Annotated in this window: 53 protein-coding genes (2 of these 53 only partly in view); 35 read left to right on the top strand and 18 right to left on the bottom strand. The window is 59.5% G+C overall.

Annotated elements, in window-relative coordinates; all coding sequences use genetic code 11:
* Positions 1–691, bottom strand: partial view of a DNA polymerase III subunit beta gene (dnaN, locus tag PMI34_RS25965; RefSeq protein ID WP_007969885.1) — the 5' portion only. The gene continues 413 nt to the left of window position 1, outside the view; only the first 691 of its 1,104 coding nucleotides appear in the window; it begins with the start codon at positions 689–691; the stop codon falls past the left edge of the window.
* 39 nt (positions 692–730) lie between these two features.
* Positions 731–2,251, bottom strand: a complete 1,521-nt coding sequence (gene dnaA, locus PMI34_RS25970; protein WP_008045697.1) for a chromosomal replication initiator protein DnaA — start codon at positions 2,249–2,251, stop codon at positions 731–733.
* Between the two features lie 566 nt (positions 2,252–2,817).
* Here dnaA and rpmH point away from each other — a divergent pair.
* The 21 genes from rpmH (at position 2,818) to glmS (ending at position 23,079) form a co-directional block, all read left to right on the top strand.
* On the top strand, positions 2,818–2,952 hold the full coding sequence (gene rpmH / locus PMI34_RS27780) for a 50S ribosomal protein L34 (protein WP_003213577.1): 135 nt from the start codon (positions 2,818–2,820) through the stop codon (positions 2,950–2,952).
* A 16-nt stretch (positions 2,953–2,968) separates the two neighbouring features.
* On the top strand, positions 2,969–3,370 hold the full coding sequence (gene rnpA, locus PMI34_RS27775) for a ribonuclease P protein component (RefSeq protein WP_033063215.1): 402 nt from the start codon (positions 2,969–2,971) through the stop codon (positions 3,368–3,370).
* Entirely contained in the window at positions 3,363–3,608 is a 246-nt protein-coding gene (gene yidD, locus PMI34_RS27770; RefSeq protein ID WP_010565858.1) for a membrane protein insertion efficiency factor YidD, read from the top strand. The genes rnpA and yidD overlap by 8 nt, the downstream gene beginning before the upstream one ends.
* Before the next feature lie 2 nt (positions 3,609–3,610).
* Complete coding sequence (yidC, locus tag PMI34_RS25980) at positions 3,611–5,290, top strand: membrane protein insertase YidC (protein WP_008045694.1); 1,680 nt, start codon at positions 3,611–3,613, stop codon at positions 5,288–5,290.
* Between the two features lie 79 nt (positions 5,291–5,369).
* Complete coding sequence (mnmE, locus tag PMI34_RS25985; protein WP_008045692.1) at positions 5,370–6,740, top strand: tRNA uridine-5-carboxymethylaminomethyl(34) synthesis GTPase MnmE; 1,371 nt, start codon at positions 5,370–5,372, stop codon at positions 6,738–6,740.
* Positions 6,741–7,290: 550 nt separating this feature from the next.
* Positions 7,291–9,189, top strand: a complete 1,899-nt coding sequence (gene mnmG, locus PMI34_RS25990; protein WP_008045689.1) for a tRNA uridine-5-carboxymethylaminomethyl(34) synthesis enzyme MnmG — start codon at positions 7,291–7,293, stop codon at positions 9,187–9,189.
* Entirely contained in the window at positions 9,186–9,830 is a 645-nt protein-coding gene (gene rsmG / locus PMI34_RS25995) for a 16S rRNA (guanine(527)-N(7))-methyltransferase RsmG (protein ID WP_007969895.1), read from the top strand. Before mnmG ends, rsmG begins: the two co-directional genes overlap by 4 nt.
* Before the next feature lie 18 nt (positions 9,831–9,848).
* Positions 9,849–10,646, top strand: coding sequence for a ParA family protein (locus tag PMI34_RS26000; RefSeq protein WP_007969897.1), 798 nt, complete (start codon positions 9,849–9,851; stop codon positions 10,644–10,646).
* Positions 10,647–10,655: 9 nt separating this feature from the next.
* On the top strand, positions 10,656–11,528 hold the full coding sequence (locus PMI34_RS26005) for a ParB/RepB/Spo0J family partition protein (RefSeq protein ID WP_008045687.1): 873 nt from the start codon (positions 10,656–10,658) through the stop codon (positions 11,526–11,528).
* Between the two features lie 148 nt (positions 11,529–11,676).
* The gene (locus PMI34_RS26010; protein ID WP_008045685.1) at positions 11,677–12,084 is read left to right on the top strand and encodes a F0F1 ATP synthase subunit I; all 408 of its coding nucleotides are present in this window, start codon (positions 11,677–11,679) and stop codon (positions 12,082–12,084) included.
* Positions 12,085–12,100: 16 nt separating this feature from the next.
* Positions 12,101–12,970: a F0F1 ATP synthase subunit A gene (gene atpB / locus PMI34_RS26015; protein WP_008045684.1), complete on the top strand. Its 870-nt coding sequence runs from the start codon at positions 12,101–12,103 to the stop codon at positions 12,968–12,970.
* Positions 12,971–13,103: 133 nt separating this feature from the next.
* Positions 13,104–13,361, top strand: coding sequence for a F0F1 ATP synthase subunit C (gene atpE / locus PMI34_RS26020; RefSeq protein ID WP_003097235.1), 258 nt, complete (start codon positions 13,104–13,106; stop codon positions 13,359–13,361).
* Positions 13,362–13,419: 58 nt separating this feature from the next.
* Positions 13,420–13,890, top strand: coding sequence for a F0F1 ATP synthase subunit B (locus tag PMI34_RS26025; protein WP_008045681.1), 471 nt, complete (start codon positions 13,420–13,422; stop codon positions 13,888–13,890).
* 12 nt (positions 13,891–13,902) lie between these two features.
* The gene (locus PMI34_RS26030; RefSeq protein WP_008045680.1) at positions 13,903–14,439 is read left to right on the top strand and encodes a F0F1 ATP synthase subunit delta; all 537 of its coding nucleotides are present in this window, start codon (positions 13,903–13,905) and stop codon (positions 14,437–14,439) included.
* A 21-nt stretch (positions 14,440–14,460) separates the two neighbouring features.
* Entirely contained in the window at positions 14,461–16,005 is a 1,545-nt protein-coding gene (gene atpA, locus PMI34_RS26035) for a F0F1 ATP synthase subunit alpha (RefSeq protein ID WP_008045678.1), read from the top strand.
* Positions 16,006–16,055: 50 nt separating this feature from the next.
* On the top strand, positions 16,056–16,916 hold the full coding sequence (atpG, locus tag PMI34_RS26040; RefSeq protein WP_008045673.1) for a F0F1 ATP synthase subunit gamma: 861 nt from the start codon (positions 16,056–16,058) through the stop codon (positions 16,914–16,916).
* Positions 16,917–16,943: 27 nt separating this feature from the next.
* Entirely contained in the window at positions 16,944–18,323 is a 1,380-nt protein-coding gene (gene atpD, locus PMI34_RS26045; protein ID WP_008045671.1) for a F0F1 ATP synthase subunit beta, read from the top strand.
* Positions 18,324–18,368: 45 nt separating this feature from the next.
* Positions 18,369–18,794: a F0F1 ATP synthase subunit epsilon gene (locus PMI34_RS26050; protein ID WP_007969909.1), complete on the top strand. Its 426-nt coding sequence runs from the start codon at positions 18,369–18,371 to the stop codon at positions 18,792–18,794.
* A 113-nt stretch (positions 18,795–18,907) separates the two neighbouring features.
* Entirely contained in the window at positions 18,908–20,275 is a 1,368-nt protein-coding gene (glmU, locus tag PMI34_RS26055; protein ID WP_081498020.1) for a bifunctional UDP-N-acetylglucosamine diphosphorylase/glucosamine-1-phosphate N-acetyltransferase GlmU, read from the top strand.
* Between the two features lie 193 nt (positions 20,276–20,468).
* On the top strand, positions 20,469–21,245 hold the full coding sequence (locus PMI34_RS26060; protein WP_008045667.1) for a DeoR/GlpR family DNA-binding transcription regulator: 777 nt from the start codon (positions 20,469–20,471) through the stop codon (positions 21,243–21,245).
* Between the two features lies 1 nt (position 21,246).
* Complete coding sequence (gene glmS, locus PMI34_RS26065) at positions 21,247–23,079, top strand: glutamine--fructose-6-phosphate transaminase (isomerizing) (RefSeq protein WP_008045665.1); 1,833 nt, start codon at positions 21,247–21,249, stop codon at positions 23,077–23,079.
* Between the two features lie 46 nt (positions 23,080–23,125).
* On the opposite strand, the gene PMI34_RS26070 is transcribed toward glmS, so the two are convergent.
* From PMI34_RS26070 to PMI34_RS26085, 4 genes are read right to left on the bottom strand one after another with little or no spacing between them, the layout of a single operon-like run.
* Positions 23,126–24,151 carry a DUF2955 domain-containing protein gene (locus PMI34_RS26070; RefSeq protein WP_008045663.1) on the bottom strand — a complete coding sequence of 342 codons (1,026 nt, stop codon included), beginning with the start codon at positions 24,149–24,151 and terminating at the stop codon, positions 23,126–23,128.
* Positions 24,141–25,259 (bottom strand): HlyD family secretion protein, encoded by a 1,119-nt coding sequence (locus PMI34_RS26075; protein ID WP_008045661.1) that lies wholly within the window; start codon positions 25,257–25,259, stop codon positions 24,141–24,143. The genes PMI34_RS26070 and PMI34_RS26075 overlap by 11 nt, the downstream gene beginning before the upstream one ends.
* Positions 25,252–26,763, bottom strand: a complete 1,512-nt coding sequence (locus PMI34_RS26080; RefSeq protein ID WP_008045658.1) for an efflux transporter outer membrane subunit — start codon at positions 26,761–26,763, stop codon at positions 25,252–25,254. Before PMI34_RS26080 ends, PMI34_RS26075 begins: the two co-directional genes overlap by 8 nt.
* Before the next feature lie 14 nt (positions 26,764–26,777).
* Entirely contained in the window at positions 26,778–27,935 is a 1,158-nt protein-coding gene (locus PMI34_RS26085; protein ID WP_008045656.1) for an AI-2E family transporter, read from the bottom strand.
* Positions 27,936–28,510: 575 nt separating this feature from the next.
* Here PMI34_RS26085 and PMI34_RS26090 point away from each other — a divergent pair.
* The 5 genes from PMI34_RS26090 (at position 28,511) to PMI34_RS28925 (ending at position 35,852) form a co-directional block, all read left to right on the top strand.
* Positions 28,511–29,413 (top strand): LysR family transcriptional regulator, encoded by a 903-nt coding sequence (locus tag PMI34_RS26090; RefSeq protein ID WP_008045655.1) that lies wholly within the window; start codon positions 28,511–28,513, stop codon positions 29,411–29,413.
* 127 nt (positions 29,414–29,540) lie between these two features.
* Positions 29,541–30,167 (top strand): glutathione S-transferase family protein, encoded by a 627-nt coding sequence (locus PMI34_RS26095; RefSeq protein ID WP_008045654.1) that lies wholly within the window; start codon positions 29,541–29,543, stop codon positions 30,165–30,167.
* Positions 30,168–30,230: 63 nt separating this feature from the next.
* On the top strand, positions 30,231–32,261 hold the full coding sequence (locus tag PMI34_RS26100) for a 2Fe-2S iron-sulfur cluster-binding protein (protein WP_008045653.1): 2,031 nt from the start codon (positions 30,231–30,233) through the stop codon (positions 32,259–32,261).
* A gap of 290 nt (positions 32,262–32,551) precedes the next feature.
* The gene (locus PMI34_RS26105; protein ID WP_008045651.1) at positions 32,552–33,748 is read left to right on the top strand and encodes a DUF3142 domain-containing protein; all 1,197 of its coding nucleotides are present in this window, start codon (positions 32,552–32,554) and stop codon (positions 33,746–33,748) included.
* Complete coding sequence (locus PMI34_RS28925) at positions 33,735–35,852, top strand: hypothetical protein (RefSeq protein ID WP_008045649.1); 2,118 nt, start codon at positions 33,735–33,737, stop codon at positions 35,850–35,852. The genes PMI34_RS26105 and PMI34_RS28925 overlap by 14 nt, the downstream gene beginning before the upstream one ends.
* A gap of 3 nt (positions 35,853–35,855) precedes the next feature.
* On the opposite strand, the gene PMI34_RS26115 is transcribed toward PMI34_RS28925, so the two are convergent.
* On the bottom strand, positions 35,856–36,485 hold the full coding sequence (locus PMI34_RS26115) for a LysE family translocator (protein WP_008045647.1): 630 nt from the start codon (positions 36,483–36,485) through the stop codon (positions 35,856–35,858).
* Positions 36,486–36,630: 145 nt separating this feature from the next.
* Here PMI34_RS26115 and PMI34_RS26120 point away from each other — a divergent pair, with 145 nt between their 5' ends.
* Positions 36,631–37,104, top strand: coding sequence for an Lrp/AsnC family transcriptional regulator (locus tag PMI34_RS26120; protein WP_008045644.1), 474 nt, complete (start codon positions 36,631–36,633; stop codon positions 37,102–37,104).
* A gap of 111 nt (positions 37,105–37,215) precedes the next feature.
* Here PMI34_RS26120 and lpdA read toward each other — a convergent pair whose 3' ends face one another.
* Positions 37,216–38,616: a dihydrolipoyl dehydrogenase gene (lpdA, locus tag PMI34_RS26125; protein WP_008045642.1), complete on the bottom strand. Its 1,401-nt coding sequence runs from the start codon at positions 38,614–38,616 to the stop codon at positions 37,216–37,218.
* Positions 38,617–38,830: 214 nt separating this feature from the next.
* Between lpdA and hflK (PMI34_RS26130) the strand changes: the two genes are divergently transcribed.
* The 5 genes from hflK (PMI34_RS26130) (at position 38,831) to cfaB (ending at position 46,192) form a co-directional block, all read left to right on the top strand.
* Positions 38,831–40,789 (top strand): protease modulator HflK, encoded by a 1,959-nt coding sequence (hflK, locus tag PMI34_RS26130; protein WP_008045639.1) that lies wholly within the window; start codon positions 38,831–38,833, stop codon positions 40,787–40,789.
* The gene (hflC, locus tag PMI34_RS26135) at positions 40,786–41,826 is read left to right on the top strand and encodes a protease modulator HflC (RefSeq protein ID WP_008045637.1); all 1,041 of its coding nucleotides are present in this window, start codon (positions 40,786–40,788) and stop codon (positions 41,824–41,826) included. Before hflK (PMI34_RS26130) ends, hflC begins: the two co-directional genes overlap by 4 nt.
* Positions 41,823–42,881 carry a protease modulator HflK gene (hflK, locus tag PMI34_RS26140; protein ID WP_008045636.1) on the top strand — a complete coding sequence of 353 codons (1,059 nt, stop codon included), beginning with the start codon at positions 41,823–41,825 and terminating at the stop codon, positions 42,879–42,881. Before hflC ends, hflK (PMI34_RS26140) begins: the two co-directional genes overlap by 4 nt.
* Positions 42,878–44,788, top strand: coding sequence for a cation-translocating P-type ATPase (locus PMI34_RS26145; protein ID WP_008045634.1), 1,911 nt, complete (start codon positions 42,878–42,880; stop codon positions 44,786–44,788). Before hflK (PMI34_RS26140) ends, PMI34_RS26145 begins: the two co-directional genes overlap by 4 nt.
* Before the next feature lie 219 nt (positions 44,789–45,007).
* The gene (cfaB, locus tag PMI34_RS26150) at positions 45,008–46,192 is read left to right on the top strand and encodes a C17 cyclopropane fatty acid synthase CfaB (RefSeq protein ID WP_008045632.1); all 1,185 of its coding nucleotides are present in this window, start codon (positions 45,008–45,010) and stop codon (positions 46,190–46,192) included.
* Here cfaB and cls read toward each other — a convergent pair.
* Positions 46,189–47,628, bottom strand: coding sequence for a cardiolipin synthase (gene cls, locus PMI34_RS26155; protein WP_008045630.1), 1,440 nt, complete (start codon positions 47,626–47,628; stop codon positions 46,189–46,191). The two genes, cfaB and cls, sit on opposite strands and share 4 nt — an antisense overlap.
* A 132-nt stretch (positions 47,629–47,760) precedes the next feature.
* Between cls and PMI34_RS26160 the strand changes: the two genes are divergently transcribed.
* On the top strand, positions 47,761–48,282 hold the full coding sequence (locus PMI34_RS26160) for a DUF3617 domain-containing protein (protein ID WP_008045629.1): 522 nt from the start codon (positions 47,761–47,763) through the stop codon (positions 48,280–48,282).
* Between the two features lie 111 nt (positions 48,283–48,393).
* On the opposite strand, the gene PMI34_RS26165 is transcribed toward PMI34_RS26160, so the two are convergent.
* From PMI34_RS26165 to PMI34_RS26195, 7 genes are all read right to left on the bottom strand, one after another.
* Positions 48,394–49,272 (bottom strand): His/Gly/Thr/Pro-type tRNA ligase C-terminal domain-containing protein, encoded by an 879-nt coding sequence (locus tag PMI34_RS26165; RefSeq protein ID WP_008045628.1) that lies wholly within the window; start codon positions 49,270–49,272, stop codon positions 48,394–48,396.
* Positions 49,273–49,392: 120 nt separating this feature from the next.
* On the bottom strand, positions 49,393–49,803 hold the full coding sequence (locus PMI34_RS26170; protein ID WP_008045626.1) for an acyltransferase: 411 nt from the start codon (positions 49,801–49,803) through the stop codon (positions 49,393–49,395).
* The gene (locus PMI34_RS26175; protein ID WP_008045613.1) at positions 49,800–50,675 is read right to left on the bottom strand and encodes a metal ABC transporter substrate-binding protein; all 876 of its coding nucleotides are present in this window, start codon (positions 50,673–50,675) and stop codon (positions 49,800–49,802) included. Before PMI34_RS26175 ends, PMI34_RS26170 begins: the two co-directional genes overlap by 4 nt.
* A gap of 11 nt (positions 50,676–50,686) precedes the next feature.
* Positions 50,687–51,553, bottom strand: a complete 867-nt coding sequence (locus tag PMI34_RS26180; RefSeq protein WP_008045611.1) for a metal ABC transporter permease — start codon at positions 51,551–51,553, stop codon at positions 50,687–50,689.
* A complete protein-coding gene (locus PMI34_RS26185; protein WP_008045609.1) occupies positions 51,553–52,221 on the bottom strand; it encodes a metal ABC transporter ATP-binding protein in 669 nt (222 codons plus the stop codon). Before PMI34_RS26185 ends, PMI34_RS26180 begins: the two co-directional genes overlap by 1 nt.
* The gene (folE2, locus tag PMI34_RS26190; protein ID WP_008045607.1) at positions 52,218–53,114 is read right to left on the bottom strand and encodes a GTP cyclohydrolase FolE2; all 897 of its coding nucleotides are present in this window, start codon (positions 53,112–53,114) and stop codon (positions 52,218–52,220) included. Before folE2 ends, PMI34_RS26185 begins: the two co-directional genes overlap by 4 nt.
* Before the next feature lie 145 nt (positions 53,115–53,259).
* Positions 53,260–53,637 (bottom strand): hypothetical protein, encoded by a 378-nt coding sequence (locus PMI34_RS26195; protein ID WP_008045605.1) that lies wholly within the window; start codon positions 53,635–53,637, stop codon positions 53,260–53,262.
* A 140-nt stretch (positions 53,638–53,777) separates the two neighbouring features.
* Between PMI34_RS26195 and zigA the strand changes: the two genes are divergently transcribed.
* Positions 53,778–54,983, top strand: a complete 1,206-nt coding sequence (zigA, locus tag PMI34_RS26200) for a zinc metallochaperone GTPase ZigA (RefSeq protein WP_008045604.1) — start codon at positions 53,778–53,780, stop codon at positions 54,981–54,983.
* A gap of 15 nt (positions 54,984–54,998) precedes the next feature.
* On the opposite strand, the gene PMI34_RS26205 is transcribed toward zigA, so the two are convergent.
* Positions 54,999–55,355: a hypothetical protein gene (locus PMI34_RS26205; protein WP_008045603.1), complete on the bottom strand. Its 357-nt coding sequence runs from the start codon at positions 55,353–55,355 to the stop codon at positions 54,999–55,001.
* A gap of 27 nt (positions 55,356–55,382) precedes the next feature.
* Between PMI34_RS26205 and PMI34_RS26210 the strand changes: the two genes are divergently transcribed.
* Entirely contained in the window at positions 55,383–56,354 is a 972-nt protein-coding gene (locus PMI34_RS26210) for a CobW family GTP-binding protein (protein WP_008045602.1), read from the top strand.
* 4 nt (positions 56,355–56,358) lie between these two features.
* On the opposite strand, the gene PMI34_RS26215 is transcribed toward PMI34_RS26210, so the two are convergent.
* On the bottom strand, positions 56,359–56,400 hold the 3' end of the coding sequence (locus tag PMI34_RS26215; protein ID WP_008045600.1) for a DUF3301 domain-containing protein. It continues 372 nt past the right edge of the window; only the last 42 of its 414 coding nucleotides appear in the window; the start codon falls outside the window, past its right edge; the stop codon is at positions 56,359–56,361.

Below are 56,400 nucleotides of genomic sequence, written 5' to 3'. Positions count from 1 at the left end.
ACTCACCGGTGGTGGCGCGGATGTGGTGCTGACCCAGCACGATACTGACATTGCCGTCCGGCTCGGTGAGCAGGCGTGCCAGTTCGAGGATACCTTTGCGCGGCACGATGACCTGGTGACGATCCGGCTGACCGATATCGGCCTGCATCGAGCACATGGCCAGACGGTGACCGTCGGTGGCCACGGCGCGGATCACGCCAGCGGAAACTTCCAGCAGCATGCCGTTGAGGTAGTAACGCACGTCCTGTTGAGCCATGGCGAAGCTGGTGCGTTCGATCAGACGACGCAGCTTGCTTTGCTCAAGGCTGCAGGTCAGCGAACCCGGGCCTTCTTCCACGGTGGGGAAATCGTTGGCCGGCAGTGTCGACAGGGTGAAGCGGCTACGGCCAGCCTTGACCACAAGCTTCTGCTCGTCGACCTTGATGTCGATCAGCGCATCGTTCGGCAGGCTTTTGCAGATGTCCATCAGCTTGCGCGCCGGCACGGTGATGGAACCCGGATCCGCCGGCTCTTCGAGTTGAACACGACCAACCAGCTCGACTTCCAGGTCGGTACCGGTCAGCGACAATTGCTGGCCTTCGACAACCAGCAGCACGTTGGAAAGTACCGGCAAGGTCTGTCGGCGTTCGACGACGCCTGCGACCAGTTGCAGGGGTTTCAACAGGGCTTCGCGTTGAATGGTGAAATGCATGGTCTAGTCCCTTGCCTTAATAAGCTGCGCTGGTGTTCATCAAGTGGTCAGCGTACGCAGCAGGTTCTTGTAGTCCTCGCGGATGTCCGCGTCGGATTCCTTAAGTTCGTTGATCTTGCGACACGCGTGCAAGACCGTTGTATGGTCGCGACCGCCAAACACATCGCCGATTTCCGGCAAGCTGTGGTTGGTCAGTTCCTTGGACAACGCCATGGCGACCTGACGCGGACGAGCCACCGAACGCGAACGGCGTTTGGACAGCAAGTCTGAGATCTTGATCTTGTAGTACTCGGCGACCGTGCGCTGAATGTTATCCACAGAGACCAGTTTATCTTGCAACGCCAACAAGTCCTTCAAGGATTCGCGAATCAGCTCGATGGTGATATCGCGGCCCATGAAGTGCGAGTGGGCGATCACGCGCTTGAGCGCGCCTTCCAGCTCACGGACGTTGGAGCGAATGCGCTGGGCAATGAAGAACGCGGCGTCGTGAGGCAACTCGACTTTGGCCTGATCGGCCTTCTTCATCAGGATCGCCACGCGGGTTTCCAGCTCCGGTGGCTCGACCGCTACGGTCAGGCCCCAGCCAAAGCGGGATTTGAGGCGTTCTTCAAGGCCTTCGATTTCCTTCGGGTAGCGGTCACTGGTGAGAATGACCTGCTGGCCACCTTCGAGCAGCGCGTTGAAGGTGTGGAAAAACTCTTCCTGGGAGCGCTCCTTGCGGGCGAAGAACTGAATGTCATCGATCAGCAACGCATCCACCGAACGGTAGAAACGTTTGAACTCGTTGATCGCGTTCAGTTGCAGAGCCTTGACCATGTCCGCCACGAAACGCTCGGAATGCAGGTACACCACCTTGGCGTTCGGGTTCTTCTTTAATAGATGGTTACCCACAGCATGCATCAAGTGGGTTTTACCCAGGCCGACGCCACCATAAAGGAAGAGCGGGTTGTAACCGTGCTTGGGGTTGTCAGCCACCTGCCAGGCAGCGGCGCGCGCCAGCTGGTTGGATTTACCTTCAACGAAATTCTCAAAGGTAAAGGTGCGGTTCAGGTAACTGGTGTGCTTGAGCGCACCTTCGACCTGCACGGTACGTTGCTCGGCGCGCACAGGTGCCTGTTGCGAACTGGCGCCGGCCATTGGGTCGAAGCTGTCACGGGAAGGTTCTTCCTCTGTGACCTCAGCCACTTTTTGCGTCGCACGCTTGGTCGACGCGGCGGCAGGTGCCGACGCCGGACTGGCGGGCGCTTGAGCAGCCTGGGCCTGAGAGGCCGCGGCAGCCAGGGGAGCATTGGGCGCGGCACGGGGTGCCGAACTGCGTTTGCTGCCTATTAATAGAGAAAGCGCGGGTGCCATGCCATTGCCGTGTTCATCGAGCAATTCGAGAACACGCCCCAGGTATTTTTCGTTGACCCAGTCCAGAACAAAACGATTGGGCGCATAGACACGCAACTCGTCGCCTTCGGCTTCGACCTGTAGTGGACGGATCCAAGTGTTGAATTGTTGGGCAGGCAGCTCATCGCGCAGAAGCTCCACGCACTGCTGCCAAAGTTCCACTGACACGGATATCCCCTAAGTTGAAAGCCGGTGAGGCAAAAACAAGCGGCCATTGTAGCGACCAGACGCCGACTTATCCACACGAAGGTGGTTCATCGACCAAGAAGAATCACCGTTTCATACGCAAAAAAGGTGACCAGTGGTCTGTGCATAAGCTCTGTGGATAACCGGGGTTAAGGTCATTGTACAAGTGGGGGCGAAACTCGGTGGATAACCGGCCTGTGGATAAGGCGACCTTTCACACACAGGTTATCCGACAGCGCAGCACAGGCTGAACACTGTTTTCCACCGTAGTTGTCATTCTCTGTACAGCAGGTAAAACAAGGTCTTGATCGACTTATCCACAGCAGGGTGCATACCTAGCTTTTATAAGCTTTACAGAAAAGCTTTAAATACTTTCCTTTCTTATTTTTATATCTACGCAAGGTGCGAACACCGAAAAACCTCTGGAGATCTATTTATAAGGAAACGCTGGTTGGAAATTGACCTGAAGGCTTGCTTTCTCTAGAATCCCCGGTCTCTTAAAACGGGGGCCATTCCGGCCCGTTGTGGACGAACCAGGTAACACGACAATGAAACGTACTTTCCAACCAAGCACTATCAAACGCGCTCGTACCCACGGTTTCCGTGCTCGCATGGCTACCAAGAACGGTCGTGCCGTCCTGTCGCGTCGTCGCGCCAAAGGTCGTGCGCGTCTGGCAGTTTGATAATCCGGCACTGGAGGTGAGTCAGGACTTCAGTCGGGAAAAGCGTCTGCTTACCCCCCGGCATTTCAAGGCAGTCTTTGACTCCCCTACCGGCAAGGTTCCGGGGAAAAATCTCCTGCTCCTTGCGCGCAACAACGATCTTGATCACCCCCGTCTCGGGTTGGTTATCGGGAAAAAGAGCGTAAAGCTCTCCGTCGAGCGCAATCGCCTCAAACGTCTGATGCGCGAATCGTTTCGCCTGAACCAGGATTCTCTGGTCGGCTGGGACATTGTTATCGTCGCGCGCAAAGGTTTGGGTGACGTAGAAAACCCCGAATTGATTCAGCATTTCGGCAAACTCTGGAAACGACTGGCTCGCAGTTCGCCGGTACCAGCAGTCAAAACCGAACCTGTAGGGGTAGACAGTCCGGATGCGTAAACTGGCACTCGTTCCGATCCAGTTTTATCGCTATGCCATTAGTCCCCTGATGGCCGATCACTGTCGTTTCTACCCCAGTTGTTCCTGCTACGCGTTAGAAGCCATCGAAAATCATGGCCTTCTTCGCGGTGGCTGGCTGACCTTTCGTCGTTTAGGTCGCTGTCATCCGTGGAATCCCGGTGGTTATGACCCGGTTCCACCTATCCCTACCTCCCGTTCTTCTTCGATGGCCGAGTAATCATGGATATCAAACGCACGATCCTGATCGTCGCCCTGGCAATCGTGTCCTACGTTATGGTTCTTAAATGGAACCAGGACTATGGCCAGGCTGCCCTGCCGACTCAGAATGTTGCCACCAATACGACTGCATCGGGCCTGCCGGATACGGCATCTGGCTCCAACGCTTCCGCCAGTGACGACATTCCACGTGCTGCAAGCGACACCAGCGCACCTGCCGAAACTCCGGTGGCTGCGAGCAAGGACCTCATCCAGATCAAAACGGATGTACTGGACCTGGCTGTCGACCCACAAGGTGGCGATGTTGCCCAGCTGACCCTGCCGCTGTATCCGCGTCGTCAGGATCACCCGGAAATTCCGTTCCAGTTGTTCGATAACGGCGGTGAACGTACTTATCTGGCGCAAAGCGGTCTGATCGGCACCAACGGTCCGGATGCAAATCCGGCCGGTCGTCCGGTTTATTCCTCGGAGAAGAAGGTTTATCAGCTGGCTGACGGTCAAGACCAATTGGTCGTGGACCTGAAGTTCAGCAAGGACGGCGTCAACTACATCAAGCGTTTCACCCTGAAACGCGGCTTGTACGACGTAACCGTTTCCTACCTGATCGACAACCAGAGCGCCCAGCCCTGGACCGGTGCGATGTTCGCCCAGTTGAAGCGCGACGCCAGCGCCGATCCTTCGTCGACCACGGCTACCGGCACCGCGACTTACCTGGGCGCCGCCCTGTGGACAAGTTCCGAGCCGTACAAGAAAGTGTCCATGAAGGACATGGACAAGGCGCCGGTTAAAGAAACCGTCACTGGCGGTTGGGTTGCCTGGTTGCAGCACTACTTCGTGACCGCATGGATTCCGGCCAAGGGCGAAAACAACGTCGTCCAGACCCGTAAAGACAGCAAAGGCAACTACATCATCGGCTACACCGGTCCATCGATGAGTGTTGCGCCAGGTGCCAAGGCTGAGACCAGCGCCGTTCTGTACGCCGGTCCTAAAAGCCAGGCCGTGCTCAAAGAGTTGTCCCCAGGTCTGGAACTGACCGTCGACTACGGCATTCTGTGGTTCATCGCCCAACCGATCTTCTGGTTGCTGCAACACATCCACGCCATTGTGGGTAACTGGGGCTGGTCGATCATCTTCCTGACCATGCTGATCAAAGGGATCTTCTTCCCGCTGTCGGCTGCCAGCTACAAATCCATGGCGCGCATGCGTGCAGTGGCACCAAAACTGGCCGCGCTGAAAGAGCAACATGGCGATGACCGGCAGAAAATGTCGCAAGCCATGATGGAGCTGTACAAGAAAGAGAAGATCAATCCGCTGGGTGGTTGCTTGCCAATCCTCGTGCAGATGCCGGTTTTCCTCTCGCTGTACTGGGTTCTGCTGGAAAGCGTCGAGATGCGTCAGGCGCCGTTCATGCTGTGGATTACTGACCTGTCGATCAAGGATCCGTTCTTCATTCTGCCGATCATCATGGGTGCAACCATGTTCATCCAGCAGCAGTTGAACCCGACTCCTCCGGATCCGATGCAGGCCAAGGTGATGAAGCTGATGCCGATCATCTTCACCTTCTTCTTCCTGTGGTTCCCGGCGGGTCTGGTGCTGTACTGGGTAGTGAACAACTGCCTGTCGATCGCCCAACAGTGGTACATCACACGTAAAATCGAAGCGGCCGCTAAAGCAGCTGCCTGATTTACACTGTGGATAACCACTCAAAACGCCCCCTAGTGGGGCGTTTTGCTATCTGTCACTTTTGTCTGGATACCGGTTTATGAGCGTTCCTCGTGAAACCATCGCAGCCGTCGCCACCGCTCAAGGTCGCGGCGGTGTAGGCATCGTGCGTATTTCCGGGCCGTTGGCCAGCGTTGCGGCCAAGGCCTTCAGCGGTCGCGAGCTCAAGCCGCGATTTGCTCACTACGGTCCGTTTTTCAGTGAAAACGACGAGGTGCTGGATCAGGGCATTGCCTTGTATTTCCCCGGCCCGAACTCGTTCACAGGCGAAGATGTGCTGGAACTGCAAGGCCATGGCGGTCCAATCGTTCTGGATATGCTGCTCAAGCGCTGCCTGGAACTGGGTTGCCGTCTCGCCAGGCCGGGGGAATTCAGTGAGCGTGCCTTCCTCAATGACAAACTCGACCTCGCCCAAGCCGAAGCCATCGCCGACCTGATTGAAGCCAGTTCTGCCCAGGCTGCGCGAAACGCGTTGCGCTCCCTGCAGGGCGCTTTCTCGACACGTGTGCATAACCTCACCGAACAATTGATCGGCCTGCGGATCTATGTCGAAGCGGCCATCGATTTTCCGGAAGAGGAAATCGACTTCCTCGCCGATGGCCACGTCCTGAGCATGCTCGACAAGGTGCGCGACGAGTTATCCACCGTCATCCGCGAAGCCGGGCAGGGCGCCTTGCTGCGTGACGGCATGACCGTGGTCATTGCCGGTCGTCCGAATGCCGGTAAATCCAGCCTGCTCAATGCCCTGGCCGGGCGTGAAGCGGCGATCGTGACCGAAATTGCCGGCACCACCCGTGACGTGCTTCGTGAACATATCCACATCGATGGCATGCCTCTGCACGCGGTGGATACCGCCGGCCTGCGCGATACCGATGATCATGTTGAAAAAATCGGCGTCGAGCGTGCCTTGAAAGCCATCGGCGAAGCGGATCGGGTATTGCTGGTGGTCGATGCCACGGCACCGGAAGCCCTCGATCCTTTCGCACTCTGGCCGGAGTTTCTGGAGATCCGTCCCGATCCCGCGAAAGTCACCCTGATCCGCAACAAGGCCGACCTTACGGGCGAAGCCATTGCCCTGGAAGTCAGCGAGGACGGCCATGTCACCTTGAGTTTGAGCGCCAAGTCCGGCGGTGCCGGGCTGGACCTGCTGCGTGAACACCTCAAGGCTTGCATGGGCTATGAACAAACCTCCGAAAGCAGCTTCAGCGCTCGCCGGCGACACCTTGAGGCGCTACGTCATGCCAGTGCCGCCCTCGAGCATGGCCGTGCCCAATTGACCCTGGCCGGTGCTGGAGAGTTGTTGGCCGAAGATTTGCGCCAGGCTCAGCAGTCACTGGGGGAAATCACTGGTGCTTTCAGCTCTGACGATCTGCTGGGGCGAATTTTCTCCAGCTTCTGTATCGGTAAATAGCCCTCCTGTTATTAACAGACAGGCCATTCGTGCCTGTCTGCTCCCTCCTTTTATGAAAAAAACCTCCAGTGCCGAGCGGACTTCGTCTGCTTGAGCGCAAATCCTGTGCCCGAATTTCGAGCAAACGGCGCTTTTCTGTGGATTAAGCCCTGTGAATAACCGCAGCTAAGGTCAGTTGATAACAGGGCTCGAAAACTGAACATAACCGCCTCTGTGGATAACCACCCCTTTCATCCACAGGCTTACACCGGTTATCCAAGGGCCTCATAGGCACATGACCACAGGGTTTTGAATCTCTGTACACATTGAATACAAAGGGCTGTATCAATCTATCCACAGAAAGGAAGGTGCATAGAAATAAACATAAAAACAAAGATTTAATAAATTTCTTTCTTTTTAATTTCTATAACTCCGACTTTTCCACAGCTGGTTAAATTTTGTGCAAAGGGTTCTTTAGGAAGGGCGAAGTCCCTATACTTGTCGACCAGGTCCAAAAACCTGAGCTCAAACTATTCCTGAATTACCTACTTAAGCAGGCACGAGGTGCGTGGTGGATTTCCCTTCCCGTTTTGAAGTGATCGTCATCGGCGGCGGTCATGCCGGTACCGAGGCAGCACTGGCCTCAGCACGTATGGGGGTTAAAACCCTGTTGCTGACGCATAACGTGGAAACCCTCGGTGCCATGAGTTGCAACCCGGCCATTGGCGGGATCGGCAAAAGCCACCTGGTCAAGGAAATCGACGCCCTCGGCGGCGCTATGGCCATGGCCACCGATAAAGGCGGAATCCAGTTTCGCGTGTTGAACAGCCGCAAAGGCCCGGCCGTGCGAGCAACCCGCGCGCAGGCAGACAGGGTTCTGTACAAGGCCGCTGTCCGCGAAATCCTGGAGAACCAGCCGAACCTGTGGATATTTCAACAGGCCGCTGACGACCTGATCGTCGAGCAGGAACAAGTCCGTGGTGTTGTCACGCAAATGGGTCTGCGTTTCCTCGCCGATTCCGTGGTGTTGACCACCGGTACGTTCCTCGGTGGACTTATCCACATCGGGTTGCAGAATTTTTCCGGCGGTCGCGCCGGTGATCCGCCATCGATCGCGCTGGCTCACCGTCTGCGTGAACTGCCATTGCGTGTGGGTCGTTTGAAAACCGGTACTCCGCCGCGTATCGACGGCCGGTCTGTGGATTTCTCGGTGATGTCCGAACAACCGGGCGATACGCCGATCCCGGTGATGTCGTTCATGGGCAACAAGGAACAGCATCCACAGCAGGTCAGTTGCTGGATTACCCATACGAATGCGCGGACCCACGAAATCATTGCCGCGAACCTCGACCGTTCGCCGATGTATTCCGCTGCCGGTGAGATCGAAGGCATCGGCCCGCGCTATTGCCCGTCGATCGAAGACAAGATCCATCGCTTTGCCGACAAGGAAAGCCATCAGGTGTTCATCGAACCGGAAGGTTTGACCACCCATGAGCTGTATCCGAACGGGATATCCACAAGCTTGCCGTTCGACGTGCAATTGCAGATCGTGCAATCGATCCGCGGCATGGAAAACGCGCACATCGTGCGTCCGGGCTATGCCATCGAATACGACTACTTCGATCCACGAGATCTGAAATACAGCCTGGAAACCAAAGTCATCGGCGGCCTGTTCTTCGCCGGGCAAATCAACGGCACAACCGGTTACGAAGAAGCCGGTGCCCAGGGTTTGCTCGCCGGGACCAACGCCGCACTGCGTGCACAAGGCAAAGAGGCCTGGTGCCCGCGTCGCGACGAGGCCTATATCGGTGTGTTGGTCGATGACCTGATTACCCTTGGTACCCAGGAGCCTTACCGGATGTTCACATCCCGCGCCGAATACCGTCTGATCCTGCGCGAAGACAACGCCGACCTGCGCCTGACCGAAAAAGGTCGCGAACTGGGCCTGGTGGATGATGTGCGCTGGGCGGCTTTCTGCAAAAAACGTGAAAGCATCGAACTGGAAGAGCAGCGCCTGAAAAGCACCTGGGTTCGCCCGGGCACCGAACAGGGCGATGCCATTGCCGAAAAATTCGGCACGCCACTGACTCACGAATACAACCTGCTGAATCTCTTGAGCCGTCCGGAAATCGACTACGCTGGTCTGATCGCCGTGACCGGTGGGGGCGCGGAAGATCCACAAGTCGCCGAACAGGTCGAAATCAAGACCAAGTACGCCGGCTACATCGATCGTCAACAGGATGAAATCGCCCGCTTGCGCGCCAGCGAAGACACCAAATTGCCTGTGGATATCGATTACACGAATATTTCCGGTCTCTCCAAAGAGATCCAGAGCAAGCTCGGTACGACCCGCCCTGAAACCTTGGGCCAGGCTTCGCGTATCCCGGGCGTTACGCCGGCAGCCATTTCGCTGTTGATGATTCATTTGAAAAAACGCGGCGCGGGCCGTCAGTTGGAGCAAAGCGCTTGAGTTCGTTGGTCACTTCGCAACACGCAGAAGAGTTATCCACAGGTGCTCGCCAACTCGGTGTCACGCTGACAGAAACCCAGCACGCACAGTTGCTGGGTTACCTGGCCCTGTTGATCAAATGGAACAAGGCTTACAACCTCACCGCCGTGCGTGATCCGGACGAAATGGTTTCCCGTCACTTGCTCGATAGCCTGAGCGTGATGTCGTTCATCGAAAACGGTCGCTGGCTCGACGTCGGCAGTGGCGGCGGCATGCCTGGCATTCCGCTGGCGATCCTGTTTCCCGAGTCCCAGGTGACCTGCCTGGACAGCAACGGCAAGAAAACCCGCTTCCTGACCCAGGTCAAACTCGAACTCAAACTGGATAACCTGCAAGTTATCCACAGTCGCGTCGAAGCATTCCAGCCTGCCCAGCCGTTCAACGGGATCATTTCCCGGGCGTTCAGCAGCATGGAAAACTTCAGCAACTGGACTCGCCACCTCGGCGATAGCGAAACACGCTGGCTGGCAATGAAGGGCGTTCATCCGGCCGATGAGCTGGTAGCATTGCCGGCAGACTTCCACCTCGATAGCGAACACGCCCTGGCCGTACCTGGTTGCCAAGGCCAACGCCATCTGCTGATACTGCGCCGCACGGCATGATTGGGAACACAAGCAAGAATGGCTAAGGTATTCGCGATTGCGAACCAAAAGGGTGGCGTGGGCAAAACCACCACCTGCATCAACCTCGCAGCATCCCTGGTCGCGACCAAGCGCCGGGTGCTGTTGATCGATCTCGATCCACAGGGCAACGCCACCATGGGTAGCGGTGTGGATAAACATGGCCTGGAAAATTCGGTCTACGACCTGCTGATCGGCGAATGTGATCTGGCCCAGGCCATGCACTTCTCCGAACACGGTGGTTACCAGTTGTTGCCGGCTAACCGCGACCTCACCGCGGCCGAAGTGGTTCTGCTGGAAATGCAGATGAAGGAAAGCCGTCTGCGCAGCGCGCTGGCGCCGATCCGGGAAAACTACGATTACATTTTGATCGACTGCCCGCCGTCGCTGTCGATGCTGACCTTGAACGCACTGGTTGCCGCCGACGGGGTGATTATCCCCATGCAGTGCGAGTACTTCGCACTCGAAGGCTTGAGCGACCTTGTGGATAACATCAAGCGTATCGCTGAACTGCTGAACCCGAACCTCAAGGTCGAAGGCTTGCTGCGTACGATGTACGATCCGCGCCTGAGCCTGATGAACGATGTCTCGGCGCAGCTCAAGGAACACTTCGGCGAGCAGCTCTACGACACCGTTATTCCACGAAACATCCGTCTGGCCGAAGCGCCAAGCTACGGCATGCCGGCGCTGGCGTACGACAAAGCATCGCGAGGCGCCGTTGCCTACCTGGCATTGGCGGGCGAAATGGTTCGTCGTCAACGCAAAAACTCACGCATCGCCGCTGCTCAGGCAACTTAAGGAATCCCCATGGCCGTCAAGAAACGAGGTCTCGGACGTGGACTGGATGCTCTGTTGAGTGGTCCGACTGTCAGCTCGCTGGAAGAACAAGCGGCGCAAGCCGACCAGCGTGAGCTGCAACACCTTCCCCTGGATCTGCTCCAGCGCGGCAAGTACCAGCCGCGTCGTGACATGGATCCGCAGGCGCTCGAAGAGCTGGCGCAGTCGATCAAGGCCCAGGGCGTCATGCAGCCCATCGTGGTTCGCCCGATCGGCAGCGGCCGCTTCGAGATCATTGCCGGCGAACGTCGCTGGCGCGCCAGCCAGCAAGCCGGGCAGGAAACGATCCCGGCGATGGTTCGCGATGTACCCGATGAAACCGCGATCGCCATCGCGCTGATCGAGAACATCCAGCGCGAAGACCTGAATCCGATCGAAGAAGCGGTGGCCCTGCAGCGTTTGCAGCAGGAGTTCCAGCTGACCCAGCAACAGGTGGCCGAAGCCGTGGGCAAGTCCCGGGTGACCGTGGCCAACCTGTTGCGCCTGATTTCCTTGCCGGAAGTCATCAAGACCATGCTGTCCCACGGCGACCTGGAAATGGGTCATGCCCGTGCTTTGCTCGGTTTGCCGGAAATTCAACAGGTTGAAGGGGCGCGACATGTTGTCGCACGCGGGCTGACCGTGCGCCAAACCGAGGCACTGGTTCGCCAGTGGTTGAGTGGCAAACCGGAGCCTGTTGAACCGGCAAAACCGGACCCGGATATCGCCCGTCTCGAACAGCGCCTGGCCGAGCGCCTAGGCTCTGCGGTGCAGATCCGCCACGGTAAGAAGGGTAAAGGGCAGTTGGTGATTGGCTACAACTCACTGGATGAGCTTCAAGGCGTACTTGCACATATCCGCTGAAACATTTCCTCATGTAGCGTGCAGTCGGAAATCACTACCTGACAGTTGAATAGGGGCAGAACCGCCCCTATACTCTGCGCGCATTTTGTCGGCACAAATTATGCCAAGTTATTGAATTTCGGCAGCCGACCATTGGAGAGTAAAAGTGATGGAAACCCGCACGCCAAACCGCCTGCCCTTCCATCGCCTGGCAGTTTTTCCGGTGTTAATGGCTCAATTTGTCGTGTTGCTGATCGCCGCTTTGGCGCTCTGGTACCGATATGGAGTCGTTGCCGGGTACTCGGGACTCTGCGGAGGCCTGATAGCCTTGCTACCCAATGTTTATTTCGCTCACAGGGCATTTCGGTTTTCCGGCGCCCGAGCAGCCCAGTCCATCGTCCGGTCTTTTTATGCCGGCGAGGCAGGCAAACTGATTTTGACGGCAGTGCTGTTTGCACTGGTGTTTGCAGGTGTGAAGCCACTGGCGCCGATTGCAGTATTCGGTGCCTTCGTGCTGACTCAGTCGGTCAGCTGGTTCGCTCCCCTGCTGATGAGAACAAGACTTTCGAGACCTTAGGGCGTTTGAGGCAACCATGGCAGAAACAACCGCTTCGGGCTATATCCAGCACCACTTGCAGAACCTGACCTTCGGTCAGCTCCCTACCGGCGGCTGGGGCTTTGCCCACTCCGCAGCAGAAGCCAAGGAAATGGGCTTTTGGGCTTTCCACGTCGATACTCTCGGCTGGTCGGTCGCATTGGGTCTGATCTTCGTTCTTCTTTTCCGCATGGCGGCAAAGAAAGCGACCTCGGGTCAGCCTGGTGCTTTGCAGAACTTCGTTGAAGTATTGGTCGAATTCGTCGATGGCAGCGTGAAAGACAGCTTCCATGGCCGTAGCCCGGTGATTGCACCGTTGGCACTGACCATCTTCGTCTGGGTGTTCCTGATGAACGCCGTCGACCTGGTACCGGTCGACTGGATTCCTCAATTGGCCATCCTGATCTCCGGCGACCACCACATCCCGTTCCGCGCCGTGTCGACCACCGACCCGAACGCTACTCTGGCCATGGCCTTCACGGTGTTTGCGCTGATCATTTTCTACAGCATCAAGATCAAGGGCCTCGGCGGTTTCATCGGCGAACTGACCCTGCACCCGTTCGGCAGCAAGAACATCTTCGTTCAGGCCCTGCTGATCCCGGTGAACTTCCTGCTGGAATTCGTGACCCTGATCGCCAAGCCGATCTCCCTGGCTCTGCGTCTGTTCGGCAACATGTATGCCGGCGAGCTGGTCTTCATTCTGATTGCTGTGATGTTCGGCAGCGGTCTGCTCTGGCTTAGTGGCCTGGGCGTTGTTCTGCAGTGGGCGTGGGCTGTGTTCCACATCCTGATCATCACCCTGCAGGCGTTCATCTTCATGATGTTGACCATCGTCTACCTGTCGATGGCGCACGAAGAAAACCATTAAGACCAGTCTCGACTAGTCTGATGTCCTTCCCGGTAAAACGGGAAGGTGCTCTTTACGGGGCATCTGAAACGATTTGTTTTACCGCTTTAATCTAAAAAACCTAAACCATACGACGTAAAAGTCGGGAGGAAAGATGGAAACTGTAGTTGGTCTAACCGCTATCGCTGTTGCACTGTTGATCGGCCTGGGCGCACTGGGTACCGCAATTGGTTTCGGCCTGTTGGGCGGCAAGTTCCTGGAAGGCGCAGCGCGTCAGCCAGAAATGGTTCCAATGCTGCAAGTTAAAATGTTCATCGTTGCCGGTCTGCTCGACGCCGTAACCATGATCGGTGTTGGTATCGCTCTGTTCTTCACCTTTGCGAACCCGTTCGTTGGTCAAATCGCTGGCTAATTACTCGGATCTTCCGGGTAATTTGGTGTGATGGACAACGTAACTGCGAGGTGTTGGCGTGAACATTAATGCGACCCTGATTGGCCAGTCCGTTGCGTTCCTGATTTTTGTACTGTTCTGCATGAAGTTCGTATGGCCTCCGGTCATTGCGGCACTGCACGAACGTCAAAAGAAGATCGCTGATGGTCTGGACGCTGCCAGCCGTGCAGCTCGCGACCTGGAGTTGGCCCAAGAGAAAGCGGGTCACCAACTGCGCGAAGCGAAAGCTCAGGCAGCTGAAATCATCGAGCAAGCCAAGAAACGCGGTAACCAGATTGTCGAAGAGGCTGTTGAAAAAGCCCGTGTCGACGCTGACCGTGTGAAGGTTCAGGCTCAGGCCGAGATCGAACAGGAACTGAACAGTGTCAAAGACGCGCTGCGTGCCCAAGTGGGCTTGCTGGCAGTCGGCGGCGCCGAGAAGATCCTGGGTGCCACAATCGATCAAAACGCGCACGCAGAGCTGGTTAACCAACTGGCTGCTGAAATCTAAGCGAGGGCGATCATGGCAGAACTGACCACGTTGGCCCGACCTTACGCTAAGGCGGCCTTCGAGCACGCTCAGGCCCACCAGCAACTGGCCAATTGGTCAGCCATGCTCGGCCTGGCTGCAGCGGTGTCGGAAGACGACACCATGCAGCGCGTGCTCAAGGCCCCGCGACTGACGAGCGCAGAAAAGGCCGCCACGTTCATTGACGTGTGCGGCGACAAGTTTGATGCCAAGGCACAGAACTTCATCCACGTCGTTGCCGAAAACGACCGTCTCCCGCTGTTGCCGGAGATCGCCGCTCTGTTCGACCTGTACAAGGCCGAACAAGAGAAGTCGGTAGACGTTGAAGTCACCAGTGCTTTCGCATTGAACCAAGAACAGCAAGACAAACTCGCCAAGGTTCTCAGTGCACGACTCAACCGGGAAGTGCGCCTGCAAGTTGCGGAGGACGCTGCCCTTATTGGTGGTGTCGTCATCCGCGCCGGCGACCTGGTTATCGATGGCTCGATTCGCGGCAAAATCGCGAAACTTGCCGAAGCATTGAAATCTTGAGTTTGAAGGGGCAGCAGAGCAATGCAGCAACTCAATCCTTCCGAAATAAGTGAAATTATCAAGGGCCGCATCGACAAGCTCGATGTGACCTCCCAAGCCCGTAACGAAGGCACTGTCGTCAGCGTATCTGACGGTATCGTGCGGATTCACGGTCTGGCCGACGTAATGTACGGCGAGATGATCGAGTTTCCGGGCGGCGTCTTCGGTATGGCCCTCAACCTGGAGCAAGACTCCGTAGGTGCCGTTGTATTGGGCGCATACCAGTCTCTGGCTGAAGGCATGAGCGCCAAGTGCACCGGCCGCATCCTGGAAGTTCCGGTTGGTAAGGAACTGCTGGGTCGCGTAGTCGACGCACTGGGTAACCCTGTTGACGGCAAAGGTCCACTGGGCAACACCGAGACCGACGCGGTCGAGAAAGTTGCTCCGGGCGTGATCTGGCGTAAGTCGGTAGACCAGCCTGTACAGACTGGCTACAAGGCTGTCGATGCCATGATCCCTGTCGGCCGTGGCCAGCGTGAGCTGATCATCGGTGACCGTCAGATCGGTAAAACCGCTCTGGCGATCGACGCGATCATCAACCAGAAGAACAGCGGCATCTACTGCGTCTACGTAGCGATCGGTCAGAAACAATCGACCATCGCCAACGTGGTTCGCAAGCTGGAAGAAAACGGCGCCCTGGCCAACACGATCATCGTGGCTGCCAGTGCTTCGGAATCTCCTGCGCTGCAATTCCTGGCACCGTACTCCGGTTGCACCATGGGTGAATTCTTCCGCGACCGCGGTGAAGACGCGCTGATCGTTTATGACGATCTGTCCAAGCAAGCAGTGGCTTACCGCCAGATTTCCCTGCTGCTGCGCCGTCCACCAGGCCGTGAAGCTTACCCAGGCGACGTGTTCTATCTCCACTCCCGTCTGCTGGAGCGCGCATCCCGCGTTTCGGAAGAATACGTAGAGAAGTTCACCAACGGCGCAGTGACCGGCAAAACCGGTTCCCTGACCGCACTGCCGATCATCGAAACCCAGGCTGGCGACGTTTCCGCGTTCGTTCCGACCAACGTGATTTCCATCACCGACGGTCAGATCTTCCTGGAATCGGCCATGTTCAACTCGGGCATCCGCCCTGCAGTGAACGCCGGTGTTTCGGTATCCCGTGTGGGTGGTGCCGCTCAGACCAAGATCATCAAGAAGCTGTCCGGTGGTATCCGTACCGCTCTGGCTCAGTACCGTGAACTGGCGGCATTCGCCCAGTTCGCTTCTGACCTGGACGAAGCGACCCGTAAGCAACTTGAGCATGGTCAGCGCGTTACCGAGCTGATGAAGCAGAAGCAATACGCACCAATGTCGATCGCTGACATGGCGCTGTCGCTGTATGCCGCTGAGCGTGGGTTCCTGACTGACGTTGAAATCGCCAAGATCGGCAGCTTCGAGCAAGCGCTGATTGCTTTCTTCAACCGCGATCACGCCGATTTGATGGCGAAGATCAACGTGAAAGGTGACTTCAATGACGAAATCGACGCTGGCATGAAAGCCGGTATCGAGAAGTTCAAGGCCACCCAAACCTGGTAAGCCGCAGCGGGAGCCGCAAGGCTCCCGCTTGCTAACCTGATAGGTGTTACATGGCAGGCGCAAAAGAGATTCGCAGTAAGATTGCGAGCATCAAAAGCACGCAAAAGATTACCAGCGCCATGGAAAAAGTGGCGGTCAGCAAAATGCGCAAGGCACAAATGCGCATGGCTGCTAGCCGTCCTTATGCGGAGCGTATCCGCCAGGTAATTGGGCATCTGGCCAACGCCAACCCGGAATACCGCCACCCGTTCATGATCGACCGCGAAATCAAGCGTGTCGGTTATGTCGTAGTGAGCAGTGACCGTGGTCTGTGCGGCGGCTTGAACACCAACCTGTTCAAGGCCCTGGTCAAGGACATGGCGGTAAACCGCGAAAACGGCGTCGAGATCGATCTGTGTGTCGTTGGTAGCAAGGGTGCGGCCTTTTTCCGTAACTTCGGCGGTAACGTCGTTGCAGCTATCAGCCACCTGGGTGAAGAGCCGTCGATCAATGATCTGATCGGCAGCGTCAAGGTGATGCTGGATGCCTACCTGGACGGCCGTATTGACCGCCTGTCCGTGGTGTCCAACAAGTTCATCAACACCATGACGCAACAGCCTACCGTGGAGCAGTTGATTCCACTGGTGGCAACCCCGGATCAAGACCTCAAGCACCACTGGGACTATCTCTACGAACCGGATGCCAAGGAGCTGCTGGACGGCTTGATGGTCCGTTACGTGGAGTCGCAGGTCTACCAGGCGGTGGTCGAGAACAACGCGGCTGAACAAGCTGCGCGGATGATCGCGATGAAGAACGCTACCGACAACGCCGGTGATTTGATCAGCGATTTGCAGCTGGTCTACAACAAGGCGCGTCAGGCTGCGATCACCCAAGAGATCTCGGAAATCGTCGGCGGCGCTGCCGCGGTTTAACGGTTCAAATATTCAGAGGATCCAGCTATGAGTAGCGGACGTATCGTTCAAATCATCGGCGCCGTTATCGACGTGGAATTTCCACGCGACAGCGTACCGAGCATCTACAACGCGCTGACTGTACAAAGCGCGGCCGGGACCACCCTGGAAGTTCAGCAGCAGCTGGGCGACGGCGTGGTTCGTACCATTGCGATGGGTTCCACCGAAGGCTTGAAGCGCGGTCTGGACGTTGTCGACTCTGGCGCAGCCATCTCCGTACCGGTCGGTAAAGCGACTCTGGGCCGGATCATGGACGTTCTGGGCAACCCGATCGACGAAGCTGGTCCTATCGCCACTGAAGAGCGTTGGGGCATTCACCGTCCAGCGCCTTCGTTCGCTGAACAGGCAGGCGGCAACGACCTGCTGGAAACCGGCATCAAGGTTATCGACCTGGTTTGCCCGTTCGCCAAAGGCGGTAAAGTCGGTCTGTTCGGTGGTGCCGGTGTAGGCAAGACCGTAAACATGATGGAACTGATCCGTAACATCGCCATCGAACACAGCGGTTATTCCGTGTTCGCCGGTGTGGGTGAGCGTACTCGTGAGGGTAACGACTTCTACCACGAGATGAAGGACTCCAACGTTCTGGACAAAGTGGCACTGGTTTACGGTCAGATGAACGAGCCGCCGGGAAACCGTCTGCGCGTAGCACTGACTGGCCTGACCATGGCCGAGAAGTTCCGTGACGAAGGTAACGACGTTCTGCTGTTCGTCGACAACATCTACCGTTACACCCTGGCCGGTACTGAAGTATCCGCACTGCTGGGCCGTATGCCTTCCGCAGTAGGCTACCAGCCGACCCTGGCTGAAGAGATGGGCGTTCTGCAAGAACGTATCACTTCGACCAAGGAAGGTTCGATCACTTCGATCCAGGCGGTATACGTACCTGCGGATGACTTGACCGACCCGTCGCCAGCGACCACCTTCGCCCACTTGGACGCTACCGTCGTTCTGTCCCGTGACATCGCTTCCCTGGGTATCTACCCGGCGGTCGATCCACTCGACTCGACTTCGCGCCAGCTGGACCCGAACGTGATCGGCCAGGACCACTACGACACCGCTCGCGGCGTTCAGTACGTTCTGCAGCGTTACAAAGAACTGAAGGACATCATTGCGATCCTGGGTATGGACGAGCTGTCGGAAGCCGACAAGCAGTTGGTAAACCGTGCTCGTAAGATCCAGCGCTTCTTGTCGCAGCCGTTCTTCGTGGCTGAAGTCTTCACCGGTGCATCGGGTAAATACGTTTCCCTGAAAGACACCATTGCTGGCTTCAAAGGCATCCTCAACGGTGACTACGACCACCTGCCAGAACAAGCGTTCTACATGGTTGGCGGCATCGAAGAAGCGATCGAGAAAGCCAAGAAACTGTAATCCCGGCGCCCGGCAACGGGCGCTAATTTAGGTTGAGGCAATCAGATGGCTATGACAGTCCATTGCGATATCGTCAGCGCGGAAGGAGAAATCTTTTCCGGTCTGGTCGAGATGGTGATTGCGCACGGTGCACTGGGTGATCTTGGTATCGCTCTGGGTCACGCGCCGCTGATCACTAATCTGAAGCCAGGTCCGATCCGCCTGGTCAAGCAGGGCGGGGAAGAGGAGGTGTATTACATCTCCGGTGGTTTCCTCGAAGTGCAGCCGAACATGGTCAAGGTTCTTGCCGACACCGTGCAACGTGCTGCCGACCTGGACGAAGCCTCCGCTCAGGAAGCCGTCAAGGCTGCCGAGAAGGCACTGCATGAGCGGGGCGCGGAATTCGATTACGGTTCTGCTGCCGCACGTCTGGCCGAGGCTGCAGCTCAGCTGCGCACCGTCCAGCAGATCCGCAAGAAGTTCGGCCACTAAGGCAGCACTTGTTGTGTGATTGATTAAAAAGGGTAGCCTCGGCTACCCTTTTTTCTTTTCCGACTTTTACAACCTGGTCGCAGCCGCTGACCACCCAGGATTGGTAGCCAGTCATGTCTCTTGAAATCGTAATTCTCGCTGCCGGCCAAGGTACGCGCATGCGTTCCGCTTTGCCGAAAGTCTTGCACCCGATTGCCGGTAACTCCATGCTCGGCCATGTTATCCACAGCGCCCGGCAACTTGATCCACAGCGCATCCACGTCGTGATCGGTCACGGCGCCGATGCCGTGCGCGAACGCCTGGCGGCGGATGACCTGAACTTCGTCCTGCAGGATAAACAGCTGGGTACCGGTCACGCCGTTGCTCAAGCAGTGCCGTTCATTCAGGCCGACACCGTGCTGGTGCTCTACGGTGACGTGCCGTTGATTGAAATCGAAACCCTGCAGCGCCTGCTCAAGCTTGTCGTGCCAGGGCAAATGGGTCTGCTCACTGTCGAACTGGACGACGCGACCGGTTACGGTCGAATTGTTCGCGGCACTGATGGCAAGGTCTCTGCCATCGTCGAGCACAAGGACGCCACCGAAGCTCAACGCGCCATCAACGAAGGCAACACCGGTATTCTTGCAGTCCCGGCGGATCGCCTGGCTGACTGGACCGGTCGCCTGTCAAACAACAACGTTCAGGGTGAGTATTATCTGACCGACGTGATCGAAATGGCGGTCAAGGACGGTCTGGTGGTGGCCACTGAGCAACCGCACGACGCGATGGAAGTGCAGGGCGCAAACGACCGCAAGCAACTTTCCGAGCTTGAGCGTCACTTTCAATTACGCGCTGGTCGCCGCTTGATGGCCCAAGGTGTAACACTGCGCGACCCGGCGCGTTTCGATGTGCGCGGTGAAGTCACCGTAGGCCGCGATGTGCTGATCGATATCAACGTCATCCTCGAAGGCAAAGTCGTCATCGAAGACGACGTGGTGATCGGTCCGAACTGCGTAATCAAGGACAGCACCCTGCGCAAAGGCGTGGTCATCAAGGCCAACAGCCATATCGAAGGTGCCATTCTGGGTGAAGGCAGCGATGCCGGCCCGTTTGCACGTCTGCGTCCAGGCTCCGTGCTGGAAGCGCGAGCCCATGTGGGTAACTTCGTCGAGTTGAAAAACGCTCACCTGGGCGAAGGTGCCAAGGCCGGTCACCTGACTTATCTGGGTGATGCCGAAGTGGGCGCGCGCACCAACATCGGTGCTGGCACCATCACCTGCAACTACGACGGTGCCAACAAATGGAAAACCGTGCTGGGTGAAGACGTGTTCATCGGTTCCAACAACTCGTTGGTAGCGCCTGTGGATATCCTGGACGGTGCGACCACGGCGGCCGGTTCGACCATTACCTCGACTGTGGATAAATCCCAGCTGGCCATCGGGCGTGCTCGTCAGAAGAACATCGATGGCTGGAAGCGGCCTGAGAAAATCAAGAAGGGCTGAGTTGTCCACAGGTGAGTGATCGTCTGAAGTTATTCACAGGCTGATCTTTTGTATTCGCGGGCAAGCCGGAGCGGCGATCCGACTTGCCCGCGTTGCTTTATCCACAGCTCTTTTTATCGCTTGGCGCTTGACGAAGTTTCGCTGATAGGTTTTGATTGCTTCCGTTATCTTTCGAAACGAAACTTATCAACTCATGTCGAAGCGTAATACACCTCAGCGTCGTCACAACATCCTCGCCTTGCTCAATGAGCAGGGCGAAGTCAGTGTGGATGAGTTGGCCAAGCGCTTCGAAACGTCGGAAGTTACGATTCGCAAGGATCTGGCGGCGCTTGAAAGCAATGGTCTGTTGCTGCGTCGTTACGGCGGAGCGATCACCATGCCTCAGGAACTGGTCGCGGACCTGGGTCAGCCGGTTTCCAAGTACAAGAAAGCCATCGCCCGTGCCGCCGTCGCGCGGATTCGCGAGCATGCGCGGATCATTATCGACAGTGGCAGTACCACCGCCTCCATGATCCCTGAACTCGGCCAACAACCCGGCCTGGTGGTGATGACCAACTCGCTGCATGTCGCCAATGCCCTGAGCGAACTTGAGCACGAGCCGGTTCTGTTGATGACCGGTGGCACCTGGGATCCGCATTCCGAGTCCTTTCAGGGGCAGGTCGCCGAGCAGGTACTTCGCTCCTACGACTTCGACCAGCTGTTCATCGGTGCCGATGGCATCGATCTGGTTCGCGGTACAACCACCTTCAACGAACTGCTCGGGCTGAGCCGGGTCATGGCCGAAGTCGCCCGTGAAGTGATCGTGATGGTGGAGGCTGACAAGATCGGCCGCAAGATTCCCAACCTGGAGCTGCCCTGGAGCAGTGTCCATACCCTTATTACCGATGAACGCCTGCCATCAGAGGCTCGCGATCAGATTCAGGCCCGCGGCATCACTTTGATCTGCGCGGCTGTCAGTCAGGAGAAATAGCATGTGTGGAATTGTCGGCGCAGTCGCAGAACGTAACATCACCGCCATCCTGGTCGAAGGCCTGAAGCGTCTGGAATACCGTGGGTATGACAGTGCCGGCGTGGCGGTCTACACCAACGACGAAAAACTCGAGCGTGTGCGTCGTCCGGGCAAAGTCAGTGAGCTGGAACAAGCACTGGCCGCCGAGCCACTGCTCGGGCGTCTGGGCATTGCCCACACCCGCTGGGCTACTCACGGTGCGCCGTGCGAGCGCAATGCCCACCCGCATTTCTCCGGCGACCTGGCGGTGGTGCATAACGGCATCATCGAGAACCACGAGGCCCTGCGTGAACAACTCAAGGCCCTGGGTTATGTGTTCACCTCGGACACCGACACTGAAGTCATCGCTCACCTGCTGAACCACAAACTCAAGGATCTGAGCGACCTGACCGTGGCCCTCAAGGCAACCGTCAAAGAACTGCACGGCGCTTATGGCCTGGCAGTGATCAGCATGAAGCAACCTGATCGCCTGGTCGCAGCCCGCAGCGGTAGCCCGCTGGTGATCGGCCTGGGCCTGGGGGAAAACTTCCTGGCGTCCGACCAGTTGGCCCTGCGTCAGGTCACCGATCGCTTCATGTACCTGGAAGAAGGCGATATCGCCGAAATCCGCCGCGACAGCGTGCAGATCTGGGACGTTGACGGCAAGGCCGTCGAGCGCGAAGCCGTGCAGTATCGCGACGGTGCCGAAGCCGCTGAAAAGGGCGAGTTCCGCCACTTCATGCTCAAGGAAATCCACGAGCAACCGTCCGTGGTGCAGCGCACCCTGGAAGGTCGCCTGAGCCAGAACCAGGTACTGGTACAGGCATTCGGCCCACAGGCTGCCGAGCTGTTCGCCAAAGTGCGTAACGTACAGATCGTTGCGTGCGGCACCAGCTACCACGCCGGCATGGTCGCGCGTTACTGGCTCGAAGAACTGGCCGGCATTCCTTGCCAGGTCGAAGTTGCCAGTGAATTCCGCTACCGCAAGGTGGTGGTGCAGCCGGACACCTTGTTCGTGAGCATTTCCCAGTCCGGCGAAACCGCCGACACCCTGGCCGCGCTGCGCAACGCCAAGGAACTGGGCTACCTCGCCAGCCTGGCGATCTGCAACGTCGGTATCAGCTCGCTGGTGCGTGAGTCCGATCTGACCCTGTTGACCCAGGCCGGTCGCGAAATCGGTGTGGCTTCGACCAAGGCCTTCACCACGCAGTTGGTTGGCCTGTTGTTGCTGACGCTTTCCCTGGGGCAGGTTCGTGGCAGCTTGGCCGAAGGTGTCGAAGCAACGCTGGTCGAAGAACTGCGTCGTTTGCCGACCCGTCTGGGCGAAGCGCTGGCCATGGACAGCACCGTGGAAAAAATCTCCGAGCTGTTCGCCGAGAAACACCACACGCTGTTCCTCGGCCGTGGCGCGCAGTTCCCGGTGGCGATGGAAGGGGCGCTCAAGCTCAAGGAAATCTCCTACATCCACGCCGAAGCCTATCCAGCCGGCGAGCTGAAACACGGCCCGTTGGCGCTTGTGGATAACGACATGCCAGTGGTGACCGTGGCGCCGAATAACGAGCTGCTGGAGAAGTTGAAGTCCAACCTCCAGGAAGTCCGCGCCCGTGGTGGCCAGTTAATCGTTTTCGCTGACGAGAAGGCCGGCATGACCAACGGCGAAGGCACTCACGTGGTGCACATGCCGCACATCCACGACATCCTGTCGCCGATTCTCTATACCATCCCGCTGCAACTGCTGTCGTACTACGTCGCCGTACTCAAGGGCACCGACGTTGACCAGCCGCGCAACCTGGCGAAATCGGTCACTGTGGAATAAGTTATCCACAGATGAAAAACCCCCTTCTCAGGGGGTTTTTCTGTTTCTAGGCGGTCGTCATTCGACGCTGGCGCCGCGTGTCCAGCAGATGGACCATGGCGCAGGCGTACAAGGTCACCAGGATGAACAGGCCCATGCGGATGGCGAAGGCTGTGTAGACATCTTTGCCCGCGGCACTGTCCTGCACGGATTGGCCGAGCAGAATGATCAGGGTCGCCAGGCTGTTGAGCCAGAAACTCGGTGGTTGTCGGGTCCGGGCCAGGCCATAGAGTTTTCTGGCCACCAGCAAACCGAACAGCAACATCCACAGAAAGAACATCCACAGGTTGACGAACAGGCTCAGCGCGCACCAGAAAAAAATCGCCATCAGGCCGCCGAGCAGGGTCGAGCCGAGCAATTCCTGGCCGGCGCTGCGGGCGCTGGTTGCGCAGCTCTGTTGGCCGAGGCTGACGGCTTTCATGATGATCGGGAGGTAGCTGGCCGGGTCGATCATGGCCAGCAGGAAAGTTGGCAGCACCACCAGCGTGGCCCGGAGCGCCAGCCAACTGCTTTCGGTTGGGGTAAGGCTCGGGCCGGGTTTGGCCGCAGGGGCGTTGGCGGGGTCGGGAAACAGCCAATGGCTGATGGTCAGCGTGGTGACGGCCAGGAACAGGCCCTTGACCAGGGCCACGATCACCTCAAGCGCCAGGGCGAATTCAGCGGTTCCCGCCGAGCTGATCAAGGTCAGGCCCACCACCAGGAAGGTCGCCACCAGCGGGTTGCCGCCGCGCAGGCCATAACCAAAGGCCAGGAACAGACACAGTCCGACCAGCAACACGCCACTGAACGGGTAGTAACGCAGCAGGGGAATGAGCAGCAGGCCGGTCCCGGTGGTCAGCATAAGGATCAGGATCAGACCCAGGCTGGCCTTGAACGGCAACGGTCGGTTCATCGCCGCCAGCATCATCAGCGCCAGCATCGGCGCGAGGAACGGGATGGGCAGGGCCAGACCAAAGCTCGCCGCCAGGCACAGCGCCGTGCCGAAGCTCAGGCGCAGGGCGCGCTGAACCCGGGCCGGGCGCTCAATACGCATAGGACATCCAGCTCATCAGGCGCAGGAACAGGCGACCGGGAATATTCAGCGGATTACCTTCACCCGGGAACGCCATGACTTCGGCCTGCCCGCCGGCCCGGATGCCTTGCGGGCTGGTCAACTCACCGGGCTCGAACTCGATGATGACCGGAAATCGCTGGGCAGGGCGCAGCCAATCCCGACTGTTCTCCACTTTCGGCAGGCTGCCCGGCTGGGTGGTCTGGCCGACATCAACGCCATAGCCGACGCTGCGCACATGGCCTTTGAAGATTCTCCCCGGCAGGGCGTCGAGGACGATGGACACCGGCGTCCCGGGCTGGACGCTTCCCAGGTTGTTTTCGGTCATGTCGGCGCTGATCCACACGTCGTGGATGGCGATCAGGGTCATCACCGGCGCACCGGCGGCGGCGAACTGGCCGACATCCGTGCGCAAATCGGTGATCAGGCCGGCCGAGCGCGCGTGGACTTTGGTATTGCTCAAGTCCAGCTCGGCTTTTTCAAGGTTGCTGGCGGCGCTGAGCAACTGGGCGTTTTCTGATTCGTTACCGCCCTGTTGTTCCCGTGCCCGTTGCACTTCGGCCTTGGCTGCAGCGACCTGGCTGATGGACTCTTCGAGGGTGGCGCGGGAAATCTCCAGGCGTCGCAGCGAGATGGTGCCCGGGTCTTCGCGGTACAGGCGTTCCAGTCGCTGGATGTCCTGGCGGGCCTTGAGCTCGTTGGCCTGGGATGCACGCAGGGACGCTTGCTTGGAGTCGACGCCGGCGGTGTTGGCGCCCACCTGGCGACGGGTCGATTCAAGGTCGGCGCGGGCGCGATCGACGGCGATCTGGTACTGCTCCGGGTTGACTTCAAACAGCAATTCGCCGGCCTTCACGTCCTGGTTGTTGCGCACATGCACCTTGGTCACCCGGCCGGATACCTCGGCGGCCACCGGCACAATGAAGGCCTGCACCCGTGCCTGTTGCGTGTAGGGCGTGTAACGGTCGGCCATCAGGTACCAGACCAGGCTCAGGATGATCAGCAGCACCACCCAATTGATCGCTTTTTTCGCAGGGTCGGCGGCGGGTGCCGGGGCTTTCTCGTCGACCGGTTGTTGGCTGTCAGTCATGGGCACTTTCCTTCGGTTCGTCGAGCAAATCGCCCCAATCGGTCCGTTCTTGCATTTGTTTGCGTGTGGCCGGGTCGACCATCGGCTGGTCGCTGTACCAGCCTCCGCCCAAGGCCTTGTACAGGGCGATCAGGCTGTTGACGGCGGTGCCACGGTTGACCAGGTAGATATCCTGTTGGGCAAACAGGGCCCGCTGGGCATCCAGTACACGTTGGAAATCCGAATAGCCCTCGCGGTATTGGGCGTTGGCCAGGGTCACCGATCGTTCGGCGGCCACCGATGCATCGCTGAGGATCTGGTCGCGCTCCAGCGCCTTGATCAAGCCGGTCGCGGCATCGTCGGCCTCGCGTGCAGCCTGGCGCACGCTGTCCTGGTAGATAACGATCAATTGCTGCAAGCGGGCATCCTGCACGCGGACGTTGTTGGTGATCCGGCCATGGTCGAAGATATCCCAGCGCAGACTGGGGCCGGCCACCAGGTCGAGGGTATTGGACGCACCATTGAGCGAGCTGGCGGACCAGACGATGCTGCCCAGCAGACTGATGGAGGGATAGAGGTCGGTCTCGGCCACGCCGATCAATGCCGACTGCGCCGCCACTTGCAGCTCGGCAGCGCGAACATCGGGGCGCCGCACCAACAGGTTGGCAGGCACATCCTGCAAGACCGCGGTATCGAGCAGAGGCACCACCCCGGTGTAGCGATCAAGATCAGGGATTGTGCCGGGAGGCTGGCCGATCAGGGTGGACAACGCATTGCGCAAGCTCGCCACCTGGCTTTCGAAATCAGGGATGGTACTGAGGGTGCCCAGGTACTGGGTTTTGGCTTGTTGCAGATCGAGTTCGGCTTCGGCTCCGCTGTTGAACAGGCGCTCGGTGATCTCGTAGCTGCGTTTTTGCAATTTGGCGTTGCTGCGGGCAATGGCCAGGCGCGCCTCGGCGGTGCGCAAGGCGTAGTAGTTTTGCGCCAGCTGCGCGTGCAACAGCACCAAGGCATTTTCATAGTTGGCCTGGGCGGCAAACCAGGAGGCGTCGGCCGACTCGATGGCACGGCTGAAACGCCCCCAGAAATCCAGCTCCCAGCCGATATCGAAGCCGACGCTGTGTTGCCAGAAATGCGTGTCCTGGGGGTTAGTACCGCCCGACTGTCGACGGTTCAGGTACAGGCTGTCGGCACTGGCCTGCTGCAATTGCGGGTAGCGTCCACTCAGGGCGATACCCAATTGTGCCCGGGACTCCATGACCCGCAGGCCAGCGACGTGCAGGTCGGGGTTGTGGGCATCGGCTTCGGCCATCAAATGGTCCAGCACCGGGTCGTTGAACACGCGCCACCATTGGCGGCTGTCAGGTTGTGCGTGTTGTTGGCCGGCGATTTCCAGGGCAGGGGTGTTCCAGTGGTCGACCCAGGGCTGGGCCGGCGACTGGAAATCCGGGCCCAGTTGCACACAGCCCCCCAGAACGACGGTGCCACAGAGCAGAAGCCGGCTGATGCGAGCAGGGCGTGGCATCAAGCGCAAACTCCTCAAACAGGACGCTGGTCGTTCATTGCCTCTATCTTCGGTGTCTCGTTCACAGCCTCGATCTCGGGTGTCTCGTTCATTGCCTCGACAGTCGGTTGGTCCTGGACCCACTGCCAGAACAGTTGGTAGCCCACCGCCAGTGCAACCGGACCGATGAACAAACCGATGAAGCCGCCACTGACCATGCCACCTAGGGCGCCTATCAGAATCACCGGCATGGGGACATCGACGCCGCGGCCAAGCATCAACGGTTTGAGGACGTTGTCGGCCATCCCGGCGATTAGGCTATAGATGCCAAACACAACAGTGGCCAGGCTCGTCCCTTCGGTGGCGAAGACATAAGCGATCACCGGAAGGGTCACCAGCAGCACCGGCAATTGCATGATCCCCATCAGCAGCGCAACCATCGCCAGCAAGCCGGCACCGGGGACACCCATGAGCACGAAACCCACACCAACCAGCAACATCTGAATGAACGCGATGCCTACCACGCCCTGGGCCACCGCGCGGATGGTTGCGGTGCAGAGCTCGGTGATACGTGGGCCACGCTCCGGTCCGGAAAGGCGCGAGGTGATGGCCAGGGCGCTTCTTTCGCCGTTTTCGCCATAGGCCATGAACACGCCGGCAATGATCAGGGCGCCGATGAACAACAGAAAACCCACACCAACGTCAGCCATTTTGCCCAACAAGGTCAGGCCGATTGACTTGATATAGGGCATCAGCTTCATGAACACGCTGCTCATGTTGGTGGCGGCCTGCATCCAGTAGTCATAGAGCGGCTGGCCAATAAGCGGCAGGGACGCGATTTTTTCGCTGGGTAGCGGAATCTGCAGCGAATCGGACTTGAGGATAGCCAGGGTGCCCTGGATCGACTCACTGATCGAGGTGCCCAGCAGGTAGATCGGCACCATCAGCAAGGCCAGGGCGACTACCACGATCAGGGTGGCGGCACGACCGTCCTTGTTGACCACCTTGCGCTTGATCAGCGCATGCAGGGGATACAGCGTGATGGCCAGAATCAGTGCCCAGAGCATGAGGTTGAGGAAGGGGTGGAAGATCTGGAAGCAGAACAGTACCAGCACCGTAATGAGCCCGGCGCGTATCAGTACATCGAGCAAACCACCGGACAGTGCTCTAGCGGAAATGTTAGTGCGCAACATTTTCGAACTCCTTGCGGTGTCACCAGGTTAGCCAGCCAGTTGAAGTTCACTCTTCCCTACCCGTAAATCTTGAACGCAGGATCGATGGTCCGTCGTCCAGGCGTTAACAACTAACGCCTTCTTTCAGGTAGGGAAAATTCAACGAGGTACCTACTAAAACTCAATAGGTAACAGGGTGGCTTGTAGTATAGGAGCAGTCGAATATTCCGCCTGATGACGCAGGCTGGAATTCTGCCGCTGTGGATAGTGTCCGCTGACGAACCCATGCCGGAAGCGAGTGGGGGATGGAGCCGAAGGCACTTGTTCCCGGTCTGGCATTAGCCGCTTCAGCGGGCGGGGCCGGATCATTGCGAACAGTCGCATCCGTCGCAAGAAAATAACCCTCATTAATTATCAATAATCCCCGCTTTGCTCTTTGAGGTGTGTGCCACGCTTCGTTTTTACGGTGGAGGCGCTAGAGTGCAGTAGCCCGTTGATTTAGTTGATGGTCGGGTGCCCAACTATGTTGTTGAGCGCCTGTGCTTAACATTCCGGCCTTCGGTTGCGATTTATCTATTTGAAATGAGGACATGCCCATGGACCGCTTCCAGGAAATGCAGGTCTTCGCTGCTGTCGCCAAGGAACAGGGTTTTTCGGCGGCGGCGCGGGGCTTGGGTCTGTCGGCGGCCAGCGTCACCCGAGCGGTAGCGGCGCTGGAGAAGCGAATTGGTACGCAACTGCTCACACGTACCACGCGCAGCGTGTATTTGAGTGAGGCCGGCCAGCGATATCTGGAGGACTGTCGGAGAATTCTCGCTGAGGTGCAGGAAGCGGAGGACTCGGCAGCGGGTAGCCATATCCATCCCCGTGGGCAGCTGACCATCACCGCACCGGTTTTGTTTGGAGATTTGTTTGTCACGCCGCTGATGGTGAGCTACCTGACGCAGTTCCCCGAGGTCTGCATCAACGCGATGCTGGTGGACCGGGTAGTGAGCGTGGTCGAGGAGGGCGTTGATGTGGCCATCCGCATCGGCGAACTCCCTGACAGCAATCAACATGCGATCCGCGTGGGCGAGGTGCGGCGGGTGATCTGCGCTTCTCCACAGTTTCTGGCCAGCCATGGTCGACCCAGGCATCCACAGGAACTGGCCCAGGCGCCGATCATTGCGACATCGGCCATTGGCCAACTCAGGAGTTGGCCATTCATTGAAGATGGCGAAACCTTGAGTGTGCGGGCAGAACCGCGGCTGGTGGTGACGGCGAATCAGGCGGCCATCACGGCAGCCAGTTTGGGGTTGGGGTTCACGCGGGTGCTGTCTTATCAAGTGGCGAGCAAGGTGGCCGCCGGTGAGCTGGAGATTGTTCTGGCCGACTTCGAACTGCCGCCATTGCCCATCCACGTGTTCTATCAGGGCGGACGCAAAGCCCCGGCCCGGGTGCGCAGTTTTGTGGATTTCGCGGTAAAGACACTGCGCGAGCATCCGGCGCTCAACCACTGAGTTATTTCATCCACTGAAATAATGGATTGCGTTTGCTGGTGATTCTGTTGTTTTGGATGTGAGTGGAAGATACACCCCATCGGCGCTGCTCTCTCCTGAACAGCACCACTGACCCGAGGTGTTGACCATGCAAGCGATCAAACTCTACAACTTCCCACGTTCCGGCCATGCTCATCGTGTCGAGTTGATGCTGTCCCTGCTGCAATTGCCGACCGAATTGATCTTCGTTGATCTCGCCAAGGGCGAACACAAGCAACCGGCGTTCCTTGCGCTCAATGCATTCGGTCAGGTGCCGGTGATTGATGACCAGGGCGTAGTGCTGGCCGATTCCAATGCGATTCTGGTTTATCTGGCGCAAAAGTACGGCAATGGTCGCTGGCTGCCGACGGATCCGGTGGAGGCCGCCAAGGTCCAGCGCTGGTTATCGGTGGCTGCCGGTCCGATTGCCTTCGGCCCTGCCCGGGCTAGATTGATCACCGTGTTTGGCGCGCCTTATAACGCTGAAGAAGTGATTGCCTACGCCCACACCGTGCTCAAAGTGATCGATCACGAACTGGCCAATACACCGTATCTGGTTGGTACTGAGCCGACGGTTGCCGACGTTGCCGCCTACAGCTACATCGCCCACGCGCCCGAGGGCAATGTGTCGCTGGACGAGTACGCCAATATTCGCGCCTGGCTGGCCCGCATCGAAGCCTTGCCGGGTTTTGTCGGCATGCCGCGCACCGTCGCCGGCCTGCAAAAAACTGCCTGATGCTGGCGGCCCGGAGTTGCCGGGCCGCCCCGATTTGCGCCAGCGGCGCAAGGGAGAAGCCATATGGACCGTTCACCCTGGCATGCCGGCGAGAAACAATTGCAGGCGCATGTAGGCGTTGCCGAACGAATGGAAACTTTCGGTCGTAAGGTGATTCGTAGCGAGATGCCGGACCAGCACCGCACGTTTTATCACCAATTGCCGTTCATGCTGTACGGAACGGTGGATGCCGACGGTCATCCCTGGGCCAGTATCCTTGAAGGCCAGCCCGGTTTCGCACACTCGCCAGAACCTGGCCTGCTGCAATTTCGCAGCCTGCCGACCTTTGATGATCCCGCGCAGTTGAGCGACGGCTCGGCCATCGGCCTGTTGGGCATCGAGTTGCACACCCGCCGTCGCAACCGCATCAACGGGCATGTCCGCGCCATGACCACGAGCGGTTTCGCGGTGACGGTGGATCAGTCCTTCGGCAATTGCCCGCAGTACATTCAGTTGCGCCAGTTTCACTCGGTGCCGCTGGCCGACCCCTCGACGCGTGTCGCCCAGCATTTCAGCGGGCTGGATGATGCGGCCAGAGCCATGATTGTCGGGGCGGACACGTTCTTCGTTGCCAGTTATGTGGAGGTCGATGGCGAGCGCTCGGTGGATGTTTCCCACCGTGGCGGTCAGAGCGGTTTCGTACACGTGGATGGGAATCGCCTGACCATTCCGGATTTCGCCGGCAACCTGCATTTCAATACCTTGGGCAACCTGTTGCTCAATCCCCGGGCCGGATTGTTGTTCATCGATTTCAATACCGGTGATTTGCTGCAGCTCAGCGGGCGTACTGAAATCCTTCTGGAAGGTCCTCAGGTCGAGGCGTTCCAAGGGGCCGAGCGCCTGTGGACAATCGATGTCGAGCAAGTCGTACGCCGCCCCGCCGCACTGGCGTTGCGCTGGCGTTTCGACGGCGTTTCACCCACCAGTTTGCTCACCGGTACATGGGCGCAGGCCGAGGCACGTTTGCAGGCCAAGGCTTTGGGCGATCAATGGCGGCCGTTGCGGGTGACGCGCATTGAAGCGCAAAGCCACAGCATTCGCTCGATTTACCTGGAGCCCGTCGACGGAGCCGGGTTGCCACTGTTTCAGGCCGGGCAGCATTTGCCCTTGCGCTTCAATATTGACGGTGATGTACACATCCGCACGTACAGTTTATCGAGCGCTCCGTCCGATGATTTTTTCCGCATCAGCGTGAAGCGTGACGGGCGGGTGTCTACGCATTTGCATGAGCAGATTCGTGTTGGCGATGTATTGGAGGCGCGGGCGCCACAAGGGCATTTCACCGTAGCGCCCCATGAGCGTCGGCCTTTGGTGTTGCTGGCGGCCGGGGTCGGCATCACGCCGCTGTTATCGATGCTGCGGGAGGTGGTTTATCAGGGATTGCGCACCCGCCGTATACGGCCGACATGGTTCATCCAGAGTTCGCGCACGCTGGCCGACCAGCCGTTTCGCCGGGAACTGGATCGCTTGCTCGTGGATGCCGGTGACGCGGTGCGGGTGGTGCGCCTGCTCAGTCAGCCCGAAGCCGAGGCGATACAAGGAGAGGACTTCGACCTCAGTGGACGGATCGACGTCGCGCTGCTCAAGGATCTGCTGACAGTCGAGGACTACGATCAGCTGGATTTTGTCGTCTGTGGTCCCGGGAATTTTACTCAGTCGCTGTACGACGGCTTGCGCGAATTGGACATTCGCGATTCGCGGATTCATGCCGAAACCTTCGGCCCGTCCACCTTGCGCCGGCGACCGGACCCCGATGCGGTGGTGATCGAACAACCGCCAGCCGCCACCACGTCCGTGCCCGTGGTGTTCCAGCGTTCGGCCAAGGAGGCGCGCTGGCAGCCGGAGGGCGGCAGCTTGTTGGAGTTGGCGGAAAGCCGTGGCCTGCGTCCGGAATTCAGTTGTCGCGGTGGTTCCTGCGGCACCTGCAGCACACGCCTGATCAGCGGTCAGGTGCATTACCCACTGCCGCCAGCCGAGGTGCCGGATGACGGACAGGTACTGATTTGCTGTGCGATTCCGGCGCAGGGGGCGCAGCCGTTGGTACTGGATATCTGAAGATCATTGCAGGCGAACATTGCCCGCCGGTCGATGGCTGGGTAGGGTAGTGAGCAGAACGAAAAAGGGCCGCAGAGGCTACGCCTTCCTTGTAGCAGCTGCCGAAGGCTGCGTTCGGCTGCGCAGCAGTCGTAAATCCGGCTTGCACGATCTCTTTGAGGTACCGCGAACTCTGATTTTACGACTGCTGCGCCCGAGCGCGGACCGAGCCGGACGCAGGCTACGCCAGCTGCTACAGGATCGGTATTAGCCGCAGAGGCCCTTTCTGCATTTCAGGAACAGGCGTTTCAATGGTTTTTTTCACTCGCTCGATGGTCTTGCTGATGGCGCTGGCGCTCACCGCCGGATGCGAAAGGCAGGATGCACCGCTGCTGGATCAACAGCTTTACGTCTGGCAGCGGCAGTGGACGCCGGCCCACGACGCCGCCCTCCGGGACAGCCGCGCCGATTTTTCGACTTTGCGGGTGCTGGCCTTGCAGGCTTTCCCCAACGCTGGCTGGAGTCGGGCGCGGATTGACCCGGCACTGCTCAAGCGTGATGGTCGGCCGGTGATTGCAGTGATTCGCCTGGATGGGCAACTCAAGGCGCTGGATCAGGATGAGATCACAGCGCAGATCCACCAGGTGATCAGCGACTGGCAGGGACAGGGATTGAACCTCGCCGGGGTGGAAATCGACCACGACGCCGGTAACGCTCGGCTACCGGCCTACCGCAAGTTTCTCGCGAATTTGCGGGGGGCATTGCCGACGTCGCTGCCGCTGAGCATCACCGCGTTGCCGTCCTGGCTCGACAGTCGCGAACTGCCAGCGCTGTTATCCACAGTCGACAGCAGTGTGTTGCAGGTGCACGCAGTGAGCGATCCGCGTCGTGGTTTGTTCGATGCCGATCTGGCCCGACAATGGGCGAAGGCCTGGAGCCGTATCACGCCGAAACCTTTCTATCTGGCGCTGCCGGCCTATGGCGTGGCGTTGCTGCCGTCGGCGGGTGGTGCACCTGTTGTGGAAAGCGAAGTGATGGTGGAGCGTGAAGGACTGCGTCGGGAATTACTTGCCGATCCACAGTCGTTGCGCACCCTCGGTACCGAGCTGCGGGCCGATCCACCGAAACATCTGGCGGGTCTGATCTGGTTTCGCCTGCCGTTGGCCAACGACCGTCGGGCCTGGAGCCTGACTACCTTGCGCGCCGTGGCACGTGGTGATGTCCTCGACAGTCAGTTGGCGCTGAAACTATCGGCCGACAATGGCCTCTATGACATCGGTCTCAGCAACCAGGGCAACCTCGACAGCGCCTGGCCCGAACGCCTGACACTCGCGGTCAGCGGCTGTGAAGGGGCCGATGCCTTGGCCGGCTACGCGTTGCAACAGCGTCCGGATCTGCTTACCTTCACCCGCCTGCGCGATGGCCGAATACCGGCCGGCGGACAGCGTGCCATTGGTTGGGCTCGCTGCGCACACATTGATCAAGGAGGTTCGAATGTTCACCCGTAACTGGCCGCGTCATTTGCTTTGCCTGAGCCTCAGTCTGCCGCTGGGTTCGGCGCTGGCCTGCGGCCCGGACTTCCCCATGCGCCTGCTGGATAACCGGGGCCAGTCGCTGGCGGAGCTGCCGGAAGGCAACTTCAGCTTCGAAATCAGCCGCCTCGGCCACGCCATCAAAGGCTTGAAGAACGTCACTGCTGGCGCCGACTACAGCGATGAAACTGACGCTGTAGCGCTGCGTGATCAAGCCGAGCAGGCGGGACTTTCCGCTGAGCAACAGGTGTTGGTGAAACACTTGCGCGGCCTGACGGATGCCCGTCAGGTTGAAACCGAAGGGGCGCAACTGCCGCCTGAGCTCAGGTTGTACCTGGCGGGCGCTGTGGCGTTTGCCGCGGGTGATCCTGCCCTTGCCGCCGGATATTTCAAGAAAGTGCTGGCCCTGCCCGCAGAGCAACGGGCTTCGCGCAGCACTTGGGCGGCTTACTCGCTGGGGCGTGCGTTGTTTGCCATGAGCGTTGAAGCCAATGCGGCTCCTGGTCTGCTCGAACAATCCGCCAAGGCCTTCGAGCAAGCCCGGCAACTGAGCATCGACGGCTTCAGCGATCCACTGGAACTGGGCGTCGCCAGCCTCGGCGAAGAAGCCCGGGTGGTGCGCACCGCCGGCGACTGGAACCGCGCCATCGAGCTGTACGCCACGCAGAATCTGCACGGCTCCGCGGTGGGCTACACATCGCTGAAACTGTTGATGGCGGACTTGATGAAGCTGCCGGAGGATCAAGTGGTCGAGTTGTTCAAGGGCCAGCCCGTTCAGCAATTGGTGACCGCATCGCTGATCAGCCGATTGGGTTGGTCATTCGGCGATCAACCGCCCAGCGAACAAAAAATGATCAAACTGCTGCAAAACAGCACTCGCGGCAGTCTCGAAAACGCCGACCGCCTGGCGGCGATGAATTATCAACAGGGTGATTACGCCAGCGCCAAGGCTTTCCTCGAACATGCTGGCGATGGCGGGTTGGCCTGGTGGCTGCGGGCGAAACTGGCGGTGCGCGAGGGCGATAAGAGCGCGGCTGCCGCAGCCTATGCCAAAGCAGCCCAGGCTTTTCCGCAGAATGAATCATGGGGCGAGCGACGGACCCCGGACTACGATTACGAAACGCTTCAGCCCAAATGCCGGGTCGAGGGTGAAAGCGCGATCCTGGCCTTGCAACGCGGGGATTACCTGCAAGCTTTCGATCAGCTGTATCGCAGCCAAAGCATTTACTGGTTCGACGCCGCCACCGTTGCCGAGCGCGTGTTGACCCTCGAAGAACTCAAGCACTATGTCGACACTCAAGTGCCGGCACCGCCGCCGCTCAGTCAGCAGGACCGCGACAACTACGTGCCCTTGCCGGTGGCGGCAAGTCTGCGCAATCTGCTTGGGCGGCGCTTGTTGCGCGAGGGGCATTACGAGGAGGCGCCGGCGTACTTCGACAATGACGGCTTGCGGCACAAAGCCAGGCTGTATGGCGAGCAACGCCTGGCGGCTGATTCAGCCTGGTGGCCGACCCGTCGCGCCGCTGCGCTGTTCAATGCGGCCTGGACGGCCCGCGAGTGGGGCATGGACATTCTGGGCTACGAAATGGCGCCGGATTACGCCACGTTCGGCGGTAACTACATGCTTGAAAGTGCCGATCTGAAGGTAGGTCCATTGGTGGCCGAGGACGAAGTGAAGCGTCAGCAGGCCAGCGCTGCCCAGCCTGATCAGCGTTACCACTATCGCTTCGTGGCCACGGCGCTGGCGAGCAAGGCGGCGGATAACTTGCCTCACACGAGTCAGGCGTTCGCGGCGGTACTGTGCGAGGCGTCTGGGTGGAACAGCAGTCTCGAGGAGCAAAGTGCGATTTATCAGCGTTATGTCAAAGAAGGGCCTTACGTGGAATGGGCCGCCGACTTTGGCCACCAGTGCCCGTATCCCGACTTCGTGAACGCCGACAAACGCTATGTGACCCAGGCCACCGACGCTGCGCGTTCGGCCTTGCGGCCGTATAAGACACCCTTACAGATCGGTAGCGTAGTGGTGTTCGCGGCAGCCGCGCTTTTGATGTTCAAGCGTCGCCGCCGCAAGGCGCAGTGAGGTTCAAGCCTGTTGCACAAAGGTCAGCCGCACGGCGAAACCGATCAACAGGCTGCCGAACAACCATTGTTGCAGGCGCTGGGCAGAGGGGCTGCGTTGCAGCCAACGGCCCAGTGCCGCGCCGACCAGGGCGTAAGCGCTGTCGAACAGCAAACCGACGCCGACCAGCACCACGCCCAATGTCGCAAATTGCCCGAGCACCGGCCCGGCCTGTGGGTCGATGAATTGCGGCAGCAGCACCGAGCAGAACAACAGTGCCTTGGGGTTGAGCAGGTTGGTCAGCAGCCCGCGTCGGATGGCTGCGCCCCAGCGTGGTTTTTCGCCGGTTGCGTCGGCGCTGGTGAGGCTCGGCAGCATCGTGGTTCGCAGGCACTGAATGCCGATCCACAGCAGATACGCGGCGCCGGCCAGGCGCACCATGTCGAAGGTCCAGGGCGCGGCCTTGAACAGTGCCGCCAGCCCCAGCGCTGCCAATGCCACATGGCAACCACGGGCGATGCCCAGGCCCACGGCCGTGGCCAGCGCGGCGCCTTTGCCCTGGCGGGCGCCGGTCTGCAACAGCAGGATCATGTCGGGCCCCGGCAACAGGTAGACCACTGCCAGTGCCATGAAAAACAGCCAGAGAGCTTGCATGTCGCACCCCGTTCGTTGTCGATTTGGTCGTGCCAGTCTAGGGCTGAAGGGCGGGGCAGGTGCTTGCGTTGTCAGCTTCTCTCGGGTCATGTATTGGCATAATCTGCCACTTATTCAAGCTTGAACCATCAGGATCTGCCAAACCATGAAACTCGACGCTTACGACCGCAAGATTCTCGCCGCACTGCAACGGGATGGCCGCCTGAGCAATGTGCAACTGGCAGACGAGATCGGCCTGTCGGCATCGCCTTGCTTGCGCCGGGTGCGGATGCTGGAAGAGGCGGGGGTGATTCGCGGTTACCAGGCCAATCTGGACCGCGACGAAGTGGGGTTGGGGCTGACGGTGTTTGTCGGGGTCAAGGTCGAGCGCCATAACGATGAACAAGCCGAAGCCTTTCGCCTGGCGGTAACGGCATTGCCCGAGGTAATTTCGGCGTTTCTGGTGTCAGGGGAGTCGGATTTTCTGTTGCAGGTGGTGGTACCGGACTTGCGTGCCTATGACCGCTTTCTCACCGGGCGTTTGCTTAAACTGCCGGGTGTGAGCGACATCCGTAGCAACTTTGCGATTCATACAGTGAAGGCGCCGGGGTCGTTACCGCTGGAGCATTTGCCGCTCTGAACCGAGTCGCCTGATTCGCGAGCAAGCCCGCTCCCACAGGTACAGCGCAATCCATGTGGGAGCGGGCTTGCTCGCGAAGGCGATAGACCTGCCACCCAAGCCCTCCGGGTCTTACATCTGCGTCGCCATCCCCTCCACATTCATCGCCGCCTGACGCAAGGCCTCGGAGCGGGTCGGGTGTGGGTGGCAGGTCAGGGCGATGTCTTCGGCCGAGGCGCTGAACTCCATGGCCACGCAATATTCGCCAATCATTTCACTGACGCTCGGGCCGACCAGATGCACGCCCAGGACCTCGTCCGTGTGCTCATCGGCCAGCACTTTGGCGAAGCCTTCGGTTTCGTGGTTGATCTTCGCCCGGCTGTTGGCGGTGAAGGGAAACTTGCCGACCTTGTACGCCCGGCCCTGCGCCTTGAGTTGCTCTTCGGTCTTGCCGACGCTCGCCAGTTCCGGTTTGGTGTAGACCACACTGGGGATCAGGTTGTAATTGACCTCGCCCGCCTTGCCGACGATCTGCTCGACGCAGGCCATGGCTTCGTCCTCGGCCTTGTGGGCGAGCATGGGACCCGAGGTCACGTCACCAATCACCCAGACCCCGGCGGCTTCGGTGCGATGCCCTTTGTTGGCGAGCATGCCGCGCTTGTCCGTGGCGAGGCCGACGTTCTCCAGGCCCAGGCCCTGTGTATAAGGTCGGCGCCCGATGGCCACCAATACGTAATCCGCTTCCAGCAACTCGGCTGCACCGCCAGCGGCAGGCTCGATGCTGAGCTGCACGCCGTTGGCGGAGGTGGTGGCGCTGGTCACTTTCGAACTCAACTTGAAACTCAAGCCTTGTTTGCTGAGGGAACGCTGCAGGGTTTTGCCGGCCTCGATGTCTACGCCGGGGCAGATCCGGTCGAGGAATTCGACCACCGTCACTTGTGCCCCCAGGCGTCGCCAGACCGAACCCAGCTCCAGTCCGATCACGCCAGCGCCGATCACCACCAGATGCTTGGGCACTTCGGTCAGTGCCAGGGCGCCTGTGGAATCGAGGATGCGTTTGTTATCGATGTCCACGCCGGGCAGGGGCGTGGGCTCGGAACCGGTGGCGATGATGATGTCCTTGGCGCTCAGTACGGTCTTGCCACCGGCGTTATCGGTCACCGTGACTTTTCCCGGCCCGTCGATGTGGCCCCAGCCTCTGATCCAGTCGACCTTGTTCTTGCGGAACAGAAACTCGATGCCCTTGGTCAGCCCGGTAACGCTTTCATTCTTTTGTTTCATCATCTGGGCGAGGTTGAGGCTGGGTTTGACGTCGATCCCCAGGTTGGCGAATTCCGCACCCATGGCCGCGTCGTACAGTTCTGAGGCATGCAGCAACGCCTTGGATGGCATACAGCCGACGTTCAGGCAGGTGCCGCCGAGTGTGGCGCGTCCTTCCACGCAGGCGGCTTTCAGACCCAGTTGTCCGGCGCGGATCGCCGCGTTGTAACCACCGGGGCCACCGCCAAGTATCACGACGTCATAAGTGCTCATGGATGTACTCCTGGATCGAAAGGGGGAGGGATGGGTAAAAGTAGTTCCTGGATAAAATTACGATCGTAATATGTGCGTTCTGCCGTATTTCGGTCAAGGCTTCAGCTAAGCGACAGGTTGGGCATCTTTAGATAGCGAGCTTGAATACGAAAATTTCACCATTTTCGTTATATCGTAACGAAATGTCCTGTAAGCGAAGACACTCCGGGGTGGTATGCAAGTCGATCTCGATGTTGATGAAGCACCGTTAGCAGGGCTGCCGCGCTTTCAGCAGGCGTTCATTCAAGGGCGGCGTTTGCGCCAGTTCGCCATCGGTGCAGGCTTGTTCGCGGTGGTGGGTGTGCTGCTGGCGCTGTTTGCCGGGCTGTTTGCCTCGCAAACACTGTGGTCGGCGTTGCTGCTGAACCTGAGCGCGGCGTCTGTGGTGTTGATGGCCGGTTTGCAATCGGCCTGGTGGGTAACCCAATGGCGTGTCCGCGCCATGAATCCCGTAGTGCCGGTGATTGTTGTCGACGAGTCTGCCGCGCCATCGGGGTGGTATGAGCAATTGCTGGACCGGATCAGCCGACAATCGCAGCATCTGCTCGGGCAAATCGGCGCGCCGACGTTGTGGCTTGGCAGCTGGGCATTGTTGGCGATATTGGGCGTGGAACAGGCCTGGAACCTCACGTTGCCCCCGGCAGCGCCAGGCCTTTCGGCTACTGTCGGGGCGACGTGTTTCCTGCTGTTGGCGTTCGGCCTGTTGGTGATGGAACGCCATCTGGCGCAGGAAAACACTGCGCAATGGCCTGAAGCCGCTACGTTGGCGCAATTGATCCGTGTGGCGATCATCAGTCTGGTGCTCGGTGCTTTTTGTCTGTTGTTTGCCGATGAAACCTCGGTATGGCCTGTGCGCCTGGCGGTATTGATCGGGCTGCTGCCGGGGCTGGTGGCGGCAGAACTGTTGCTGCGCGCGGTGTTGTCATTGTTCAGCCCGCGCCGTGAACGTCTCGAACCGGAGTTGTTGGCGCGCAGTGTTGTCGCCGACATGCTGCGCTGGCCACCACAGCCATTGCTGGCGTTGCAGCACGAATTGCATAACCGCTTCGGCATCGATCTGCGGCAGATTTGGGCCTTCACTTACATGCGTCGGGCGTTCCTGCCAGTGCTGGCGGTGGTGTCGCTCGTTGGCTGGTCGCTGACCGGCATTCACGAAATTGCCCTGCAAGGGCGTGGCATCTACGAGCGATTCGGCAAGCCGGTGGAGGTGTTCGGCCCAGGTTTGCATATGGGTTTGCCTTGGCCATTGGGCCGGGTGTTGAGCGTCGAGAATGGCGTGGTTCACGAGTTGGCCACCAGTGTTGGAGAAACCTCGCCCCCCGCTCAGGCCGACCTCGCCGAAGGCCCGGCCCCGGCGATTGCCAATCGCCTGTGGGACGCTAGCCATGTGAACGACAAATCCCAGGTGATCGCCAGCAGCCGAGCCGACAAGCAGAGCTTTCAGATCGTCAACATGGACGTGCGCTTCGTCTATCGCATCGGTCTGAGCGATGAGGCAGCGCTGGCTGCGACCTATAACAGCACCGATGTGCCGATGTTGATTCGCAGCACCGCCAGCCGAATCCTGGTTCACGACTTCGCCTCGCGCACCCTCGACGGTTTGCTTGGCGAGGACAGGGTAGGGCTGGCCGAAGAGATCGGCCGCGCCGTCCAGGCGGACCTGCAAAAGCTCGACAGCGGCGTGGAAATTCTCGCCACGGTGGTCGAGGCCATTCACCCTCCGGCCGGTGCAGCCAATGCCTATCACGGCGTGCAAGCGGCGCAGATTGGTGTGCAAGCCTTGATCGCCCGAGAACGCGGCGCCGCTGCCGAGGCTACCAACCAGGCGCAGTTGCAGGCCAGCATCTCCCGTGATCAGGCGACGGCCAGCGCCCGTGAAATCAACGCTGGCGCGCAAGCTGCGGACCTGAAATTCAACGCTGAACAGAAAGCCTATGCCAGTGCTGGCCAAGCTTTCGTACTGGAGCAGTATTTCAGTCAGTTGTCCCAGGGTTTAGCCAACGCCAGATTGCTGGTGATCGATCATCGTCTGGGCGGCAGCAGCAATGCGCCGACCATCGACCTCCGTACGTTCACGCTGCCGGTTGACCCTGCGTCATCGCGTAAAACCGCTCAGCCAGGAGCTGCCAATTGAGCCAGTCCCATACCCACGATCACGATGACCACGCCGGCCACGATCACGGCCATGGCGGGCATCACCACCACGGTCATCACCATCATCACGGCGATCCGCAACAGGCCGGTCCATTCCCATGGCGCCGCATGGGTTGGGCTGCATTGCTGGTGGCGTTTGCGGTGGCCGCCGCAAGCCTGGTGCAGGTACGCTCGGGGGAAGCCACGGTAATCACGCGCTTCGGAAATCCATCCCGAGTCTTGCTGGACCCGGGGCTGGGTTGGCGCTGGCCGGCACCGTTCGAGGCGGCGATCCCGGTGGATCTGCGACTGCGCACCACGTCCAGCGGTTTGCAAGATGTCGGCACCCGGGACGGTTTGCGCATCATCGTTCAGGCCTACGTAGCGTGGCAGGTGCAGGGCGATCCGGACAATGTGCAACGTTTCATGCGCGCGGTGCAGAACCAGCCCGATGAAGCCGCGCGGCAGATTCGCACTTTTGTCGGCTCTGCACTGGAAACCACCGCCAGCAGTTTTGATCTGGCGAACCTGGTCAATACCGATGCCAGCCAGGTGCGCATTGCCGATTTCGAAGCCCAACTGCGCAAGCAAATCGATCAGCAACTGCTCACCACTTATGGCGTGCGTGTGTTGCAGATCGGCATCGAACGATTGACGCTGCCTTCGGTGACACTCACCGCGACGGTCGACCGGATGCGCGCCGAGCGTGAAACCATCGCCACTGAGCGCACAGCTATCGGCAAGCGTGAAGCCGCGCAAATTCGTTCCGCTGCCGAGCGCGATGCGCGAATTGTGCAGGCCGATGCCACAGTGAAAGCGGCAGATATCGAAGCGCAATCGCGGGTGGAAGCCGCGCAGATTTACGGTCGCGCCTACGCAGGATCGCCGCAACTCTACAACCTGCTGCGCTCGCTCGACACCTTGGGCACGGTGGTAACGCCCGGGACCAAGCTGATTCTGCGCACCGATGCCGCACCGTTCCGGGTGTTGGTTGACGGTCCGCCGAGCCTCGACAACAAGTCCGGATCGCAGCCATGAATTTGGTTCCACGTGGAACAAATGAGTTGAGCAGCCCCTGGATTCAGGCCGGGCGCTTGGCGTTTCTCGCCCTGTACGCGGTGACGGTGTTGGCGGCTTTGGCGTGGGCGTTTTCCAATGTGCGGCAGATCGATCCACAAAATCGCGCGGTGGTTTTGCATTTCGGTGCGCTGGATCGCATTCAGAATGCCGGGCTGTTGTTGGCCTGGCCGCAACCGTTTGAGCAGGTGATTTTGTTGCCGGCGGCGGATCGGGTGATCGAGCGTCGAGTGGATAGTCTGTTGCGCAGTGGTGCCGCGATCCAGGCAGATCGCGTGGCCAGCTTTGCTACGCCAATCAGTGATGCATTGGCAGGCTCAGGTTATCTGCTGACCGGTGATGCCGGAGTGGTGCAACTGGATGTCCGGGTTTTCTATAAAGTCACCGAACCTTATGCGTTCGTGCTTCAAGGCGAACACGTGTTGCCCGCACTGGATCGGTTAGTCACCCGCAGCGCTGTGGCGCTCACCGCTGCACGGGATCTGGACACGATTCTGGTCGCCCGGCCAGAGCTGATCGGCGCTGACAGTCAGGCGGCGGAACGACGCGAGCGCTTGCGAGGCGATCTGGTGCAGGGCATCAACCAGCGTCTTGCCGAACTCACGGCGACGGGGCAGGGATTGGGGATCGAGGTGGCGCGGGTCGATGTGCAATCGAGTCTGCCAAGCCCAGCAGTGAATGCCTTCAATGCGGTTCTGACAGCCAGTCAGCAGGCCGACAAAGCCGTGGCCAATGCGCGTACCGAAGCCGAAAAGCTGACGCAGACCGCCAACGAGCAAGCCGACAGAACACTGCAAGTTGCCCATGCCCAGGCCAGTGAACGACTGGCCAAAGCATCCACCGACACGGCCACGGTGTTGAGCCTGGCCAAGGCGCAACAACAGGGCACTGACCCGCAAATGCTGCTGCGCATCTATCGCGAGCGGATGCCGAAAATTCTCGGAAAAGCCGGTTCGGTCACCACGGTCGACCCCAAAGACGATTCCCGCCTGATCATTCATGGAGTTGCACAATGACCGCTCAAACCGCCGTCGCACCGAGCCTGTTGTCTTCGGCCGAACAGCGCCGCGCTGCGCGCCAGTTGACCCTGGCCATGCTCGCGTTGGGCCTTCTCGCGCTGGGCCTGATCTGGCGTTGGCTGGCACCGGAGCAGACTGGCGTCAGTCAGTTGCTGCTGGGTTTTGCCTCGCTGCTGGTCGCCGTGCCGGTCATGCGCTCGGCCTGGTACAGCCTGCGTTATCCAAGTCTGCACGGCATCACCGATCAATTGATCGCCCTGGCCATGCTGGGTGCCTGGGCCACCGGGGATCTGCTGACGGCGGCCCTGTTGCCGATCATCATGATCTTCGGCCACGTACTGGAAGAGCGTAGCGTGATCGGTTCCCAGGAGGCGATTCATGCCCTCGGCAAACTGACCCGCAGCCACGCGCGTAAAATTCAGGCGGACGGCTCCATCATCGAAGTCGACAACGGCACGCTCAAGGCGGGCGACCTGGTCGAGGTCCGCGCCGGGGACCGGGTGCCGGCGGATGGTCGGGTGTTGTCCGGTCAGGCCAGTCTGGACACTGCCTCCATTACCGGCGAATCGGTACCGATGGAAGCAGGCGCCGGCATGTCGGTGTTCGGCGGGGCGATCAACCTCGATGGTCTGCTGCGAATCGAAGTGACCCGCACCGGCCACGAATCGACCCTCGGCAAAGTCATCGCCCTGATGCAAAACGCCGAGCGCTCGAAACCACCGATCACGCGTCTGCTGGAACGTTACGCTGGCAGCTATATGGTGCTGGTGTTGTTGCTGGCCGCCGTGACTTGGTTCATCACCAACAACGCTCAAGCGATGCTCGCGGTGTTGGTGGCGGCCTGTCCTTGTGCGTTGGTGTTGTCGGCACCGGCGACGGCTATTGCCGGGGTGGCGGTAGCGGCACGCCACGGGATTCTGATCCGCAGTTCTGCGTTCCTTGAGGAGTTGGCGGACCTGACTTCGTTGGTGGTCGACAAGACCGGGACGCTGACCTTCGGCACCTTGCGCCTGCAATCCATCGACAGTCCGCTGGAGGATCACAGTCATGTCCTCAAGCTCGCCGCCAGCCTCGGCTCGGCCAGCAGTCACCCGGTCAGCCGTGCGCTCGCGGGGTTGGTGACCCAAGAGCATTTCCTGTTGCTCTCTGACATTCACGAACGCCAGGGCCTGGGCGTGGTGGCAATGACCGAGCAGGGCGAAGCGGCGCTCGGCCGGCCGGAGTTGTTTACGCAGCTCGGCATCAGCACAACGGCGGTTCCCGATCATGACGGTCCGATTGCCGGACTGGCGCTCAATGGTGAATTCCTCGCCTGGCTGTTGTTGGCCGACAGCGTCAAACCCGAGGCGCAGTTTGCCCTGAGTGAGTTGCGCGACCTCGGATTGGGTCGCCAGTTGTTGCTCACCGGTGACCGTCACAGCGTCGCGCAGACGTTAGCCCGGGATGTCGGGATCAGTGACGTCGAAGCGCAAGCCTTGCCCGAAGACAAACTCAACCGCGTACTCAAGGAAATCGACAGCGGCTTCCGGCCGATGGTGGTCGGCGATGGCATCAACGACTCCTTGGCCCTCAAAGCTGGGGTGGTGGGGGTAGCGATGGGCGCGGGCGGTGCGGACATCGCCCTGGCATCGGCGGACATCGTGCTGATCGGCAGTGACCTGCGCCGCCTCGGCACCTGTGTGCGCCTGAGCCGTCAGTGCCGCCAGACGTTGCAGGTTAATGTGATCATCGGACTGGGCTGGACCCTGGCGATCGTGGCCTTCGCCGCGTTCGATTGGCTTGGCGCTGCCGGGGCGATGATTGCGGCGTTGCTGCATAACCTCAGCACCTTGCTGGTGTTGGGCAATGCCGGTCGTTTGCTGCGGTTCCAGGACCCGCTGTTCAAGTTCAAGGACGAAACCTGAAGGCGAATGCTCTAAACCGGGTAATCACGGGGCTAAAACTTTTTTAGAACTGTGCGCCCGGTTCGTAGTCATTGGAGATGAGGGCACATCATTTTGAGCGTTCGCGGTGGCAGGTGTAGGCGTCGCGAATCATTGAAAACGGCTATTATTTCGATAGCCAGCTATTTTTCAAAGATGGTCTACCCTCTGTTCAGACGTCTGAAACAAGGGGAATTCTCCATGCTCGCGCAACTTCCACCGGCCTTACAGAATCTGCAATTACCGCTTCGCCTGAGACTCTGGGACGGCCATGAACTCAATCTGGGACCGGCGCCCAGCGTCACGATTGTGGTCAAGGACCCACAAATGGTCACCCAGTTTACCCATCCAAGCCTGGACGCCCTCGGTGCTGCTTTTGTCGAAGGCAAGCTGGAACTCGAAGGCTCCATCAGCGACGTGATCCGCGTCTGCGATGAATGGAGTCAGGCGTTGCTGGACGAAGACGACGACAATCTGCCTGTGCGCAGCGTCCACGACAAAGAGACAGACGCCAAGGCGATTTCCTACCACTACGACCTTTCCAACGCGTTCTATCAACTGTGGCTCGACAGCGACATGGCGTATTCCTGCGCTTATTTCGAGACCGGCAGTGAAAGCCTCGAGCAGGCCCAGCAAGCCAAGTTCCGTCATTTGTGCCGCAAGCTGCGTCTGCAGCCCGGCGAATATCTGCTGGATGTGGGTTGCGGGTGGGGAGGGCTGGCGCGTTATGCGGCGCGGGAGTTTGGCGCGAAAGTGTTCGGTATCACCCTCAGCAAGGAGCAGTTGGCCCTGGCCCGGGAACGCGTAAAAGAGGAGGGCCTGGAGGACCTGGTCGAACTGCAACTGCTCGACTATCGCGATCTGCCCCAGGATGGCCGTTTCGACAAAGTGGTCAGTGTCGGCATGTTCGAACACGTTGGCCACGCCAATCTGGCCGAGTACTGCAATACCTTGTTCGGCGCGGTCAAAGAAGGCGGCCTGGTGATGAATCACGGGATCACCGCCAAATACACCGATGGCCGTCCGGTAGGACGTGGTGCCGGAGATTTCATCGGGAAATATGTGTTCCCCAATGGCGAGCTGCCGCACCTGTCGATGATCTCTGCCGAGATCAGTGAGGCGGGGCTTGAAATCGTCGACGTCGAGAGTTTGCGCCTGCACTACGCTCGTACGCTCGATCACTGGAGCGAACGCCTGGAGGACAACCTCGAAGCGGCGTCAAGGCTGGTACCGGAACAAGTCCTGCGCATCTGGCGGCTGTACCTGGCCGGTTGCGCCTATGCGTTTGCCCGGGGCTGGATCAACCTGCACCAGATTCTCGCGGTTAAGGCCCACGCCGATGGCAGTCATGAACTGCCATGGACCCGTGACGATATCTACCTCTAGAGAATCGGTGAAATAAGCCGGGCGACCCGCATGCCGACCTGCTGCAGGCGGTGGGTCTCCCGGCCTTCTTCTTTGGCGACTTCGTGGGCGTTGGCGAAGTCGTCGTTGAGCATCTGTTCCACCTCGGCGGCAAAGGCGCTGTCGACGGTCAGCAACATCACTTCGAAATTCAGCCGGAACGAACGGTTGTCCAGGTTGGCGCTGCCGATGGCGCTGATTTCGCTGTCGATCAACACCACTTTCTGGTGCAGGAATCCGGGCTCGTAACGGAATACCCGCACACCGGCGCGCACGGCTTCGAAAGCGTAGAGGCTGGAGGCGGCGTAGACGATTCTATGGTCGGGCCGAGACGGCAACAGCAGGCGTACATCCACACCCCGCAGTACCGCCAGGCGCAACGCCGCGAACACGGCTTCATCGGGGATGAAGTACGGGCTGGTGATCCAGACCCGATCCGTCGCTGCATGGATCGCTTCGACAAAGAACAGAGAACAGGTTTCGCAGGCGTCTGCCGGGCCGCTGGCGAGCAACTGGCACAGCACACCGTCTTCCGGATAAACCTCGGGCAGGATCAGCGGCGGCAGGGCGCGCGCCACCCAGAACCAGTCTTCGGCGAATGACTCCTGCATGCACGCCACCACTGGCCCGCGCACTTGCACGTGGGTATCGCGCCAGGGGGCCAGGGGCGGTTTCTCGCCCATGTATTCGTCGCCGACGTTGTGCCCGCCAACGAAGCCGAGAATGCCGTCCACCACCACTATCTTGCGATGGTTGCGAAAGTTCACCTGAAAGCGATTGAACCAGCCACTACGAGGGCCAAAAGCCTTCACCTCGACCCCGCCATCACGCAAGGCCTGTACGTAACCCTGGGGCAGGGAGTGGCTGCCGACTCGGTCATACAGCAGGTAGATCGCCACGCCTTCGGCGGCTTTCTTCAATAGCAAAGTTTGCAGGCGTTGGCCGAGACGGTCGTCGTGGACGATGAAAAACTGGATCAGCACGGCTTCCCTGGCCTGGCTGATGGCATCGAAAATGGCGTCGAATGTCGACTGGCCGTTGATCAACAACCGCGTCTGGTTATTGGCCAGGCAGGGCATGTGTCCGAGCCTGGGCATCGCTCTGAGTGAGGCGTAGGCAGAAGAAGCGCGGGCGGTGAGGGCTTCTTCTACCCAGGGCCGCCAGTTCAGTTCGGAAACGGCCTTGCGCATCTCATCGTTGGCCTGCCGGCGGGCCTTGATGTAGCCATCAAAGGTGCTGCGGCCGAACATCAGGTACGGGATCAGCGTGAGGTAAGGGATGAAAAACAGCGACAGGGCCCAGGCGATCGAGCCTTGGGCGGTACGGACGGTCAACACGGCGTGTATGGCCGCAATCATGCCCAGCGAGTGCAGCAGGGCGATGGTATAACCGAAAATATGCGGTCCGAAATAATCCATGGGGGCTGCCTTGCTCCTGAAGATTCAGTGCTTAACAGACCATGTTCCGTGCAGAATGTCGCTAATTAATTGGCCCATGAACCGAAGCCCGCGGCTGACGTCTAACGGCCACTACTGATCAGGAGTTACTCGATGAACGTTCGTCTGCTGGGTTTGGCCATGGCACTGGGTTTGGCACTTCCTGTGGCGGCTCACGCGCAAATGCTGCAACCAGGATTGTGGGAGCTGACCACGAGCAACATGAAGGTCGATGAGCAGAACATGCCGGACCTGCAATTGATCCTCGGCCAGATCCAGAACCAGATGACCCCTGAGCAGCGTGCACAGCTGGAAAAGCAGGGCATCACCATGGGCGGCAAAGGGATCCGGGCGTGCCTGACCCCGGAACAGGTCAAGACCGACAACATTCCGCTGACGGATCCGCAATCGGGCTGCAAACAGGAAATCACCGACCGCTCCGGCAATCAGTGGAAATTCCGTTTCAGCTGCCCGAGAGCCCAGGGTGCCGGTGTGGCGACGTTCCTCAGTGATCGCGAATTCACCACCAAGGTCAACGGGACGTTCAACGCCACCGGCATTCAGCAGAAGGGCAGCCTCGAATCCCGCGCCGTCTGGTTGGGGCAGGATTGCGGCACGGTGAAGCCAAGAGCTTAAGAGCTTCGCGAGCAAGCCCGCTCCCACATTTGATCTGTGGTGTTCACGAAACCAATGTGGGAGCGGGCTTGCTCCGGGCGGCGATCCGACGAAGGCGTCCATCCAGTCTCCCTAGATCCCCGGCCGGCTCAACCACTCACACGCCGCCTCGACAGCCATCCGGCCAAAATCCTCCCCCGTGCGGCTGCGCACACTGACAAACCCCCCGGCCTGTTCTTTTTCGCCAACCACCACCAGGTACGGCACGGTCTGGCTGTGCTGGCGAATCTTGTAGTGGACTTTTTCGTTTCGCAGGTCGGCCTTGGCACGCACGCCTTTTTGGCGCAAGGATTCGGTCACCGCCTGTGCATAAGTCACCTGGCGGTCATCCATGCTCACGACGACCACGTGGGGTGGAACGCGCCAGTGTTGCAGTTCCTGATGGCTGGACCAGCAGGTGCCGTAGATCCGTTGCTGTAACGTGCCGCTGATGTGATCCAGGACAAACGCCTGCAAGACCTTGGTGGTGGGGACGTGTGGTCCATGGCTCTGGTACTCGGTGTCCCCCAGACGGTACAGCGGCACGGCTTCGCGCGCCGGCCGACGACGGATCGAGTGATTGGTCGCTGCCAGTGACTGCATGCGTGCTTCGATGAGGGGCAGGTCTGCCGGGGTCAGCGGTTGCTCGACTGCAAACTCGTAAAAGAAACCGTCACCCAATTCCTTTCCCGCGCGCAATTGCGCATGAGGGTGGAGTTGCTTGACCGCCATGGCCAGCATCAATGCACAGGAGCGGCGCAGGATCTCCAGGCCGTCCGGCTCCCGTGGGGTGACAATGCTGACCCGGGCGTGCGCTTCGATCAGGTATTCACAGTCCACCAGTACACCATTGACCCTTCCTGCTACGGCCGCGCTGGCCAGTTCGGGGCCGATGCTGGCGGCCACCTCATGCACGGACAGTGGCTGGTCGTATTCACGCAATGAACCATCGGGCAGGGTGATCTGGATCATGGTCGGCGTACTCACGTGCTTCTAACGAGCGTTATCGCATAAACCGCAGGGGCAAACATTAAGACGTTTGTCGTGCCAGGCAATTTGTCCTGACACGATGGCTGTTTTTAGCCACCCGCGTCAGAACTCGTTTTGCAGGGCTTTGTAGCCGCGCACCAGGTCGACGTTGGTGCGCGCCACGTCTTCGGAAAACTCGGAAGCACTGACGCTCACCGGTGGGTATTGCGAGAGGTCGGTGTTGGGGCCGATCCGCGTGGTGGAAGGCACGTAGAAAGCTTCAGGCAGGTCACGACCATCGACCACCGAGTTATGCCGCACCACGCAACCGTCACCGACCACACAGTTGAACAGCACGCTGTTGAAGCCGATGAATACTCGATTGCCCACGGTGCAGGGGCCATGCACGATCGAGCGGTGGGCGATGGAACTGAACTCGCCGATCACCACTTTGCCGCAGATGATCGCCGTCTTGTCGACGTAGGCCGACTCGGCAATCAGCGGTAAATCTCCGGAAGGGTTCTTGCGGATCATGGCTTGCTCAATGCGTTGTACAGGGTGTTGAGGTTGTGCTCGAACAACCCGGTGAAGGTGCTGGCCGGGCCGCTCGCCGCCAGGGCATCGGAGTACAGCGTGCCGCCGATCTGCGCGCCGCTTTCATCCGCAATCTGCTTGAGCAGGCGCGCGTCCTTGATGTTTTCCATGAACACCGCCTTGACCTTGGCCTGACGAATCTGGGTGATCAGTGCGGCCACTTCGGCCGCTGAAGGTTCGCGCTCGGTGGACAGGCCTTGAGGCGCCATGAACTCAATGCCGTAGGCCTGGCCGAGATAACCGAAGGCGTCGTGGGACGTCACGATCTTGCGGTTGCCCGGTGGCAGTGAGCCGAGTTTGGCCTTGGCTTCGGCGAGCAGGGCGTAGACCTGTTTCAGGTACACCTGGCTGTTGCGCTCATAGTCGGCGGTATTCGCCGGGTCGGCGGCGATCAGCGCCTTGGTGATGTTGGCGATGTACAACTCGGTGTTCGCCAGGTTATGCCAGGCATGCGGGTCGGGAACGGATTCGCCGTCTTCATCCAGGCTACGCGGGATGACGCCGTGGCTCGCGCTGATGACCGGCGCCCGGGTCTCGGTACTCGTCACCAGGCGATCCAGCCAGGGCTCGAAACCCAGGCCGTTTTTGATGATGAGTCTGGCATTGAGCAGCGCTTTGGCGTCGTCCGGTGTCGGCTCGTAGGTGTGGGCATCCGCGTCCGGGCCGACCATATTGGTGATCTGGATATGCTCCTTGCCGACCTGGCGGGTCATGTCGGCAAGGATGCTGAAGCTGGTGACCACCTGGAGTTTTTCGGCGGCAGACAGCGACATCGACACCATCAAGCTGAACAGCACGAGTAAAGCGCGCATCGGGCAACACCTCATTGGGATGTGAGCAAAGGCGGGCGGCGCAGCAAGCCGTGCACCGGCCCGAACACCACGGACAACAGATACCCGGCGCCGGCCACCAGTACGATTGCCGGGCCACTGGGCAGCGAGTAATAGAACGAGATCAATAAACCGAGCCACACCGAGAGACTGCCGAGCAAGGCGGCGACGACGATCAGCACCGGCAAGCGGCGACTCCAGAAACGCGCCGCGGCGGCAGGCAACATCATCAACCCGACCACCATCAACGCGCCGATCGCCTGGAAACCGATGACCAGATTCAACACCACCAGCGTCAGGAACACGCCGTGGGCCAGTGGACCAAGTCGGCTGACGGTTTGCAGAAAAAGCGGGTCGAGGGTGTCGAGCAGCAGTGGTTTGTAGATCAATGCCATGGCAATCAGGCTCAGGCCCGAGACCCAAAGCATGCCGGTCAAGGTCGAGCCGTCGACCGCCAGCGCCGAGCCAAACAATAGGTGCAACAGGTCCAGGCGTTTGCCGGCGATGCCGAGAATCAGCACGCCGCCGGCCAGGGAAATCGGGTAGATCGCCGCGAGACTGGCGTCCTCTCGCAGGCCGGTGCGCCGCGTAATCCAGGCCGCGAGGCCGGCCATGCTCAAGCCGGCGCCGAGACCGCCGATGGTCAAGGCCGGGAGGCTCAACCCGGCAAACCAGAAACCCAGGGCCGCACCGGGAAGGATGCCGTGGGCGACGGCATCGCCGATCAGGCTCATGCGCCGGAGGATCAGAAACACCCCAAGGGGCGCCGTACTGCACGCCAGGAGCAAACCACCGAGCAGCGCCCGACGCATGAACACGAACTCGTGGAACGGTTGCCAAAGATGCGCGGCAGCGATCATCAGGCCACCTGCGCATGTGGTGGTTGGCGGATCAGTTCGGTACTCGGGCCGAATGTGCATCCACTGCTTTTGATCAGCAAGGTGTGTGGGATGTGCGCGCGGACGGCAGCGAGGTCATGGCACACAACCACCAGTGTCCGGCCTTCGAGGTGCCAATCGTGTATGTGCTTCCAGAGCAATGCCTGGCCGAGTTCATCAAGGGCCGCATGGGGTTCATCGAGCAACAGCAGGGGCGCGTCAGTCAGGCTCAATCGGGCAAGCAGGGCGCGTTGCAACTCGCCGCCGGAGAGGGCCATCAAGGGGCGATCTTCCAGGCCGTTCAGGCGCCAGTTCTCGAGGACGGTTTTCAGGCGTTGGCTACGGATCTGTGGTGACTGTTTGTTGCCCCAGAAACCGGCGGCGACCAATGCCTGAAGGCTGATCGGAAATTGCCTGTCCAGGTGTTGTTGCTGGGGCTGGAACGACACACCGCCCTTGAGTGGAACACTCAGTCGAACCTTTCCGGCCAACGGTTTTTGCAATCCGGCGATGACCTTCAACAGGCTGCTTTTCCCGGAGCCGTTCGCACCGATGATGGCGGTCAGGCTGCCCTTCGAGAGTTCGAAGTCCAGCGCGGGTGTGAGTGGCTGCCCCGGCGCGCCCCAACGTAAAGCGTGGCAAGCAATCATGCGAGCTCCCAGTTGAAACGGCTTTCGGCGACAGCGTCATGGGCGTGCAGGCTTTCGGCATGGGTGACACGAATGTGGAAGGCATTGATGCCTGTGGAGCGCTTCAGGGCCAGATTCAAACGGCGTGCGGCGTCCTCGCAGAACATCAGGTTCTGACCATTGGCCAGGGCGAAGGCCTGTTCGTCGGCGCGTTTTACCGCTGTTTGAACGGCGGTGCCGAGTGCGGCTTCGGCGTCGTTGATGACGGCGATCAGAGGTAACTCGTCCAAAAAATCAGCCAGACGCACGCGCAACTTTGCGCTGCTGCGTTGGCTGTGAGGTGTGGCGACTATGCCGTTCGTGGAGCCGAGCCACGCTAAAACGTCGGCGTGTTGCAGTGCCTTGTTCGCGAAATCATCGACGAACTGCTGCTGAATCAACTGTCGAGAAAGGGCGGCGGAACATGGACAGGTTGAGGAATAAGGCACATCGATTTTTAGTTCCACGTGGAACATTGCGTTTTTCAGTTGCGCTTCGATGGTGACTGAATAGCTTTTCCAGCCAGCCAATGGACTGATCAGCGCCGGCCTTTTCAGCAACAAATCGGCGTGAATGGTTAGATGTGCGCTGCTGGATAGTCCTTCATGACTCTCAAGAAAACGCTGCAAAACCCGCCGCAATAGAGCCGGTGAGAGATTTTCCTGCGCCAGCAATTCAAGCGCCAGATAGAGCCGTGACATGTGAATGCCGCGGGCATTGCCATCGTCGAGGCTCACGCCGGCATCGGCCTTTGCATTCAGTCGTTGGCCATCAAACAAAACGGGAAGAGCAATGCCGCACATGCCCACCCACTCCAGTGGCAGGGCTTGGCGTGAGGCCTGCGCGGCGATATCCGGCAGAGTCAGCGCATTCATGAGCAGGTCCATCGTGGGAGTTGATCTACAATGTTATAGTATAACAGTGTAATCGACGATGCCTTTTTCATGAACGGATTTTCATCATGCGCAACCACCGCATGCTCAGCCTGCTTTCACGCCTTCAACAGAAAAACAAAGAGGCTTAACAGCCAGCGATCCGGCTGCAGGTGAACCTGGCGCTGCTGCCGCCAGAGCTGGAAAACCGGTTGATCGTGGTCCAGCCGACGCGCTGGTTGTAGCCGACCCAGGCCTCGCCATCGGAAGCGATACCGGTGAAAAACGTCAGCTGACCGTAGCGGCTGTTGGTCTGCGCCCAATAGCGTTTGCCGGCCGTTTCGAAACCCCGCAGATAGATCGTGTTTCCGGCGGTGTTGACGCTGTAGGCATTGCCATCGGCATCCACGCAGGCCAGCAGGTTGGCGCTACGGGTGCACTTGGCCAGGCTCGGGACCTGGGCCGTCGCGTCGGCAGCCACCAGCAGGGAAAGCATGATCAGTGCAGATTTCAGGACGTTGCGCATGGGGCTTCTCACGAAAGGAATGCGTTCAGCATCCAGTCCTTTGCCCTGCCGGGCAAGAGGGGTGGTGCATTGGTGTTGTTACAGTATAACATTGTGTAAGCCCGACACAGCGACCGGGCATCCCTGTGAGGAATATGCAGATGTCCAATCGACTTCCCGTGACCGTTCTCTCCGGCTTTCTAGGTGCCGGAAAAAGTACACTACTTAATTACATACTACGTAATCGCGATTGTTTACGAGTAGCCGTCATCGTCAACGATATGAGCGAAATCAACGTCGATGGCACCGAAGTCCAGCGCGATGTCAGCCTTAATCGCGCTGAAGAACGGTTGGTGGAGATGAGTAACGGGTGTATTTGCTGTACGTTACGTGAAGATTTGCTGGAGGAGGTGAGTCAGCTCGCCAGAGAGGGCCGCTTCGACTATCTGCTGATCGAGTCCACCGGTATTTCCGAACCGCTGCCTGTGGCGGAAACCTTCACCTTCCGCGATGAAAACGGCCAGAGCCTCAGCGACATCGCACGTCTCGACACCATGGTCACGGTGGTCGATGGCATGAATTTCCTGCTCGATTACCAGGCTGCCGAAAGTCTGGCTTCCCGAGGAGAAACGCTTGGGGAAGAGGACGAGCGTTCGATTACCGATCTGTTGATTGAACAGGTGGAGTTCGCCGATGTGATTTTGCTCAGCAAGATCGATTTGATCAGCAGCCACGAACGCGAGGAGCTGATCGCCATACTTGAACGGCTCAACGCCCAGGCGGAAATCATTCCGATGGCGATGGGCGAAATCCCCTTGAACAAGATTCTCGACACCGGTCGTTTTGACTTCGAAAAGGCTGCACAGGCACCAGGATGGTTGCAGGAGTTGCGCGGCGAACACGTGCCGGAAACCGAAGAATACGGCATTGCTTCCAGTGCTTACCGGGCTCGCCGGCCGTTCCATCCACAGCGTTTCTTCAACTTCATCGACGGTCGTTGGGACAACGGCAAGCTGCTGCGCTCCAAGGGCTTTTTCTGGCTGGCAAGCAAGCACATGGATGCCGGCAGTTGGTCTCAAGCCGGTGGTTTGATGCGCTATGGCTTTGCCGGACGCTGGTGGCGTTTCGTACCGAAAAACCAATGGCCGCAGGACGAAGAAAGTACCGTCGGGATCATGAAAAACTGGACCGCCGATAGCGGGGACTGTCGTCAGGAACTGGTATTCATCGGCCAGAACATCGACTTCACGCAACTCACGGCCGAACTGGACGCATGCCTGCTGACCGATGAGGAAATGGCGCTGGGCGTAGAGGGCTGGCGTTTGCTGCCTGATCCATTCGGCCTGTGGTATGAAGAGGCCGCCTGATCCACTAATGACGTTTCAAGGCTTGAACCAGGTGCCCTGGCTCTGGGCCTCGCAGTACGGCTGCAAATACGCCGCGTCGGTGGCAACGCCGTAATAGTGAATATCCTGTCGGTAGGGCATATTGGCGACTTGGGCGTTGCTGCAGATACCGAATGCGCCGCTGGGGCATTGATCGACGTACTGCACATCGACTTTCTGCCCCGCCAGGTTCGGCTGGCAGAAACCATCGGCGAAGAGTTTTGGCGGGATGTTGCGGTTCTGCTGGCAAACCTGGACATCAAGCCGCTGGCCCTGGCTATGAACCACACAAGCCTGGGCCAGCGCCTCGCCTGAAACCAGTGCCAGGAGCAACGACAAGCCAATCAACCGCATCCATCACCTCCTCAGAAATCATCGACCATGCTGCAGAATATCCCCACTCATGTCATTGCCGGTCCGTTGGGCGCCGGCAAGACCAGCCTGATCAAGCACCTGTTGGCCCAGCGCCCGGCAGGCGAGCGGTGGGCGGTGTTGATCAACGAGTTTGGCCAGATCGGTCTCGACGCTGCGCTGCTGACCCGGGACGCCGATGGTATCGCACTGGGTGAAGTGGCCGGGGGCTGCCTGTGTTGCGTCAACGGTGCGCCGTTTCAGATTGGTCTTGGGCGCTTGTTGCGCAAGGCGCAACCGGATCGACTGTTCATCGAACCCTCAGGGCTGGGGCATCCGGCGCAGTTGCTCAGGCAATTGAGCGAAGCGCCGTGGCAAGGCGTGTTGGCTGTCCAGCCTTGTGTGCTGGTGTTGGATGCCCAGTCGCTCGCTGCTGGCAAACCGTTGCCGGATGTTCAGCAGCAAGCGCTGGGCCATGCGGGATTGCTGCTGTTGAACAAGTCTGAAGGTCTCGAAGAAGGCAGTCGCCAGAGAATCGCCGGGCAATTGCCGCCGCTCCCCCTGTGCTGGACGCAACAGGCGGCTTTACCCTTGAGCGAGCTGCCGGGGCTGAATGCCAAAGCGCGGGCGGGTGTGGATAACTTCGTCGTGCCCAAGGGATTGGCGCAGTTACCGGCGGTCTGGGGCGATCCTGCGTTGCCCATTTGCTTGAGTCAGGAACAGGACGGAGGCTGGAGCATCGGATGGCGTTGGCACCCAAGCCAGGTATTTGATGCCGCGCTGGTAGGCCGGTGGCTTGAAAGCCTTGCCTGGAGGCGGGCGAAGCTGGTTATCCACAGCGTCCACGGATGGGTCTCGGCGAATGCGGTGGATAACTCGGCGCTGGACTGGCAGCCCAGTGAATGGCGGCAGGATTCGCGTATCGAGCTGATTTTCAGTGAGCCGCAGAATACAGACCGGTTGCAGAGGGAGCTGGCAGCGTGCCGATCCGGATCGGGTTAACGGCTCAAGGCCGCCACTTGGTATGGTCCTGACGCCACTGGCTCAG

This window comes from Pseudomonas sp. GM74, from assembly GCF_000282455.1.
GTDB lineage: Bacteria > Pseudomonadota > Gammaproteobacteria > Pseudomonadales > Pseudomonadaceae > Aquipseudomonas.
Note: the sequence above shows the minus strand (reverse complement) of the source record. Positions and strands in the feature narration are given on the sequence as shown.

What these genes read in the sequence shown, in the direction of transcription:
- rpmH (WP_003213577.1), top strand. Translation starts at nt 2,818, where the DNA reads ATGAAACGTACTTTCCAACCAAGCACTATCAAACGCGCTCGTACCCAC.
- yidD (WP_010565858.1), top strand. Translation starts at nt 3,363, where the DNA reads ATGCGTAAACTGGCACTCGTTCCGATCCAGTTTTATCGCTATGCCATT.
- yidC (WP_008045694.1), top strand. Translation starts at nt 3,611, where the DNA reads ATGGATATCAAACGCACGATCCTGATCGTCGCCCTGGCAATCGTGTCC.
- mnmE (WP_008045692.1), top strand. Translation starts at nt 5,370, where the DNA reads ATGAGCGTTCCTCGTGAAACCATCGCAGCCGTCGCCACCGCTCAAGGT.
- PMI34_RS26000 (WP_007969897.1), top strand. Translation starts at nt 9,849, where the DNA reads ATGGCTAAGGTATTCGCGATTGCGAACCAAAAGGGTGGCGTGGGCAAA.
- PMI34_RS26005 (WP_008045687.1), top strand. Translation starts at nt 10,656, where the DNA reads ATGGCCGTCAAGAAACGAGGTCTCGGACGTGGACTGGATGCTCTGTTG.
- PMI34_RS26010 (WP_008045685.1), top strand. Translation starts at nt 11,677, where the DNA reads ATGGAAACCCGCACGCCAAACCGCCTGCCCTTCCATCGCCTGGCAGTT.
- atpB (WP_008045684.1), top strand. Translation starts at nt 12,101, where the DNA reads ATGGCAGAAACAACCGCTTCGGGCTATATCCAGCACCACTTGCAGAAC.
- atpE (WP_003097235.1), top strand. Translation starts at nt 13,104, where the DNA reads ATGGAAACTGTAGTTGGTCTAACCGCTATCGCTGTTGCACTGTTGATC.
- PMI34_RS26030 (WP_008045680.1), top strand. Translation starts at nt 13,903, where the DNA reads ATGGCAGAACTGACCACGTTGGCCCGACCTTACGCTAAGGCGGCCTTC.
- atpA (WP_008045678.1), top strand. Translation starts at nt 14,461, where the DNA reads ATGCAGCAACTCAATCCTTCCGAAATAAGTGAAATTATCAAGGGCCGC.
- atpG (WP_008045673.1), top strand. Translation starts at nt 16,056, where the DNA reads ATGGCAGGCGCAAAAGAGATTCGCAGTAAGATTGCGAGCATCAAAAGC.
- atpD (WP_008045671.1), top strand. Translation starts at nt 16,944, where the DNA reads ATGAGTAGCGGACGTATCGTTCAAATCATCGGCGCCGTTATCGACGTG.
- PMI34_RS26050 (WP_007969909.1), top strand. Translation starts at nt 18,369, where the DNA reads ATGGCTATGACAGTCCATTGCGATATCGTCAGCGCGGAAGGAGAAATC.
- glmU (WP_081498020.1), top strand. Translation starts at nt 18,908, where the DNA reads ATGTCTCTTGAAATCGTAATTCTCGCTGCCGGCCAAGGTACGCGCATG.
- PMI34_RS26060 (WP_008045667.1), top strand. Translation starts at nt 20,469, where the DNA reads ATGTCGAAGCGTAATACACCTCAGCGTCGTCACAACATCCTCGCCTTG.
- glmS (WP_008045665.1), top strand. Translation starts at nt 21,247, where the DNA reads ATGTGTGGAATTGTCGGCGCAGTCGCAGAACGTAACATCACCGCCATC.
- PMI34_RS26070 (WP_008045663.1), bottom strand. Translation starts at nt 24,151, where the DNA reads ATGCGTATTGAGCGCCCGGCCCGGGTTCAGCGCGCCCTGCGCCTGAGC.
- PMI34_RS26075 (WP_008045661.1), bottom strand. Translation starts at nt 25,259, where the DNA reads ATGACTGACAGCCAACAACCGGTCGACGAGAAAGCCCCGGCACCCGCC.
- PMI34_RS26080 (WP_008045658.1), bottom strand. Translation starts at nt 26,763, where the DNA reads ATGCCACGCCCTGCTCGCATCAGCCGGCTTCTGCTCTGTGGCACCGTC.
- PMI34_RS26085 (WP_008045656.1), bottom strand. Translation starts at nt 27,935, where the DNA reads ATGTTGCGCACTAACATTTCCGCTAGAGCACTGTCCGGTGGTTTGCTC.
- PMI34_RS26090 (WP_008045655.1), top strand. Translation starts at nt 28,511, where the DNA reads ATGGACCGCTTCCAGGAAATGCAGGTCTTCGCTGCTGTCGCCAAGGAA.
- PMI34_RS26095 (WP_008045654.1), top strand. Translation starts at nt 29,541, where the DNA reads ATGCAAGCGATCAAACTCTACAACTTCCCACGTTCCGGCCATGCTCAT.
- PMI34_RS26100 (WP_008045653.1), top strand. Translation starts at nt 30,231, where the DNA reads ATGGACCGTTCACCCTGGCATGCCGGCGAGAAACAATTGCAGGCGCAT.
- PMI34_RS26105 (WP_008045651.1), top strand. Translation starts at nt 32,552, where the DNA reads ATGGTTTTTTTCACTCGCTCGATGGTCTTGCTGATGGCGCTGGCGCTC.
- PMI34_RS28925 (WP_008045649.1), top strand. Translation starts at nt 33,735, where the DNA reads ATGTTCACCCGTAACTGGCCGCGTCATTTGCTTTGCCTGAGCCTCAGT.
- PMI34_RS26115 (WP_008045647.1), bottom strand. Translation starts at nt 36,485, where the DNA reads ATGCAAGCTCTCTGGCTGTTTTTCATGGCACTGGCAGTGGTCTACCTG.
- PMI34_RS26120 (WP_008045644.1), top strand. Translation starts at nt 36,631, where the DNA reads ATGAAACTCGACGCTTACGACCGCAAGATTCTCGCCGCACTGCAACGG.
- lpdA (WP_008045642.1), bottom strand. Translation starts at nt 38,616, where the DNA reads ATGAGCACTTATGACGTCGTGATACTTGGCGGTGGCCCCGGTGGTTAC.
- hflK (WP_008045639.1), top strand. Translation starts at nt 38,831, where the DNA reads ATGCAAGTCGATCTCGATGTTGATGAAGCACCGTTAGCAGGGCTGCCG.
- hflK (WP_008045636.1), top strand. Translation starts at nt 41,823, where the DNA reads ATGAATTTGGTTCCACGTGGAACAAATGAGTTGAGCAGCCCCTGGATT.
- PMI34_RS26145 (WP_008045634.1), top strand. Translation starts at nt 42,878, where the DNA reads ATGACCGCTCAAACCGCCGTCGCACCGAGCCTGTTGTCTTCGGCCGAA.
- cfaB (WP_008045632.1), top strand. Translation starts at nt 45,008, where the DNA reads ATGCTCGCGCAACTTCCACCGGCCTTACAGAATCTGCAATTACCGCTT.
- cls (WP_008045630.1), bottom strand. Translation starts at nt 47,628, where the DNA reads ATGGATTATTTCGGACCGCATATTTTCGGTTATACCATCGCCCTGCTG.
- PMI34_RS26160 (WP_008045629.1), top strand. Translation starts at nt 47,761, where the DNA reads ATGAACGTTCGTCTGCTGGGTTTGGCCATGGCACTGGGTTTGGCACTT.
- PMI34_RS26165 (WP_008045628.1), bottom strand. Translation starts at nt 49,272, where the DNA reads ATGATCCAGATCACCCTGCCCGATGGTTCATTGCGTGAATACGACCAG.
- PMI34_RS26170 (WP_008045626.1), bottom strand. Translation starts at nt 49,803, where the DNA reads ATGATCCGCAAGAACCCTTCCGGAGATTTACCGCTGATTGCCGAGTCG.
- PMI34_RS26175 (WP_008045613.1), bottom strand. Translation starts at nt 50,675, where the DNA reads ATGCGCGCTTTACTCGTGCTGTTCAGCTTGATGGTGTCGATGTCGCTG.
- PMI34_RS26180 (WP_008045611.1), bottom strand. Translation starts at nt 51,553, where the DNA reads ATGATCGCTGCCGCGCATCTTTGGCAACCGTTCCACGAGTTCGTGTTC.
- PMI34_RS26185 (WP_008045609.1), bottom strand. Translation starts at nt 52,221, where the DNA reads ATGATTGCTTGCCACGCTTTACGTTGGGGCGCGCCGGGGCAGCCACTC.
- folE2 (WP_008045607.1), bottom strand. Translation starts at nt 53,114, where the DNA reads ATGAATGCGCTGACTCTGCCGGATATCGCCGCGCAGGCCTCACGCCAA.
- PMI34_RS26195 (WP_008045605.1), bottom strand. Translation starts at nt 53,637, where the DNA reads ATGCGCAACGTCCTGAAATCTGCACTGATCATGCTTTCCCTGCTGGTG.
- zigA (WP_008045604.1), top strand. Translation starts at nt 53,778, where the DNA reads ATGTCCAATCGACTTCCCGTGACCGTTCTCTCCGGCTTTCTAGGTGCC.
- PMI34_RS26205 (WP_008045603.1), bottom strand. Translation starts at nt 55,355, where the DNA reads ATGCGGTTGATTGGCTTGTCGTTGCTCCTGGCACTGGTTTCAGGCGAG.
- PMI34_RS26210 (WP_008045602.1), top strand. Translation starts at nt 55,383, where the DNA reads ATGCTGCAGAATATCCCCACTCATGTCATTGCCGGTCCGTTGGGCGCC.